The sequence below is a fragment of the Roseivivax sp. genome (assembly GCF_054552075.1).
In genome coordinates this window covers 1-55,725 of the sequence record NZ_JBTOLZ010000012.1, presented here as the reverse complement: position 1 = coordinate 55,725, position 55,725 = coordinate 1, and the positions used below count along the sequence as shown (strand labels likewise).

51 protein-coding genes (1 of these 51 only partly in view) are annotated in these 55,725 nt (G+C 69.3%); 28 read left to right on the top strand and 23 right to left on the bottom strand.

Features of this window, described 5'->3' with window-relative positions; all coding sequences use genetic code 11:
* The 4 genes from odhB to lpdA all read left to right on the top strand — a co-directional run.
* A protein-coding gene (gene odhB / locus ACX938_RS10825) for a 2-oxoglutarate dehydrogenase complex dihydrolipoyllysine-residue succinyltransferase (protein WP_459431060.1) crosses the window boundary here: on the top strand, positions 1–1,230 show its 3' portion. It extends 384 nt beyond the left edge of the window; only the last 1,230 of its 1,614 coding nucleotides appear in the window; its start codon lies beyond the left edge, outside the window; the stop codon is at positions 1,228–1,230.
* Positions 1,231–1,340: 110 nt separating this feature from the next.
* A complete protein-coding gene (locus ACX938_RS10820) occupies positions 1,341–1,913 on the top strand; it encodes a hypothetical protein (RefSeq protein ID WP_459431059.1) in 573 nt (190 codons plus the stop codon).
* Positions 1,910–2,305 carry an MAPEG family protein gene (locus ACX938_RS10815; protein ID WP_232753729.1) on the top strand — a complete coding sequence of 132 codons (396 nt, stop codon included), beginning with the start codon at positions 1,910–1,912 and terminating at the stop codon, positions 2,303–2,305. The genes ACX938_RS10820 and ACX938_RS10815 overlap by 4 nt, the downstream gene beginning before the upstream one ends.
* Before the next feature lie 108 nt (positions 2,306–2,413).
* Positions 2,414–3,802, top strand: a complete 1,389-nt coding sequence (gene lpdA, locus ACX938_RS10810) for a dihydrolipoyl dehydrogenase (RefSeq protein WP_459431058.1) — start codon at positions 2,414–2,416, stop codon at positions 3,800–3,802.
* Positions 3,803–4,106: 304 nt separating this feature from the next.
* On the opposite strand, the gene dxs is transcribed toward lpdA, so the two are convergent.
* The 8 genes from dxs to ACX938_RS10770 form a co-directional block, all read right to left on the bottom strand.
* Entirely contained in the window at positions 4,107–6,032 is a 1,926-nt protein-coding gene (gene dxs, locus ACX938_RS10805) for a 1-deoxy-D-xylulose-5-phosphate synthase (RefSeq protein ID WP_459431057.1), read from the bottom strand.
* Between the two features lie 92 nt (positions 6,033–6,124).
* The gene (locus tag ACX938_RS10800; protein ID WP_459431056.1) at positions 6,125–6,988 is read right to left on the bottom strand and encodes a polyprenyl synthetase family protein; all 864 of its coding nucleotides are present in this window, start codon (positions 6,986–6,988) and stop codon (positions 6,125–6,127) included.
* Between the two features lie 8 nt (positions 6,989–6,996).
* Positions 6,997–7,245, bottom strand: coding sequence for an exodeoxyribonuclease VII small subunit (locus ACX938_RS10795; protein ID WP_232753725.1), 249 nt, complete (start codon positions 7,243–7,245; stop codon positions 6,997–6,999).
* Positions 7,242–8,168, bottom strand: coding sequence for a histone deacetylase family protein (locus ACX938_RS10790; protein WP_459431055.1), 927 nt, complete (start codon positions 8,166–8,168; stop codon positions 7,242–7,244). The genes ACX938_RS10795 and ACX938_RS10790 overlap by 4 nt, the downstream gene beginning before the upstream one ends.
* A 224-nt stretch (positions 8,169–8,392) precedes the next feature.
* On the bottom strand, positions 8,393–9,307 hold the full coding sequence (fmt, locus tag ACX938_RS10785; protein WP_459431054.1) for a methionyl-tRNA formyltransferase: 915 nt from the start codon (positions 9,305–9,307) through the stop codon (positions 8,393–8,395).
* A 66-nt stretch (positions 9,308–9,373) separates the two neighbouring features.
* The gene (locus ACX938_RS10780; RefSeq protein ID WP_459431053.1) at positions 9,374–10,912 is read right to left on the bottom strand and encodes an alanine/glycine:cation symporter family protein; all 1,539 of its coding nucleotides are present in this window, start codon (positions 10,910–10,912) and stop codon (positions 9,374–9,376) included.
* A 49-nt stretch (positions 10,913–10,961) separates the two neighbouring features.
* Entirely contained in the window at positions 10,962–11,396 is a 435-nt protein-coding gene (locus ACX938_RS10775) for a universal stress protein (RefSeq protein ID WP_459431052.1), read from the bottom strand.
* A gap of 90 nt (positions 11,397–11,486) precedes the next feature.
* Positions 11,487–12,464, bottom strand: a complete 978-nt coding sequence (locus tag ACX938_RS10770) for a LysR family transcriptional regulator (protein WP_459431051.1) — start codon at positions 12,462–12,464, stop codon at positions 11,487–11,489.
* A 175-nt stretch (positions 12,465–12,639) separates the two neighbouring features.
* Between ACX938_RS10770 and ACX938_RS10765 the strand changes: the two genes are divergently transcribed.
* Positions 12,640–13,113, top strand: coding sequence for a cupin domain-containing protein (locus ACX938_RS10765; RefSeq protein WP_459431050.1), 474 nt, complete (start codon positions 12,640–12,642; stop codon positions 13,111–13,113).
* A 194-nt stretch (positions 13,114–13,307) separates the two neighbouring features.
* On the opposite strand, the gene serA is transcribed toward ACX938_RS10765, so the two are convergent.
* Both serA and ACX938_RS10755 read right to left on the bottom strand, forming a co-directional pair.
* The gene (gene serA, locus ACX938_RS10760) at positions 13,308–14,903 is read right to left on the bottom strand and encodes a phosphoglycerate dehydrogenase (protein WP_232753718.1); all 1,596 of its coding nucleotides are present in this window, start codon (positions 14,901–14,903) and stop codon (positions 13,308–13,310) included.
* A 100-nt stretch (positions 14,904–15,003) separates the two neighbouring features.
* Positions 15,004–16,158: a phosphoserine transaminase gene (locus tag ACX938_RS10755; protein ID WP_459431049.1), complete on the bottom strand. Its 1,155-nt coding sequence runs from the start codon at positions 16,156–16,158 to the stop codon at positions 15,004–15,006.
* A gap of 340 nt (positions 16,159–16,498) precedes the next feature.
* Between ACX938_RS10755 and minC the strand changes: the two genes are divergently transcribed.
* The 4 genes from minC to serB all read left to right on the top strand — a co-directional run bounded on the left by minC (position 16,499) and on the right by serB (position 19,714).
* Positions 16,499–17,215 carry a septum site-determining protein MinC gene (gene minC / locus ACX938_RS10750; protein ID WP_232753716.1) on the top strand — a complete coding sequence of 239 codons (717 nt, stop codon included), beginning with the start codon at positions 16,499–16,501 and terminating at the stop codon, positions 17,213–17,215.
* Positions 17,212–18,060, top strand: coding sequence for a septum site-determining protein MinD (minD, locus tag ACX938_RS10745; RefSeq protein ID WP_232753715.1), 849 nt, complete (start codon positions 17,212–17,214; stop codon positions 18,058–18,060). The genes minC and minD overlap by 4 nt, the downstream gene beginning before the upstream one ends.
* Positions 18,057–18,374 (top strand): cell division topological specificity factor MinE, encoded by a 318-nt coding sequence (minE, locus tag ACX938_RS10740; RefSeq protein WP_232753714.1) that lies wholly within the window; start codon positions 18,057–18,059, stop codon positions 18,372–18,374. The genes minD and minE overlap by 4 nt, the downstream gene beginning before the upstream one ends.
* 449 nt (positions 18,375–18,823) lie before the next feature.
* Positions 18,824–19,714 (top strand): phosphoserine phosphatase SerB, encoded by an 891-nt coding sequence (serB, locus tag ACX938_RS10735; protein WP_459431048.1) that lies wholly within the window; start codon positions 18,824–18,826, stop codon positions 19,712–19,714.
* 574 nt (positions 19,715–20,288) lie between these two features.
* On the opposite strand, the gene ACX938_RS10730 is transcribed toward serB, so the two are convergent.
* On the bottom strand, positions 20,289–21,290 hold the full coding sequence (locus tag ACX938_RS10730) for an asparaginase (RefSeq protein ID WP_459431047.1): 1,002 nt from the start codon (positions 21,288–21,290) through the stop codon (positions 20,289–20,291).
* A gap of 167 nt (positions 21,291–21,457) precedes the next feature.
* Between ACX938_RS10730 and ACX938_RS10725 the strand changes: the two genes are divergently transcribed.
* The 3 genes from ACX938_RS10725 to rlmN all read left to right on the top strand — a co-directional run bounded on the left by ACX938_RS10725 (position 21,458) and on the right by rlmN (position 24,220).
* Positions 21,458–21,985 carry an invasion associated locus B family protein gene (locus ACX938_RS10725; protein WP_232753711.1) on the top strand — a complete coding sequence of 176 codons (528 nt, stop codon included), beginning with the start codon at positions 21,458–21,460 and terminating at the stop codon, positions 21,983–21,985.
* A 251-nt stretch (positions 21,986–22,236) separates the two neighbouring features.
* Positions 22,237–22,596, top strand: coding sequence for a hypothetical protein (locus ACX938_RS10720; protein ID WP_459431046.1), 360 nt, complete (start codon positions 22,237–22,239; stop codon positions 22,594–22,596).
* 445 nt (positions 22,597–23,041) lie between these two features.
* Positions 23,042–24,220, top strand: coding sequence for a 23S rRNA (adenine(2503)-C(2))-methyltransferase RlmN (gene rlmN, locus ACX938_RS10715; protein ID WP_459431045.1), 1,179 nt, complete (start codon positions 23,042–23,044; stop codon positions 24,218–24,220).
* A gap of 723 nt (positions 24,221–24,943) precedes the next feature.
* Here the strand turns inward: rlmN and ACX938_RS10710 are convergent.
* Both ACX938_RS10710 and ACX938_RS10705 read right to left on the bottom strand, forming a co-directional pair.
* Entirely contained in the window at positions 24,944–26,263 is a 1,320-nt protein-coding gene (locus ACX938_RS10710; protein ID WP_232753708.1) for an ammonium transporter, read from the bottom strand.
* 43 nt (positions 26,264–26,306) lie between these two features.
* Positions 26,307–26,645, bottom strand: a complete 339-nt coding sequence (locus ACX938_RS10705) for a P-II family nitrogen regulator (RefSeq protein ID WP_232753707.1) — start codon at positions 26,643–26,645, stop codon at positions 26,307–26,309.
* Positions 26,646–26,899: 254 nt separating this feature from the next.
* Between ACX938_RS10705 and ACX938_RS10700 the strand changes: the two genes are divergently transcribed.
* The 7 genes from ACX938_RS10700 (at position 26,900) to ACX938_RS10670 (ending at position 35,204) form a co-directional block, all read left to right on the top strand.
* Positions 26,900–29,059, top strand: a complete 2,160-nt coding sequence (locus ACX938_RS10700; RefSeq protein ID WP_459431044.1) for a transglycosylase domain-containing protein — start codon at positions 26,900–26,902, stop codon at positions 29,057–29,059.
* A gap of 348 nt (positions 29,060–29,407) precedes the next feature.
* On the top strand, positions 29,408–31,084 hold the full coding sequence (locus tag ACX938_RS10695; RefSeq protein WP_459431043.1) for a type I secretion system permease/ATPase: 1,677 nt from the start codon (positions 29,408–29,410) through the stop codon (positions 31,082–31,084).
* Positions 31,081–32,373, top strand: coding sequence for an HlyD family type I secretion periplasmic adaptor subunit (locus ACX938_RS10690; protein ID WP_459431042.1), 1,293 nt, complete (start codon positions 31,081–31,083; stop codon positions 32,371–32,373). The genes ACX938_RS10695 and ACX938_RS10690 overlap by 4 nt, the downstream gene beginning before the upstream one ends.
* A gap of 70 nt (positions 32,374–32,443) precedes the next feature.
* Entirely contained in the window at positions 32,444–32,908 is a 465-nt protein-coding gene (locus ACX938_RS10685) for a RidA family protein (RefSeq protein ID WP_459431041.1), read from the top strand.
* A 4-nt stretch (positions 32,909–32,912) separates the two neighbouring features.
* Positions 32,913–33,668: a glycerophosphodiester phosphodiesterase family protein gene (locus ACX938_RS10680; RefSeq protein WP_459431040.1), complete on the top strand. Its 756-nt coding sequence runs from the start codon at positions 32,913–32,915 to the stop codon at positions 33,666–33,668.
* 88 nt (positions 33,669–33,756) lie between these two features.
* Complete coding sequence (locus tag ACX938_RS10675) at positions 33,757–34,917, top strand: GNAT family N-acetyltransferase (protein ID WP_459431104.1); 1,161 nt, start codon at positions 33,757–33,759, stop codon at positions 34,915–34,917.
* On the top strand, positions 34,914–35,204 hold the full coding sequence (locus ACX938_RS10670; RefSeq protein ID WP_459431039.1) for a 4a-hydroxytetrahydrobiopterin dehydratase: 291 nt from the start codon (positions 34,914–34,916) through the stop codon (positions 35,202–35,204). The genes ACX938_RS10675 and ACX938_RS10670 overlap by 4 nt, the downstream gene beginning before the upstream one ends.
* A 214-nt stretch (positions 35,205–35,418) precedes the next feature.
* Here ACX938_RS10670 and ACX938_RS10665 read toward each other — a convergent pair whose 3' ends face one another.
* Together ACX938_RS10665 and ACX938_RS10660 are read right to left on the bottom strand one after the other, a co-directional pair.
* Positions 35,419–36,120: a response regulator gene (locus ACX938_RS10665; RefSeq protein ID WP_459431038.1), complete on the bottom strand. Its 702-nt coding sequence runs from the start codon at positions 36,118–36,120 to the stop codon at positions 35,419–35,421.
* The gene (locus ACX938_RS10660) at positions 36,117–36,626 is read right to left on the bottom strand and encodes a MarR family winged helix-turn-helix transcriptional regulator (RefSeq protein WP_232753699.1); all 510 of its coding nucleotides are present in this window, start codon (positions 36,624–36,626) and stop codon (positions 36,117–36,119) included. The genes ACX938_RS10665 and ACX938_RS10660 overlap by 4 nt, the downstream gene beginning before the upstream one ends.
* A 149-nt stretch (positions 36,627–36,775) precedes the next feature.
* Between ACX938_RS10660 and ACX938_RS10655 the strand changes: the two genes are divergently transcribed.
* Positions 36,776–37,645 carry a branched-chain amino acid aminotransferase gene (locus tag ACX938_RS10655; protein WP_459431037.1) on the top strand — a complete coding sequence of 290 codons (870 nt, stop codon included), beginning with the start codon at positions 36,776–36,778 and terminating at the stop codon, positions 37,643–37,645.
* Between the two features lie 108 nt (positions 37,646–37,753).
* Positions 37,754–38,593 (top strand): sulfite exporter TauE/SafE family protein, encoded by an 840-nt coding sequence (locus ACX938_RS10650; protein ID WP_459431036.1) that lies wholly within the window; start codon positions 37,754–37,756, stop codon positions 38,591–38,593.
* 137 nt (positions 38,594–38,730) lie between these two features.
* Here ACX938_RS10650 and ACX938_RS10645 read toward each other — a convergent pair whose 3' ends face one another.
* The 6 genes from ACX938_RS10645 to ACX938_RS10620 form a co-directional block, all read right to left on the bottom strand.
* Positions 38,731–39,702 carry an App1 family protein gene (locus tag ACX938_RS10645; RefSeq protein WP_459431035.1) on the bottom strand — a complete coding sequence of 324 codons (972 nt, stop codon included), beginning with the start codon at positions 39,700–39,702 and terminating at the stop codon, positions 38,731–38,733.
* A gap of 4 nt (positions 39,703–39,706) precedes the next feature.
* Positions 39,707–40,897 (bottom strand): ABC transporter permease, encoded by a 1,191-nt coding sequence (locus tag ACX938_RS10640; RefSeq protein WP_459431034.1) that lies wholly within the window; start codon positions 40,895–40,897, stop codon positions 39,707–39,709.
* A 4-nt stretch (positions 40,898–40,901) separates the two neighbouring features.
* Entirely contained in the window at positions 40,902–42,608 is a 1,707-nt protein-coding gene (locus ACX938_RS10635; RefSeq protein ID WP_459431033.1) for an ABC transporter permease, read from the bottom strand.
* A gap of 3 nt (positions 42,609–42,611) precedes the next feature.
* Positions 42,612–42,899, bottom strand: a complete 288-nt coding sequence (locus ACX938_RS10630; protein ID WP_232753693.1) for a DUF1330 domain-containing protein — start codon at positions 42,897–42,899, stop codon at positions 42,612–42,614.
* Between the two features lie 105 nt (positions 42,900–43,004).
* On the bottom strand, positions 43,005–44,129 hold the full coding sequence (locus ACX938_RS10625; protein WP_232753692.1) for an extracellular solute-binding protein: 1,125 nt from the start codon (positions 44,127–44,129) through the stop codon (positions 43,005–43,007).
* A gap of 136 nt (positions 44,130–44,265) precedes the next feature.
* The gene (locus tag ACX938_RS10620; protein ID WP_459431032.1) at positions 44,266–45,366 is read right to left on the bottom strand and encodes an ABC transporter ATP-binding protein; all 1,101 of its coding nucleotides are present in this window, start codon (positions 45,364–45,366) and stop codon (positions 44,266–44,268) included.
* Positions 45,367–45,791: 425 nt separating this feature from the next.
* Here ACX938_RS10620 and ACX938_RS10615 point away from each other — a divergent pair, with 425 nt between their 5' ends.
* Genes ACX938_RS10615 through ACX938_RS10605 form a run of 3 tightly spaced genes read left to right on the top strand, consistent with a single transcriptional unit; the run spans position 45,792 to position 48,834 of the window.
* Positions 45,792–46,988 (top strand): M24 family metallopeptidase, encoded by a 1,197-nt coding sequence (locus ACX938_RS10615; RefSeq protein ID WP_232753690.1) that lies wholly within the window; start codon positions 45,792–45,794, stop codon positions 46,986–46,988.
* Positions 46,985–48,145: an acetylornithine deacetylase gene (gene argE / locus ACX938_RS10610; protein WP_459431031.1), complete on the top strand. Its 1,161-nt coding sequence runs from the start codon at positions 46,985–46,987 to the stop codon at positions 48,143–48,145. The genes ACX938_RS10615 and argE overlap by 4 nt, the downstream gene beginning before the upstream one ends.
* 17 nt (positions 48,146–48,162) lie before the next feature.
* Positions 48,163–48,834, top strand: coding sequence for a GntR family transcriptional regulator (locus ACX938_RS10605; RefSeq protein ID WP_459431030.1), 672 nt, complete (start codon positions 48,163–48,165; stop codon positions 48,832–48,834).
* 367 nt (positions 48,835–49,201) lie between these two features.
* Here the strand turns inward: ACX938_RS10605 and ACX938_RS10600 are convergent, their stop codons facing one another.
* Entirely contained in the window at positions 49,202–49,984 is a 783-nt protein-coding gene (locus ACX938_RS10600; RefSeq protein ID WP_459431029.1) for an MBL fold metallo-hydrolase, read from the bottom strand.
* Positions 49,985–50,208: 224 nt separating this feature from the next.
* Between ACX938_RS10600 and ACX938_RS10595 the strand changes: the two genes are divergently transcribed.
* Together ACX938_RS10595 and ACX938_RS10590 are read left to right on the top strand one after the other, a co-directional pair.
* The gene (locus ACX938_RS10595) at positions 50,209–50,868 is read left to right on the top strand and encodes an ABC transporter ATP-binding protein (RefSeq protein WP_232753686.1); all 660 of its coding nucleotides are present in this window, start codon (positions 50,209–50,211) and stop codon (positions 50,866–50,868) included.
* Positions 50,846–52,663, top strand: a complete 1,818-nt coding sequence (locus ACX938_RS10590; RefSeq protein ID WP_459431028.1) for a capsule biosynthesis protein — start codon at positions 50,846–50,848, stop codon at positions 52,661–52,663. The genes ACX938_RS10595 and ACX938_RS10590 overlap by 23 nt, the downstream gene beginning before the upstream one ends.
* 294 nt (positions 52,664–52,957) lie before the next feature.
* Here the strand turns inward: ACX938_RS10590 and ACX938_RS10585 are convergent, their stop codons facing one another.
* Entirely contained in the window at positions 52,958–53,995 is a 1,038-nt protein-coding gene (locus ACX938_RS10585; RefSeq protein WP_459431027.1) for an NAD(P)/FAD-dependent oxidoreductase, read from the bottom strand.
* 53 nt (positions 53,996–54,048) lie between these two features.
* On the opposite strand from ACX938_RS10585, the gene mnmD reads away from it, so the two are divergent.
* Both mnmD and ACX938_RS10575 read left to right on the top strand, forming a co-directional pair.
* Positions 54,049–54,723: a tRNA (5-methylaminomethyl-2-thiouridine)(34)-methyltransferase MnmD gene (gene mnmD / locus ACX938_RS10580; protein WP_459431026.1), complete on the top strand. Its 675-nt coding sequence runs from the start codon at positions 54,049–54,051 to the stop codon at positions 54,721–54,723.
* On the top strand, positions 54,720–55,589 hold the full coding sequence (locus ACX938_RS10575; protein ID WP_232753682.1) for a DMT family transporter: 870 nt from the start codon (positions 54,720–54,722) through the stop codon (positions 55,587–55,589). The genes mnmD and ACX938_RS10575 overlap by 4 nt, the downstream gene beginning before the upstream one ends.
* The last annotated feature ends 136 nt before the right edge of the window (positions 55,590–55,725 follow it).

Genomic DNA, 55,725 nt, shown 5'->3' with positions numbered 1-55,725 from the left:
ACGCTGGGCGAGTCGGTCTCCGAGGCGACCGTCTCGACCTGGTTCAAGAAGGTCGGCGACAGCGTCGCCGCCGACGAGACGCTCTGCGAGCTCGAGACCGACAAGGTCTCGGTCGAGGTGCCCGCCCCCGCCGCCGGCACGCTCGCCGAGATCAGCGCCGAGGAAGGCACCACTGTCGAGGCCAACGGCCACCTCGCGGTGATCACCAAGGGCGCGGGCGCCGGCCAGTCCGAGGCCAAGCCCACCGCCGGCACCGCCCATGGCGGCGACGAGCCCGCCGCGCCCAAGGGCGACACCCAGTATTCCACCCCCGAGGCCGGCCAGGGCCGCGCCGACGTGGAGGATGCGCCCTCGGCCAAGAAGGCCATGGCCGAGAAGGGCGTGAGCCGCGACCAGGTCACCGGCTCGGGCCGCGACGGCCGGGTGATGAAGGCCGATGTCGATGCCGCCATCGCCGCGACCAAATCCGCCCCCGCGACCGAGGCCCAGGCCTCGAAGGCGCCCCGCGCCCCGGTCTCCGCCGAGGACGAGGCCCGCGAGGAACGGGTCAAGATGACCCGCCTGCGCCAGACCATCGCGCGCCGCCTGAAGGACGCGCAGAACAACGCGGCCATGCTGACTACCTACAACGAGGTGGACATGACCGAGGTCATGGCGCTGCGCTCGGAGTACAAGGATCTCTTCGAGAAGAAGCACGGCGTGCGGCTCGGCTTCATGTCCTTCTTCACCAAGGCCTGCGCCCATGCGCTGAAGGAGGTCCCCGAGGTCAACGCCGAGATCGACGGCACCGAGATTATCTACAAGAACTTCGTGCACATGGGCATCGCCACCGGCACACCCCAGGGTCTCGTTGTGCCGGTGATCCGCGACGCCGACAGCAAGAGCTTCGCCCAGATCGAGGGCGACATCGCCGACAAGGGCAAGCGCGCCCGCGACGGTAAGCTCTCCATGGGCGAGATGCAGGGCGGCACCTTCACGATCTCCAACGGCGGCGTCTACGGCTCGCTGATGTCCTCGCCGATCCTGAACCCCCCGCAGTCGGGCATCCTCGGCATGCACAAGATCCAGGAACGGCCCATGGTGATCGGCGGCGAGATCAAGATCCGCCCGATGATGTACCTGGCGCTGAGCTACGATCACCGCATCGTCGACGGCAAGGGCGCGGTGACCTTCCTGGTGCGCGTGAAAGAGGCGCTCGAGGATCCCCGCCGCATGCTGATGGATCTGTGATCGGCGATGCCCGGCGGTCCGGCCAGCCCGGTTGAGCCTTCTCCGGCGGCGCACCCCGCGCCCGCCGGGGAAGACCGGTGCGCTCCCGCCCCCGGGCGGGCACGGCGGCCATGAGCGCCGCGCCGGGCATATCCGGCCGCGCCGCGGCCCTGGCCGCCCGCCGGGCCTTCCGGCCCGCGGGTTTCACCACTTTGGATGAAATCGGCCTCGATCTGCCGCTGGTCTCGCCCTACCAGCTGTCCTGCGGATCAGCCTCGGGGCCGGTCCTGGTGTCCTACAACTTCCTCGATGCGCCGACCGCCAGGGCGCATCGCGACCGGCTGGCACGCGAGGGATATTTGCCCGAGATGCTCTTCAACCGGGTGCTCGACCGGGCGCTGGCCCTGGCCGGGCTGACCCGCGCCGAGGTCTATCTGACCCATGCCTTCCACGCCCTGCCTGCGACGCGCTCGGGCGCGGTGCCGCAGCGGCTGGTGAACGACAGCTTCGCGCGGATCACCCGGCACGAGATTGCGGGCCGCCCGACCCTCGCCTTGGGCCGCGCCGCCGCCGAGGCCTGCGCCACGGCCCGCGTGCCGCATACCGCCCTGCCCCATCCCTCGGCCCGTGGCCGGGACATCGAGACCAAGGCCCGCGCCATCGCCGGCGCGCTGGCCCAAGCCTGCCCCCGGAGGGCCGCATGACCCCCGAACTGACCATCCTGATCCTCGCGGCGCTGCTGCAATGCCTGCAGTTCGTGCTCTACGCCGTGCCCGCCAACCGCGAGATCGGCCCGGGCTACACGATGTCGGCCCGCGACCGCCCGCCCTCGCGCGAGATGAGCGCCCGCACCGCCCGGCTGGGCCGCGCCCTCGACAACCACTTCGAAGGGCTGATCCTCTTCTCGATCGCCGTCCTGGTGATCACCTATGCCGACAAGAGCGGGGCGGCGACCACGCTCTGCGCGGCGCTCTACCTCCTGGCGCGCATCCTCTACGTGCCGGCCTATTACTTCGGCCTGCGCCCCTGGCGCTCGCTGATCTGGATGCTGGGCTGGCTCGCGACCGTCGGGCTGTTGATCCTGGCGCTGCTATGAGCTTCTTCTTGACCTAACTTCCCCCCGGGAGGCGCGGAGCGCCCGGTAGGTCTGACGGCCCGCCCCGCCCCCGCGCCGCCCGGACCGACAACAGAAAGGACACCCATCATGGCTTCTTACGACGTCATCGTGATCGGCTCCGGCCCCGGCGGCTATGTCGCCGCCATCCGCGCCGCGCAGCTCGGCCTCAAGACCGCCTGCGTCGAGGGCCGCGAGACCCTGGGCGGCACCTGCCTCAACGTCGGCTGCATCCCCTCCAAGGCGCTGCTGCACGCCACCCACCAGCTGCACGAGGCCGAGCACAACTTCGCCAAGATGGGCCTCAAGGGAAAAAGCCCCTCGGTCGACTGGGAGCAGATGCAGAGCTACAAGTCCGAGACCATCGAGACCAACACCAAGGGCATCGAGTTCCTCTTCAAGAAGAACAAGATCGACTGGCTCAAGGGCTGGGGTTCGATCCCCGAGAAGGGCCGCGTGAAGGTCGGCGACGAGACCCATGAGGCCAAGCACATCATCCTGGCCACCGGCTCGGATGTCGCCACCCTGCCCGGCGTGGAGATCGACGAGAAGACGGTGGTCTCCTCCACCGGCGCGCTCTCGCTCTCCAAGGTGCCGAAGAAGATGGTGGTGATCGGCGCCGGCGTCATCGGCCTCGAGATGGGCTCGGTCTACGCCCGGCTCGGCACCGAGGTGACGGTGGTCGAATATCTCGACAAGATCACCCCCACGATGGACGGCGAGGTTTCCAAGCAGTTCCAGAAGCTGCTGCAGAAGCAGGGGCTGAAGTTCATCCTCGGCGCCGCGGTGCAGGGCGTGGAGGCGCTGAAGACCAAGGCCAAGGTCACCTACAGCCTGAAGAAGGACGACAGCGAAGAGGTGCTCGACGCCGATGTCGTGCTGGTCGCCACCGGCCGCAAGCCGGTGACCGAGGGGCTGGGCCTGAAGGAGCTCGGCGTCGAGGTGACCGACCGCGGCTTCGTGAAGACCGACGGCCACTGGCAGACCTCCGTCGAGGGCATCTACGCCATCGGCGACGCCACCGAGGGCCCGATGCTCGCGCACAAGGCCGAGGACGAGGGCATGGCCGCCGCCGAGGTCATCGCCGGCAAGGCGGGCCATGTGAACTACGGGGTGATCCCCAGCGTGATCTACACCCACCCCGAGGTCGCCGCCGTGGGCGAGACCGAGGAGCAGCTGAAAGAGGCCGGCCGCGACTACAAGGTCGGCAAGTTCTCCTTCATGGGCAACGGCCGCGCCAAGGCGAACTTCGCCGCCGACGGTTTCGTGAAGATCCTCGCGGACAAGAAGACCGACCGCATCCTCGGCGCCCATATCATCGGCCCGATGGCGGGCGACCTGATCCACGAGATCTGCGTCGCCATGGAGTTCGGCGCCGCCGCCGAGGACCTGGCCCTGACCTGCCACGCGCATCCAACCTACAGCGAGGCCGTCCGCGAAGCCGCCCTCGCCTGCGGCGACGGCCCGATCCACATGTGATCCCAAGCCCCCGGCGCGCCCCGCGCGCCGGGCCCACCCACGCCAGGCTCCGAAGCGCCCACACCCCAACACGCACCACCCCCCACAGCTTCAGCGTGGCAAAAATACCTCGGGGGTGAATGCGGGCCACAGGCCCGCTGAGGGGGCAGCGCCCCCCGGTCCGGGGTGCCAGAGGCGGCCCGGACCCGCCCGCTGCGCCTGCCAAGGCGCAAAGGGCCAGACCTGCCCCCGCGCCGCCAAGGCGCGGGGACCGCCCAACAAACCGTCCAATCAAAAAAAACCCAGCGGCCCCCGCCGCCGGGGCTCAGGCGCGCTTCTCGATCCGGGCGACGCCCAGGACGTCGAGCACCTTGGCCTCGATGTCCTCGGCGTTCAGCCCCGCCACCGCGTACATGTCGCGCGGGCTGGCCTGGTCGATGAAGACATCCGGCAGCACCATGCTGCGGAACTTCAGACCCTTGTCGAAGACGCCCTCCTCGGCGAGGAGCTGCGCCACGTGACTGCCGAAGCCGCCCACGGCGCCTTCCTCGATGGTGATCAGCGCCTCGTGGTCTTGCGCCAGCCCCAGGATCAGCTCCCGGTCGAGCGGCTTGGCGAAACGCGCATCGGCGACGGTCGGCGTGATGCCCCGCGCCTCGAGCGCCTCGGCGGCCTCGACCACCTCCTTGAGCCGTGCCCCGTAGGACAGAAGCGCCACCCGGGCACCCTCGCGGATCATCCGGCCGCGGCCGATCTCCAGCGGCGCGCCGCGCTCGGGCATCTCGACGCCGGCGCCTTCGCCCCTCGGGTAGCGGAAGGCGATGGGGCCCTCGTCATGCGCCGCGGCGGTGGCCACCATGTGGCGCAGCTCGGCCTCGTCGGCGGCGGCCATGACGGTGAAGCCCGGCAGGTTCGCCAGGTAGGCCACATCGTAGCTGCCCGCGTGGGTGGCGCCATCGGCGCCCACCAGCCCGGCGCGGTCGATGGCGAAGCGCACCGGCAGGCGCTGGATCGCCACGTCGTGCACCACCTGGTCGAAGCCGCGCTGCAGGAAGGTCGAATAGATCGCCGCGAAGGGCCGCATGCCGCCGGCGGCGAGGCCGGCGGCGAAGGTCACCCCGTGCTGCTCGGCAATGCCCACGTCGAAGCAGCGCGAGGGATAGCGCTCGGCCATGAGGTTCAGCCCGGTGCCGTCGGGCATGGCGGCGGTCACCGCGCAGATCCGGCTGTCCTCCTCGGCGAGCTGCACCAGGCTCTCGCCGAAGACCTTGGTGTAGGACGGCGCGTTCGAGGGCGCCTTCTTCTGCTCGCCCGAGCCCACGTCGAACTTCGCGGTGGCATGGCCGCGGTCGGGGCGGCCCTCGGCGGGGGCGTAGCCCTTGCCCTTCTGGGTGATGCAATGGATGAGGATCGGCCCATGCGCCCGCGCCTTGACGGTGCGCAGAACCGGCAGGAGGCTCTCCATGTCGTGGCCGTCGATCGGCCCGATGTAGGAAAAGCCCAGCGCCTCGAAGAGCGTGCCACCCACGGCCATGCCCTTGATCATGTCCTTGGCGCGCCGCGCCCCCTCGCGGAAGGGTTCGGGCAGGAAGCTCACCGCGCCCTTGGCGACATCCTTCAGCGAATGGAAGGGCGCCTCGGCGTAGAGCCGCGACAGGTAGGAGGACATCGCCCCCACCGGCGGGGCGATCGACATCTCGTTGTCGTTCAGGATCACGATCAGCCGCTTGCCGAGGTGGCCGGCGTGGTTCATCGCCTCGTAGGCCATGCCCGCCGACATGGCGCCGTCGCCGATCACCGCGATGGCATCGCCATGGCCGGTCTCCGAGGTGCCACCGAGGTCGCGCGCCACGGCAAAGCCCAGCGAGGCCGAGATGGAGGTCGAGCTATGCGCCGCGCCGAAGGGGTCATAGGGGCTTTCCGAGCGCTTGGTGAAGCCTGAGATCCCGTCCTTCTGGCGCAGGGTGCGGATCCGGTCGCGGCGTCCGGTCAGGATCTTGTGGGGATAGCTCTGGTGGCTCACGTCCCAGACGATCTTGTCGCGCGGCGCGTCCCAGATCGCGTGCAGCGCCACGGTCAGCTCCACCACGCCAAGCCCCGCGCCGAGGTGCCCGCCGGTCTCGGAGACCGCCGAGATGGTCTCGGCGCGCAGCTCCTGGGCAAGCTGGCGCAGCTCGCCGTCGGTGAACGACTTCAGGTCGGCGGGCGTGGTGACCCGGTCGAGCAAGGGGGTGGTCGGACGGTCGGACATCTCGGTTCAGCTTCCTCTTGCGGGGCCTCGGACCCTGGGTCGGGCGGTAGGCCCGCCCAGGGGCGCCTCTGGCAGATGCGCGCGCCCCTGATCTAGCTCTTGCGGGCGATAACGAAGCGCGCCGCCTCGATCAAGCCGCGCGCCTCGGCGCCATAGGGGGTGAGCGCCGCCTCGGCCTCCTCGATGAGCGATCTGGCGCGCGCCCGCGCGCCGTCCAGCCCCAGGTGCGACACGAAGGTCGCCTTGCCGCGGGCGGCGTCCTTGCCGGCGGCCTTGCCCATGGCCGCGGCGTCACCCTCGACGTCGAGGATGTCGTCGGCGATCTGGAAGGCCAGCCCCAGGGCAGCGGCATAGGCGCGCATCGGCCCGGGCTCGGCGCCGGCAAGCCGCGGCCCCGCCTCGGCGGCCCAGGAGATCAGCGCCCCGGTCTTGCCGGCCTGAAGCGCGGTGATCTCGGCGAGGCTCAGGGACGTCCCGGCGCTTTCGGCGGCGATGTCGAGCGCCTGGCCCCGCACCATCCCGCCCGCGCCCGCCGCCCGCGCCAGGCTCAGCGCCAGGTCGGCGCGCACGGCGGGGTCGGCATGGGTCTCGGGGGTCAGGCAGAGCTCGAAGCCCAGCGCCTGCAGCGCGTCGCCCACCAGGATCGCGGTCGCCTCGTCCCACTTGCGATGCAGCGTCGGCTGGCCGCGGCGCAGGTCGTCGTCGTCCATGGCGGGCAGGTCGTCATGGACCAGCGAATAGGCATGCACCGCCTCGATCGCCAGCGCCGGGTTCAGCGCCGCCTCGACGCCATGCAGCCGCGCCCCCTCGAGCACGAGGTAGCCGCGCAGCCGCTTTCCGCCCCGGGTCGCGTAGCGCATCCCGGCATCAAGCGGCGCGGCGCCGCCGGTTGCGAAGAGATCCGCGAATCCCGCGGCGATGCGGTCCTGCGCCTGGCTCAAGCCGCTGTCGAACATCCTGGCGGTCAGAGCCCCTCGACGGGCTGGGTGCCCTTGGGCTGGCCCTCGGCGTCGAGCGTGATCGCCGCGACCTTTTCCTCGGCTTCCTTGAGCTTGGCCTCGCAGCGCTTCTTCAGCGCCGCGCCGCGCTCGTAGAGCTTGATCGACTGCTCCAGCGCCACATCCCCGCGTTCGAGCTGGCCCACGACCTCCTCGAGGGCGCGCATGGCCTCCTCGAAGCTCATCTCCTCGACGGGTTTGTCCTCTGCGCTCATCGGCCGGCCTCCATCAACGCCGCGACATGCGCGGCCCCGCTTTCGCTCAATGCCTGAAGATCATACCCGCCCTCGAGTGTCGAGACCACGCGCCCGCCGCAGACCTCGGCCGCGACGGCGCAAAGCTGCTCGGTCAGCCAGGTGAAATCCTCGGTCTGCCAGTTGAGTTTGGCCAGCGGGTCGCGGGCATGGGCGTCGAAGCCCGCCGAGAGAATGATCAGTTCGGGCCGGAAGCGCCGGAGCCGCGGGAAGACCCGGTCGGTGTAGAGCGCGCGCATCTCCGCGCCGCCGGTGCCGGGCGCCAGCGGTAGGTTCATCACGTTGTCATGGGCGCCGGTCTCCTGCGCCGCCCCGCTGCCGGGCCAGAGCGGCGACTGGTGCGAGGTCACGGTCAGCGCCCGGCGCTCGTGCCAGAGCAGATCCTGCGTGCCGTTGCCGTGATGCACGTCGAAATCCACCACCGCGACCCGCGCGAGCCCCAGCGCGTCGAGCGCGTATTTCGCCCCGATTGCAGCATTGCCGAAGAAGCAGAAGCCCTTGGCTGTGGCGCGTTCGGCGTGATGTCCGGGCGGGCGCATGGCGCAGAAGGCGTTGTCGACCTCGCCGCCGACGACCATCTCGACGGCCTTCAGGACCCCGCCCACCCCGCGCCGCGCGGCATCAAGCGCCCCGGGCGTCAGATAGGTGTCGCCGTCGATCGGATGGAAGCCCCGCGCCGGCACATGGGACTCGAGCGAGCCGATATAGGCCGGCGGGTGGCAGCGCTCGATCTCGGCATCCTCGGCCAGGGGCGAGCGCACGCGCAGAAGGTCGAACTCCGCCAGCGCCGCGAGAAGATGCTCGATCCGCGCCACCCGCTCGGGGTGGCCCTGGGGCGTGACATGGCCGCGCGCGGCGTCATGGGTGATGAGGGCAGTCGCCAAGGCGCATCCTTTCGAATTCCGCCCCGACCAAAGCGCGATTTCCCCCGAAGAGCAAGCCGCCGTCCCCGCCCCCCCGCGCCAGGCCCAGCAACCAAAAGCGCGCCCGCCCAACAGGCACCACGCCCTCCCAGGCTTGACCGGGCCTCAAATACTCCGGGAGCGCGAGGGCAGCGCCCTCGCTCCGGCCGGGCGGGCCTCAATGGCCCGGCCGGACGGAAACAGCCCTAGTCGCGCCCGAGGCGCAGCCCGCGAGGCAGCTCGAAGCCGCGCAGGAAGGCCTCGGCCTCTTGGGCGCCGCGGCCGGCCTTCTGGGCGCGGGTGATCTCCACCGCGCCGCTGCCGCAGGCGACGACGAAACCGCCCGAGAGCACCTCGCCGGGGGCGCCGGAGCCTTCGGTCACCCGGCTGCCCAGGAGCTTCACCCGCGCGCCCTCGACCTCGGTCCAGGCGCCCGGGAAGGGCGAGAGCCCGCGGATCTGCCGGTCCACCGCCGCCGCCGGGCGGGTCCAGTCGATCTCGGCCTCGGCCTTGTCGATCTTCTCGGCGTAGATCACCCCGTCGTCGGGCTGCGGCTCGGGGGTGAGCTGGCGCAGCCGCGAGAGCGCCTCGACGATCATCCGCGCGCCCATCTCGGAGAGCCGGTCGTGCAGGGTCTCGGCGGTCTCCTCCGAGGCGATCTCGGTGGCCTCGCTCATCAAGACCGGCCCGGTGTCGAGCCCGGCCTCCATCTGCATGATGGCGATGCCGGTCATCCGGTCCCCGGCGAGGATCGCGCGCTGGATCGGGGCGGCGCCGCGCCAGCGCGGCAGGAGCGAGGCATGGATGTTCAGGCAGCCGAACTCCGGCGCATCGAGCACCGGCTGCGGCAGGATCAGCCCGTAGGCCACCACGACCGCCACATCGGCCTTGAGCGCGGCAAACTCGGCCTGCGCCTCTGGGTTGCGCAGCGAGGCGGGGTGGCGGACCTCGAGGCCCAGCGCCTCGGCGCGGGCCTGCACCGGGCTCGGGCGGTCCTTGCGGCCGCGTCCGGCGGGCCGGGGCGGCTGGCAATAGACCGCCGCGATCTCGTGGCCGGCGGCGGCCAGGGCCTCGAGCACCGGCACCGAGAAGTCCGGCGTGCCCATGAACACGACGCGCATCGCGTCCTCCCTACGAGTTACAGTGCCCCGGGCATATCGCGCGTGGCGCGGTGTTGGAAGGCCGGGTCAGCCGTATTTGCGGATCTCCCCGCGGCGCAGTTTCTCGGCGTAGCGGGCCAGCTCGCGCTTCACCACCGGCATCAGGAAATAGAGTCCGATGACGTTGAAGATCGCCATGGAGAAGAGCGCCGCATCCGAGAAGGCGATGACCGGATCGAGGCTCGCGGCCGCGCCGATCACCACGAAGAGGCAGAAGATCGCCTTGAAGGCCAGCTCCTTGCCCTGGCCCTCGCCCAAGAGGAAGGTCCAGGCCTTCAGCCCGTAGTAGGACCAGCTCAGCATGGTCGAGAAGGCAAAAAGCACCACCGCCACGGCCAGGAGCACCGGGAACCAGGGGAAGGCGGTCGCGAAGGCATCCGAGGTCAGCGCCACGCCCTCGGCCCCGGTCTGGGTGACGATCTGGCCATCCTCGATCAGGAAGAGCCCGGTCTCGGGGTCGGTGACGAGCTGGCCCGAGATGATGATCACCAGCGCGGTCATGGTGCAGATCACCACGGTGTCGATGAAGGGTTCGAGCAGCGCCACGAAGCCCTCGGTGATCGGCTCCTTGGTGCGCACCGCGGAATGCGCGATGGCGGCCGAGCCGATGCCCGCCTCGTTCGAGAAGGCGGCGCGGCGAAAGCCCTGGATCAGCGCGCCGACCATGCCGCCGGCGACGCCGAGGCCGGTGAAGGCGCCCTCGATGATCTGCCCGAAGGCCGATCCGACCTGGTCGATATTGGCCAGGATGATGACCAGCGCCGCGGTGACGTAGAAGATGCCCATGAAGGGCACGACCTTCTCGGTCACCCGGGCGATGGACTTCAGCCCGCCGATGATCACCACGCCCACGAGCGCGGCGAAGATCACCCCGGTGATCCAGCCCGGGTAGTCGCCGACCACCCCGGCGATCTGCTGGTGCGCCTGGTTGACCTGGAACATGTTGCCGCCGCCCACGGCGCCCAGGAGCGTGAAGATCGAAAAGCCCACCGCCAGCGCCGTGCCGCCGCGCAGCCCGCGTTCCTCGAAGCCCTTGGTCAGGTAGTACATCGGCCCGCCCGAGACCCGGCCGTCGGGGTATTCGTTGCGGTATTTCACCCCGAGGGTGCATTCGGTGAACTTCGTGGCCATGCCCAGAAGGCCCGCCAGGACCATCCAGAAGGTCGCCCCCGGCCCGCCGATGCCGATAGCCACCGCAACGCCCGCGATATTGCCCAAGCCCACCGTGCCCGAAAGGGCCGTCGCCAGCGCCTGGAAGTGGCTGACCTCGCCCGCGTCGTTGGGGTCGGAGTAATCGCCCCGCACCAGGCGGACCGCATGGCCGACCCAGCGGAACTGCACGAAGCCGAAGTAGAGCGAGAAGACCAGCGCCGCGATCACCAGCCAGCCGACGATCCAGGGCACCTCGGTGCCCGGCAGGTTGGCGAAGATCAGGTTCACATACCATCCCGTGGCGTTCTCGAAGCCCGCGTTGATGCTGGCGTCGAGCCCCTGGGCCCGTCCCGCCCCGGCGGTCAGGGCAAGGCTCGCGGCGGCGAGGGCGGCGGTTCGGAGGGGATGGGGCATGGCCTGGCTCCTTCGGGATGTCAGCGGCGGCGCCAGTGGCGCGCGGGGGTCAGGGAACGATGGTGCAGGGCACCGGGGCGATCTGCACGAGCGTGGCGGCGGTGGACCCGAAGATCCGCGCCGAGAGCCCGCCCGCGCCGTCGCGCCCGACGATGATCTGGCTCGCGGCCTCGTCCCTGGAGCAGTCGCTCAGGATCTCGGCGGAATGGCCGTAGCGGATCACCGGGGTGATCGCGACCCCGCGGTCCTTCATCCGGTCCATCGCCGGGGCCAGGACCGCCGCCTCGGCGCGGGCCAGCTCTTCCTTGCGACGCATGTGGCGCTCTTCCAGCTCCTCGCGCGAGAGGAAGGAATAGGGCGACCATTCCAGCACATGCACCAGCACGATCCCGAGACCCGCGGCGGCGGCCTGGGTCACGGCAAACTCGAGCGCCCGCGTCGCGGCGGGGCTGCCGTCGTATCCGACGATGAAGGGGCCCGGCATCTCGGCTCTCCTCGGTCAGGGTTCGGGACGCTCGACCTAGACCGGCTGGCGCCGGTTTCAAAGCACCCTCGGCAAGAGCTTGCCGTCGGGTCAGGCCGGAGGGGGTCCCTCGCCTGCCCCGGGGCCAAGCGCCGCGCCCGGATCGAGCGGCGCCATCAGGCCCGCGATCTGGTCGCGCAGCCATTGGTGCGGCGGCGAGAGCGTCGCCCGCCGGTGCCAGATCATCGAGATCCGCGCCGGGGCGATGGGCATCGGCGGGCGGTAGATCTCGAGCCCGACGCGCGGCGCCACCCGCCGGGCGAGCTGCGCCGGGATCAGCGCGATCATCTCGGAGCGCGCCACGGCGGTATAGACCCCCGAGAAGACCGGCATGGTCATCGCCACCCGCCGGCTGCGCCCGACCTCGGCCAGGGCGGCGTCGCCCATGGCCCGCAGGTTGCCCTCGGGCGAGAAGAGCACATGCGGCAGGTCGCAGAAGAGGTCGATCGGCAGCACCTCCCCCGGCGCGATGCCCGCCCGCGCCAGCCGTGCGTGGCCCTGCCGCGCGATGGTCACGAAGTCCGACCGGAAGAGGTGCTGATGCGCGATCCAGTCGGGAAAGGCGATCTCGGGGATCAGCGCGAGGTCGACCTGATAGCGGTCGAAGGTGTCGATATAGCTTTCCGGCACCAGGTCCACGAGCTGCACCTGCACGCCGGGCGCCTGCCGAGCGATGTGATCGGCGAGCTCGGGCATCAGCATCTCGGCGAAGAAGTCGCTGCCCGAGATCTTGAAGCTCGCCTCAGCCCGCGCCGGGTCGAAGCCCGCGGGCGGGATCAGCAGGCGCTCGGTCTCCTCGAGCAGCGCCCGAAGCGGCGCGCGCAGCCCCTCGGCGTAATCCGTCGGCACCAGCCGCCGCCCCTGCCGCAGGAACAGCGGGTCGTCGAGCGCATGGCGCAGCCGCGAGAGCGCCGCCGAGACCGCCGGCTGCGAGAGCCCGATCCGCCGCCCCGCCGCGGTGGTCGAGGCGGTCTCGAGCAGGGCGTCGAGCACCCGCAGGAGGTTCAGGTCGAAGCTCGCGAAATTCATGGCATCAATTATTAGTATAAGAGAAGTCGATTTAACAAATACTACTTACTCGGGTATCCTGCGCGCATGGTCGGCGCGCGGACCGCCCGGCCCTCCACACATCGTCACCGACCCCGGCAGCGGGCGCCTCTGGGCGCGCCCGTCCCGTCGCGGTCGTCTTGAGGGAGGAGATGACATGAAGGACCACATCCTCGGCCCCGGCACCGTCGAATGGCTGGGCACCCAGTATCGCACCATCCTGCCGCGCGCGGCGACGGGCGGGGCCATGGCGATCTTCGACAGCATCGGCCAGCCCGGTTCGGGCCCGCCGCGCCACATCCACCACGACGCCGACGAGACCTTCGTGATGCTGACCGGCGAGGCGGAGTTCTGGAGCGCGGGCGAGACCCTCCTGCGCGGCCCCGGAGAGACGGTCTTCGTCCCGCGCGGCACCTCGCATACCTTCCGGGTCGTGGGCGAGCAGCCCTCGCGGCACCTGGTGATCCTCTCGCCCGGCGGCTTCGAGGACTTCTTCCCCGAGATGGCCGACCAGGGCCTGCGCATCCCCGAGGACATGGAGCAGATCGTCGCGACCGCCGCGCGCTACAACCTGGAGTTCACCGGCCCGCCCCTCGGCGCGGAGGGGTCTGGGTCTGGGGCTGAGGGCTGAGGGCTGAGGGCTGAGGGCTGAGGGCTGAGGGCTGAGGGCTGAGGGCTGAGAAAGCACCGCATCCTCACCCGAAAGACCAGAACCCGACGCCAGGTGCTGCCGGCCCGAGACCACGCACCAGGCCCAGCCACCAAAGAAAACGCCCGGCGGAACCCCTCCCGCCGGGCGCATTGTTCAGAACCGGGGCGCCCCGGTCAGGCCACGTCGAACTCCAGCGGCCGCACCTGGCGGAAGAGGCCGGTGTTCTCCAGCTCCTGCACCACGTCGGACTTCAGCGCGTCGTCGATGTAGAGGAGCGCGATCGCCTCGCCCTTGGCGGCCGACCGGCCGAGGGTGAAGTTCGCGATGTTCACGCCGTTCTTGCCCATGGTCATGCCGAGCGTGCCGATGATGCCCGGCACGTCCTCGTTGGTGGTATAGACCATGTGCCGGCCGATCTCGGCGTCGATATTGATGCCCTTGATCTGGATGAAGCGCGGCTTGCCGTCCGAGAAGACCGTGCCGCCGATCGAGCGCTCGCGCTTGTCGGTGGCCACGGTGACCTTGATGTAGCCCTCGAAGGCGCCCGACTGGCCCTGCTTGGTGGTCGAGAGCTTGATCCCGCGCTCCTTCGCGATGAGCGGCGCCGAGACCATGTTCACCTCGGGGTTGAAGCGCTTCATGATGCCCGCGACCAGGCTGCAGTTCAGCGCCTCGAGGTTCATCTCGGAGACCGAGCCGTCATAGAGGATGTTGATCGCCTTGATCGGCTCGTCGGTCATCTGCCCGATGAAGCTGCCGAGGTGGTCGGAAAGCTTGATCCAGGGGCCCATGATCTTGGCCTCCTCGGCGGTGACCGAGGGCATGTTCAGCGCGTTGGAAACCGCGCCGGTCAGCAGGTAGTCGGCCATCTGTTCGGCGACCTGCAGGGCGACGTTCTCCTGGGCCTCGGTGGTGGCCGCGCCGAGATGCGGGGTGCAGACGACGTTCGGCAGGGCGAAGAGCGGGTTGTCGGTCGCCGGCTCCTCGGAGAAGACGTCGAAGCCCGCGCCCGCCACATGGCCCGACTTCAGCAGCTCGGCCAGCGCCGCCTCGTCGACCAGGCCGCCGCGCGCGCAGTTGATGATCCGCACGCCCTTCTTGGTCTTCTCGAGGTTTTCCTTGGACAGGATGTTCTTGGTCTGCTCGGTCAGCGGCACGTGCAGGGTGATGAAGTCGGCCCGCGCCAGCAGGTCCTCGAGCTCGACCTTCTCGACGCCCATCTTGTCGGCCTTTTCCTGGCTCAGATAGGGGTCATAGGCCGCGACCTTCATCTTCAGCCCGCGCGCGCGGTCGCAGACGATGCCGCCGATGTTGCCCGCGCCGATCACGCCCAGCGTCTTGCCGGTCAGCTCGACGCCCATGAACTTCGACTTCTCCCATTTGCCCGCATGGGTCGAGGCCGAGGCCTCGGGGATCTGCCGCGCCACCGCGAACATCATCGCGATGGCGTGTTCGGCGGTGGTGATCATGTTGCCGAAGGGCGTGTTCATCACGATCACGCCTTTCTTGGAGGCCGCCTCCTTGTCGACGTTGTCGGTGCCGATGCCGGCGCGGCCGATGACCTTCAGGTTGGTCGCCTTCTCGAGGATGTTCGGCGTGACCTTGGTGGCCGAGCGGATCGCCAGGCCGTCGTAGTCGCCGATCACCTCGGCGAGCTTTTCCTTGTCCTTGCCGAGCTCGGGGCGGAAATCGACCTCGATGCCACGATCCTTGAAGATCTGAACGGCGGCGTCCGACAGCTTGTCGGAAATGAGAACCTTGGGAGCCATCTGTCTGGTCCTTTGCGACTGGATATATCGGGAGAGGGCGCGCGCCTTGGCGCGCCCCGGGGGATCAGATTGGGGAAGAAGCCCTGCGGGGCCCCGCGGCTCAGGCCGCCTGGGCCTGCGCCTCGTGCTCGGCGTGATAGGCCCATTCGAGCCAGGGCAGCATGGCCTCGATGTCCGAGGTCTCGACCGTGCCGCCGCACCAGATCCGGAGGCCCGCCGGCGCGTCCCGGTAGGAGCCCACGTCGAGCGCCACGCCCTCGGCTTCGAGCCGCTTCTGCACCGCCTTGGCGAAGGCCGCCGGGTCGGCGATGCCGCCGTCGGTGAACTTCAGGCAGACCGAGGTGTTCGAGCGGGTCGCGGGATCCTCGGCGAGGTTGGCGATCCAGTCGCGCGCCGCGCAGAAGTCCCAGACCGCCTGGGCGTTGGCATCGGCGCGGGCCATCAGGCCCTTCAGGCCGCCGACCGAACGCGCCCAGTCGAGCGCGACGAGGTAGTCCTCGACCGCCAGCATCGAGGGGGTGTTGATCGTCGCGCCCTCGAAGATGCCCGCGTTGAGCTTGCCGCCCTTGGTCAGGCGGAAGATCTTCGGCAGCGGCCAGGCGGGGGTGTAGCTCTCCAGCCGCTCGACGGCGCGGGGGCTGAGGATCAGGATGCCATGCGCGGCCTCGCCGCCCAGCACCTTCTGCCAGGAGAAGGTGGTCACATCGAGCTTGTCCCAGGGCAGGTCCTGCGCGAAGGCCGCCGATGTGGCGTCGCAGATGGTCAGGCCCCCGCGGTCGTCGGGGATCACCTCGCCCGAGGGCACGCGCACGCCGGAGGTGGTGCCGTTCCAGGTGAAAACCACGTCGGTGTCATAGTCCAGCGCGCCCATGTCGACGATCTCGCCGTAGTCCGCCTCGCGGATCTCGGCCTCGATCTTGAGCTGCTTGACGACATCGGTCACCCAGCCGGCGCCGAAGCTTTCCCAGGCCACCATGGTGGCCTTGCGGGCGCCCAGCATGGACCACATCGCCATCTCCACCGCGCCGGTGTCCGAAGCGGGCACGATGCCGATCTTGTAGTCTGCGGGAATGTTCAGAACCTCGCGGGTCCCTTCGATCGCCGCGGCCAGCTTGTCCTTGCCGACCTTGGCCCGGTGCGAGCGTCCGAGCGCCGCCTCCGAGAGCATGTCGAGCTGGAATCCGGGGATCTTGGCACAGGGGCCCGAGGAAAAACGCGGATTGGCCGGCCGCGTTGCCGGTTTGGTCGTCGTCATGATGGCTAACCTTCCAGATAGTCGCCCCTCGTTGGGGAGGGGTGTCCCACGGACGGAGTTACTGCGCCCCTCCCCGCCGCGCAAGGGACCATTCTGCCGCGCCGGGCCTTTCGAGCGGCAAAATCCGGCCTCGCGGCGCGCCGAAGTTTCCGATCGGCGCAATGGCTTGCCGACGGCGGGTTATTGCTGATAGCGGCCGCACTGGCTTTCGCCGGACCGCGGGATCGCGGCAGGATGGCCCCCCAAGAAGAGCGGACGCGACGCGAGTCGTGATCCGCCCCGAGAGCAGGAGCAGTGATTCGACGTGTCAGACAGATACGGCCAAGACCGGCATGGTGACATGCCGGCGCAACGCGCCCCCTTCCAGATCCGCGGGAGGTTCCTGACCGCGCTCGCGCTGCGCATCGACGGCGAGACGACGGATGACGGCTTCTACGCGCATCTCGACGACCAGCTGCGCCAGACCTCGCAGTTCTTCGACGGCGCCCCGATGGTGCTCGATCTCGGCCATGCCCCCGGCGTAGCCGCGCCCGAGGCCCTGAGCGGCCTGGTCGAGAACCTGCGCGCCCGCAAGCTCAAGGTCTTCGGCGTGCAGAACGCGCCGGGCTGCGATGCCGGCACGCTCGACCGGTTGGGCCTGATCGAGGTCACCACCGGCCGCGACGCCCCCCTGCCCGCCGCCGAGAAGCCCGCCCGGGTCCGCGCCCGCGAAGAGCGCCGCGGCACCGAGAACAAGGTGGTGCGCCAGCCGGTGCGCTCGGGCCAGATGGTGGTCGCCGAGCGCGGCGACCTGACGGTGATCGGCTCGGTCGCCTCGGGCGCCGAACTGGTCGCTAGCGGCAACATCCATGTCTACGGGCGCCTGCGCGGCCGGGCCATGGCGGGCGCCCATGGCGACGAGAGCGCGCGCATCCTCTGCCAGAGCCTCGAGGCCGAGCTGGTGGCCATCGCCGGCCTCTACAAGACGAGCGAGACGCTCGAGGAAGAGGCCGAGCGCGGCCGGGCGATGCATATTTTCCTCAAAGACGAGAGATTGCTTATGGAGGCGATTGGATGACGATCGAACTGAAGGAGAAACCGCCCCTCGGGCGGGTCGTCGTGATCACGTCCGGCAAGGGCGGCGTGGGCAAGACCACCTCGGCGGCGGCGGTGTCCGCGGGCCTGGCCAAGCAGGGCCACAAGACCGTTGTGATCGATTTCGACGTGGGCCTGCGCAACCTGGACATGACCATGGGCTGCGAACGCCGCGTGGTCTTCGACTTCATCAACGTGATCCAGGGCGACGCGCGGCTGAAGCAGGCGCTGATCCGCGACAAGCGGCTCGACACGCTGTCGATCCTGCCGACCTCGCAGACCCGCGACAAGGACGCGCTGACCAAGGAGGGCGTCGAGAAGGTGCTGGACGAGCTCAAGCAGGAGTTCGACTACATCGTCTGCGACAGCCCCGCGGGCATCGAGCACGGCGCCCAGATGGCGATGTATTTCGCCGACGAGGCGGTCGTGGTGACCAACCCCGAGGTCTCCTCGGTGCGCGACAGCGACCGGGTGCTGGGGCTCCTCAGCAGCCAGACCAAGCGGGCCGAGACCGAGGGCGCCGAGCCGGTCAAGGCGCAGGTGCTGATCACCCGCCACGACCGGACCCGCGTCGAGAGCGGCGAGATGATGACCGTCGAGGACGTCCTCGAGATCCTCGCCGTGCCGCTCCTGGGCGTGATCCCGGAAAGCCAGGCGATCCTGCGGGCCTCGAACATCGGTACGCCGGTGGTACTCGACGGGCCCTCGGCTGCGGCCAAGGCCTATGAGGACGCGGTCTCGCGGCTGACCGGCACGGATGTCGAGATGCGCATCGAGAGCGAGCGCCGCCCCAACCTTCTGCACCGGCTCTTCGGGCGGGCGTCATGAACCTGTTCAGCTTCGCCCGCAAACCCCGCCGCGCCCGGACCGCCGACACCGCCAAGGATCGCCTGCAGATCCTGCTCGCGCATGAGCGCAGCGGCACCGGGACAGGAGAGGCCAGCTACCTGCCGAAGCTGCAGAAGGACATCGTGGCCGCGATCCGCAAGTATGTCGCCATCGGCGACGACGACGTGGAGGTCCGGATGGAACGCGGAGACCAGATGTCGAGCCTCGAGATCAACATCGACCTGCCGCAGGCCGAGGCCGGCGGCAAAGCCGAGGCCGCGAAATCCGGGAGCAAGGCAGCCGCGAAGGCCTGAACGCCTTTGCGCCCTCGCGCCCTCGCGCCCCGCGGCTTCGCGGCTTCGCGGCTTCGCGGCTTCGCGGCTTCGCGGCTTCGCGGCTTCGCGGCTTCGCGGCTTCGCGGCTTTGAGATGATCCCCACCGGCGGCCGCCACCACGCGCGGCCGCCGGTTTTTATTGGCGAGACCGCCCCGCGCCGCCCCGCCCGGCCCGCGCGCCCGTCCCGAGGCGCCCCCAAAAGGCCGCCGCCCTCCCCCAGCGCCACGGCACAGCCCCCTCGGCGCAACACCCACAAAGCCGCGCCCCTCTTCCCCCTTCAGCTTGGCAAAAATACCTCGGGGTGAATTGGCGGCCCCGCCGCCAAGAGGGGCAGAGCCCCTGATCCCCCCAAACAACCAGCCCCCCCCCGCTTTCCCGCCGCCCCTCCCCGGTCTATGACCGGCGCGACGCCACAGCGGAGCCCTCCATGACCCAGACGCCCCAGACCGCCACGCTGCTTTCCGACCCGCGCGCCCCGCGGCTCGATCCCGCCGCCGCCGAGGCGCTGCGCAACGCCTGGGGCGGCGGCACCCTGCGCTGGCTCGCCGCGGACGAGGCCTGCGAGTTCGACCTGCCGGGGCGCCCCGCCAATGCCGAGGAGGTCTGGCGCGAGTTCCAGACCCTCGGCATCGACCTGGCGCTGCAGCCCAGCGCCGGGCGGCGCAAGCGCATGCTGCTCGCCGACATGGATTCGACGATGATCGAGCAGGAGTGCATCGACGAGTTGGCCGAGGAGGCCGGTGTCGGCGCCGAGGTCCGGGGCATCACCGCCCGTGCGATGAACGGCGAGCTGGATTTCGAGGGCGCCCTGACCGAACGGGTGGGCCTGTTGAAGGGGCTCTCCGAGCGCGTGATCGACAAGGTCCTGGCCGAGCGCATCAGCTACATGCCCGGCGGCGCGGTGCTGCTGGCCACGATGAAGGCCGCGGGCGGCCATGCGGCGCTGGTCTCTGGCGGCTTCACCGCCTTCACCTCGGTGGTGGCGGAGGCGCTTGGCTTCGACGAGCACCGTGCCAATCGGCTGCTGGCCGAGGGCGGCGTGCTGACCGGCGAGGTCGCCCGCCCGATCCTCGGCCGCGAGGCCAAGGTCGTGGCGCTGGAAGAGATCACCGCGCGGCTTGGCATTGCTGAGGGTGAGGTCATGGCGGTCGGCGACGGGGCCAATGACCTCGGCATGCTGGGCCGCGCGGGCGCGGGCGTGGCGCTGCACGCCAAGCCCTCGGTGCAGGCCGAGGCGCAGCTGCGGGTGAACTTCGGGGATCTGACGGCGCTGCTCTATCTGCAGGGCTATGAGAAGGCGGAGTTTGTGGGGGGCTGACGAGGGGCTCTGGGGGTTGGGTGCGCGGTGCTCTTCGAGAGGGCGCGGCGGTTTCCGAGAGGGCGTGCGTCGGACTGGGGGGCGTTGCTGCTGGCTTCTGGGATGGGCGCTTTAACCCGGGAAGATAACGACCACAGGTGAGCCGAGCGTGTCACTCTCAGAAGCACCCCACTACCCTCTCACCCCACGCAACAGAGGGCGCGCGCCGGACCGGGGGCCGGCGCTGCTGACCTCCGAGCGAGGCGCTTTATGGCAGCAAGGTCAGGACGAGAGGTGAGTTAGGCGCTTCGCCCACAAGAGCGCCGGCCCAAGGGGCCGGTCCGGCGCGCGCCCGGCATCTTCGATGCTATTCGGGCGCAAGGAGGCGCGTTGGTTTGTCCGGGTGCACATATTGATTTGCGCGTTTGGGATGCGCGCAGGGCGAGGCACACCAAGTTCTAGCCGGTGACTTCAATTTGAGCCGCTGAGCTCAAGTCCTCACCACGCCCGCCAAGCCCTCACAAAGCCACCTCAAACGCTCAAAACGCCCACCCCCCCCCCCACACCACCAGCGGCAAACGCCCAAGCCTCCCCCTCACACCGCCAGCGGCGCCGCGGGGCGGATCGCGCCGGTCTTCATGCCGCGCCAGTTGGTGATCTCGGGCGTCAGGAAGCGCGCCACGTCGGGATGCGCGGTGTCGAGCACCTCCATCCGCGCCAGAACCGCCGCGATGGCGCATTCCGCGGCCCGCGTCGCCCCGTCCAGCGCCTTGACCGCAATGCCCTTGCCGCGGGCGGGCAGGATCGCGACGAAATACCCTTCGGCCCCGGTCTTCAGCGCCACCGGCTCCTTGGCCGCGCGCATCAGGAGCGTGCAGGCCCGGCCCTCGCCCGCGACCAGCTCGGGATGAGCGATCATCGCCCGGGTCAGCCGGGCGGCGGCGCGCGACAGGGTGTCGTCGCGGCGCTCGGCGGTGGCGAACCAGGACATCGCCCGGGCCATGGCGCCCATGGTGGTCGCATGGTTCGGCGCCGAACAGCCGTCGATGCCGTAGCCCGGGCTCACCCGGTCGGTGACCAGCTCGAAAGCCTCGCGGGCGGCGGCCTGCACCGGGTGGTCGGGCTCGTGATACTCAGGCCCGCCGCCCAACTGCGCGTTCAGCGTCAGGAAGCCCGCGTGCTTGCCCGAGCAGTTGTTGTGCACCTGCCCGGGCGCCCTCCCGGCGCAGAGCATCTCGTGACGGAGCGCCTTGTCGCGCGAGGGCTGCGGCCCGCAGCGCAGCGCCGCGTCGCCGAGCCCCAGGGCCTCGAGCCAGGCGCCGACCGCCTCGACGTGCAGGGGCGCGCCCTGGTGGCTGGCGCAGGCCAGGGCCAGGTGCCGGTCGGTCAGCCCATGGGCCTCGGCGGCGCCCGAGGCGACCAGCGGCAGGGCCTGGATCATCTTCGCCGAGGAGCGCGGCAGAATCATCGCCTCGGGGTCGCCCCAGGCCGCCTCGACGGCCCCGTCGGAGCCCGCGACGGCGATATGTCCGAGGTGCACGGATTCGGCGATCGGTCCACGCCAGACTTCACACAGGCGGGCAGGTTGGGCGCACATACAAAGGCTCCTCACGTATTGGCGATATTCTGCCGAGAGGGCTTTTCGGCAGCCGCGACTTCGGGCTAATGTCCGGTCCGAACTCGGGTCTCAGCCGGCAAGATAAACCGGGGCGGAGACAACGCAACCCGAGCTTTTGAGGGTCAGGTTCACTGGAGGCTCAGGCAATGAAAGCGGTGATCGGGAGCGGGCTCGCGGCACTTTTCCTGGCATGGGGCGGCGCTGCGCTCGCACAGGACGAAAGCACAAACCGCGTCGATGCGATGACCGACTGGTCGGTCTTCGAAGGATCCGACCCGCGGGAGTGCTGGGCGGTGACGACCTACAAGGAAAGCGTGAACACCCGCGACGGCCGCGTCGTGGCGGTGACCCGCGGCGAGATCCTCCTGATGGTCTTCTTCCGCCCCGGCGCCAATGTCGCGGGCCAGGTCGCCTTCACCGGCGGCTATCCCTTCGCGGACGGCTCCACGGTCAATGTGAACATCAGCGGCACCGAGTTCGAGCTCTTCACCGAGGGCGAATGGGCCTGGCCGGCGACGCCGCAGGACGACGCCAAGATCGTGACCGCGATGAAGCGCGGCGCCGACGCGGTGCTGACCGCGCGCTCGAGCCGGGGCACGACCACCAAGGACACCTTCTCGCTCCTGGGCTTCACCGCTGCCGTGGAGGACGCCGAGCGCCGCTGCACGAGCTGATCCCTGTCGCCCGGGCCCGCGCCTGAGCGCGCCGCCCGGGGCCTTTCCCGCCGCTTCCGGCCTCATCGCTCCGCCCCGCCTTGTTCGCGGGCCGCGGAGAAAAGCGGCGTTTGTGACAAATTTTGGTCGCCTGCCTTATTCCTGCCACAATTCGGCTGCAAAACACCTGTATACAGGTGCAGAGCAAAGGCGGGCGCACCCTCCCGCCGGCGCGCAGAAGACACCGCGACACCGTAAATGAGGCGACCATCATGATCGAGCAGCATGACGCGTTTCTGAATGCACGACCCGCCATCGTCCGGCTTCCGCAACCCGGCGCGCGGCTGCGCGACGGTCGCTACCAGGCCCGCCAGGACGGCCCCCGCGTGATCCGCAGCTGGATCACCAACGTTCATCGCGAACGCGACTTCGGCCGCCTCGAGGCCTGGGTCACCATCGTGGTGCAATATGCCCCCTGCCTGCCCCCGCGCACCACGCGCCTCTTGGTCGGCGTGCCCGCGCCCACCAGCCTTCGCCCCGGCGAGCTTCGCAAGAAGCTGATCGTCACCACGCTGAACCTCGCGACGCTGATGCATCGCGCCGAAAGAGGAGGACGCCGCGCCACTGCCTGACACCATTCTTGCCCTATTCAACACTCTTGTTTTCTGCCTATGGGATGACTGCCCAATGCGCTCTTCGGAGCGCATTTTTTTTGATTCTTGGAGGGCGTGGGGCGGGTGAGTGGCGAGCCGCTGTGGGGCGTAGGCCGTAGCGGCGCCCTTGGTCCGAGCGGCCACCGCCGCCGCTCGATCCACGCGTCCATCATGGTTAAGCACAGCCGCGCCCGCCATGGTTCGCTCAGTCCGGTATACAGGTCCGTTTCTGCGGCGGCCGCGCCGATGGGACCGCCCTGCTCCGTCCCGCGCCCTCTGCCCAAGCGCCCCGGCACCGCCCGCCAAGACCCCTCTCCCGCCTGCGCCCTTCCGCTCGCGCGGATCGAATCTCCCTCGGGAAATGTTTTGGATTTGCCGCCGAATCCCTATATGGGACCCACTTTCCGACGAAGAGCCGAGTGAGATGACCGCCAACGCACCGATCACGCAGGATCTTGTGACCATCCCCCGCAAGGCGGAGGACGGGCCGACCAATATCATCGGGCTGACCCGGGACGCGCTGCGCGAGGCGCTCCTGGCCATCGGCACGCCCGAGAAGCAGGCCAAGATGCGCGTCAACCAGGTCTGGGCCTGGCTCTATCACTGGGGCGTGCGCGACTTCGACGCGATGACCAACCTGTCGAAGGACTACCGCCGCCTGCTCGCGGAGCATTTCGTCATCCGCCTGCCCGAGGTGGTCTCCAAGAACGTCTCCATGGACGGCACCCGGAAATACCTGGTGAAGATCGCCGGCGGCCACGAGGTCGAGGTGGTCTACATCCCCGAGGAAGACCGCGGCACGCTCTGTGTCTCGAGCCAGGTGGGCTGCACGCTGACCTGCTCCTTCTGCCACACCGGCACCCAGAAGCTGGTGCGCAACCTGACCGCCGGCGAGATCATCGGCCAGGTCATGGTGGCCCGCGACGATCTCGGCGAATGGCCCGAGCAGCGCGCGCCCCGGAACGAGACCCGGCTTCTGTCCAACATCGTGCTGATGGGCATGGGCGAGCCGCTCTACAACTTCGACAACGTGCGCGACGCGATGAAGATCGCCATGGACGGCGAGGGCATCGCGCTCTCGCGCCGGCGGATCACGCTCTCGACCTCGGGCGTGGTGCCCGAGATCGCCCGCTGCGCCGAGGAGATCGGCTGCCAGATGGCGGTGTCCTTCCACGCCACCACCGACGAGGTGCGCGACAAGCTGGTGCCGATCAACAAGCGCTGGAACATCGAGACGCTGCTGGCGGCGCTGAAGGAATATCCGCGGTTGTCGAACTCCGAGCGGATCACCTTCGAATACGTAATGCTGAAGGACGTGAACGACAGCGACGCCGACGTGCGGCGGCTGGTGAAGCTGATCTCGGGGATCCCCGCGAAGATCAATCTCATCCCCTTCAACGAATGGCCCGGCGCGCCTTACGAGCGTTCCGACTGGAGCCGGATCCAGGCCTTCGCGGACATCATCTACAAGGCCGGCTACGCCTCCCCGATCCGCACCCCGCGCGGCGAGGACATCATGGCCGCCTGCGGGCAGCTGAAGTCCGCGACGGAGCGTGCGCGCAAGTCGCGCCGCGAGATCGAGGCGGAAGCGGCGCGCGGGTGAGGGTGTTGGGGGTGTGCGGGCGTAAGGCCCGTGCGCGGGTGAGCGCGGATTGTGGAGACGCAGCGCGCGAGTGAACTCGCGGTGTCGATTAGAAGGCGCGTTGGTCTCTAGCACCCATGTTCCGAGAGCCGAACGGCGGTCCCATATTGGGACCACCGTCTCCGGCCGCCGGAAGCCCTCACCATGGGCAGCGCACCGTCATCTAACTCCCAAGCCCGACTTGCGCCCGAACAGCACCGAAGGTGCCGGGCGCGCGCCGGACCGGCCCGATGGGCCGGCGCTCTTGTGGGCGAAGCGCTTAGATCGCAGCTCGTCCTGACCTTGCTGAAATAAAGTGCGCAGCTCGGAGCTAGGTAGCGCCGGCCCCCGGTCCGGCGCGCGCCCTCGCTTCAGGCCGACGGGGTCCGCTTTTTGCGGCGCGCCGGGCCGCCCCCGTCGATAGGGCGCTCGCGTATTGGCGGTGTGCTTGAGCCCCCGTCCAGCGCGCCCTCGCTTGAGATCGTTTGGGGCCGCCATTTGGCGGGGCGCCTCGGTCCCGTGCTGCTCCGAGGTGAGATCTTCCGAACCAAACCGGCATCCTGCCTGCCCTGGCCTCCCCGCTCCGCGGTCCGGTCCCCACGACCTCGCAGGCGGCGCGCGCCTCACCAAAAAGCCCCCCCTCACACAAAAAATCCCGGGCGACGCATCGCCCGGGTTTCTTCCGTCAGGCCGTAGCCCCTCCGGTCAGCCCTTGGAGAACTCCGGGTAGGCCTCCATGCCGAGCTCGGCCATGTCGAGACCGTTGATCTCGTCCTCCTCGGAGACGCGGATTCCGAAGAGCGCCTTGAGCACCATCCAGACCACGGCCGAGACCACGAAGGTGAAGAGGCCGATCGCCACGATGCCGACGATCTGCGTGCCGAACGACGCGTCGCCGTTGTAGAACGGCACCGCCAGCGTGCCCCAGATGCCGGCCACGAGGTGCACCGGGATGGCGCCGACCACGTCGTCGATCTTCAGCTTGTCGAGCAGCGGGACGGTCACGACCACGATGATGCCGCCGATCGCGCCGATCCAGAGCGCGCCGAAGAGCGTCGGTGCCAGCGGTTCCGCGGTGATCGACACCAGGCCCGCGAGCGCGCCGTTCAGCGTCATGGTGAGGTCCGGCTTCTTGTAGAGCGCCTGGCTGAGCAGCAGGGCTGCCACCGCGCCGGCCGCCGCCGCCATGTTGGTGTTGGCGAAGATCCGGCTCACGTCGGTCACGTCACCCACGGTGCCCATGGCCAGCTGCGAACCGCCGTTGAAGCCGAACCAGCCGAGCCACAGGATGAAGGTGCCGAGCGTCGCCAGCGCCAGGTTCGAACCCGGCATCGGCACGGTGCGGCCATCCTTGTACTTGCCGATGCGCGGCCCGAGGATCAGCGCGCCCGCCAGAGCGGCCCAGCCGCCCGCGGCATGCACCAGGGTGGAGCCGGCGAAATCGGCGAAGCCCATCTCGGAGAGCCAGCCGCCGCCCCACTGCCAGGAGGCCTCGATCGGGTAGATGAAGCCGGTCAGCACGACCACGAAGATCAGGAAGGGCCAGAGCTTGATGCGCTCGGCCAGGGTGCCCGAGACGATCGAGGCGGTGGTGGCGCAGAACATCAGCTGGAAGAAGAAGTCCGATCCGACCGAGGCGTAATCCAGCGCCGCATCCCCGGCCGCGAGGCCCACGGGCTCGAGCGAGGTCGGCGAGATCAGGATCCCGAGGTAGCCTGGGATGGTCCAGCCGTCGCCCGGATACATCAGGTTGAAGCCCACCAGCCAGTACATGATCGCCGCGATCGAGAAGAGCGAGATGTTCTTGGTCAGCTGCATGGTGACGTTCTTGGAGCGCACGAGGCCGGCCTCGAGCATGGCGAAGCCCGCCGCCATCCAGAACACCAGGAAGCCGCCGATCAGGAACAGCAGGGTGGTGAAGATATAGGGGTTCACGTCCGGGGCCGCCTCGGCCTCCTGGGCCAGACCCAGCGACGGCAGCGCGGCAAGCGCGACAGCCGGGGCAAGTGTCTTGAGAAGTTTCATGTATCCGTTTCCCTTTGTGATCTTGTTCTCGGTCCGCGCGCCCTCAGAGGGCGTCCGCGTCGGTCTCGCCGGTCCGCACGCGGATCGCCTGGCCCACGTCGAGGACAAAAATCTTGCCGTCGCCGATTTTCCCGGTCTTTGCGGTGGAACCGATCGTGTCGATGACCTGTTCGGCCATGGATTCGGCCACAACGATCTCGAGTTTGATTTTCGGCACGAAGTTCACGGCGTATTCCGCACCGCGGTAGATTTCGGTGTGCCCGGACTGCGATCCGAAGCCCTTGATCTCGGTCACCATCATGCCGCGCACGCCGATGGAGGTGAGCGCCTCGCGCACCTCCTCGAGCTTGAACGGCTTGATCGTCGCAATGATGAGTTTCACCTTGGTCCCTTTCGGTTTGGCAGGCCGGACCTGCAATTCGCAGGGAAAACAAAGAAAGCCGGAGGCCCTTTGGGGAAGGTTTGCGCCGGGCGGGAGGCGGATTCCGCGGGCTTGACGCACAATAATTAGGCGGTAAGGGATTTTTGCCTGTTTTTTAATCGGAAAGAATACGCGGATTTGCGCGCGGCTTGGTGCACATCCGGGCCGCGAATGACTATTGTCTCGCAAAACACCCGAGGCGCCGGGCAGGACGGATGAGCGATTCACGAAAAGGTAAGAACCGGCTGGTCGCGGACCGTCGGTATTCGGCGGCAAAGGCCAAGAAGCCCCAGCCGCGCAAACCCCAACCGCAGAAGCGGCGCCGAGCCGCGCCGCGACGCCGCCGCAACCCGATCGTTGCGCTGGTCTCGGGCCTCGTTCGCATGGTCCTGCGGGTGATCTGGCTGGTCACCTCGCGGGTGGCGCTGGTCGCGGGCATCCTGGTCGCAGCCTGGGTCGGCTACACCTATACCACCCTGCCCGCCGCCGAGACGCTGCTCGACGGGCGCGCGAAGGGGTCGGTGACGCTTTATGACCGCAACGGCGACGTCTACGCCTGGCGCGGCGACCAGTTCGGCGGCGTGGTCACCGCCGAAAGCGTCTCGCGCCATCTCAAGCACGCGGTCATCGCCACCGAGGACAAGCGCTTCTACTGGCACCTCGGCGTCTCGCCGCGCGGCATCGCCTCGGCGATCCGCATCAACCTGCGCGAGGGGCGCGGGCCGCTGCAGGGCCACGGCGGCTCGACCATCACCCAGCAGACCGCCAAGCTGCTCTGCCTCGGGGTGACCTACGACAAGTCGGTCTGGGAGACCGAGGCCGATTACATCGACGACTGCCGCGAGACCTCGATCGCGCGGAAGGCCCGCGAGGCGATCTACGCGCTCGCCATGGAGGCCAAGTACAGCAAGGACGAGATCCTCTCGATCTATCTCAACCGCGCCTACATGGGCGGCGGTGCCTTTGGCGCAGAGGCCGCCTCGCAGCGCTATTTCTCCAAGCCCGCCGCGCTGGTCGAACCCTCCGAGGCGGCGATGCTCGCGGGGCTGCTGACCGCGCCTTCTGTCCTGGCACCGACCAACGACCTCGCGCGGAGCCAGAACCGCGCCGAGGTGGTGATCGGGCTGATGGAGGAACAGGGCTACCTGACCTCCGCCGAGGCCCAGAGCGCGCGCGCCAATCCCGCCACCCTGTCCCAGGCGGCCGAGCGCCGCGACGGCGGCTATTTCGCCGACTGGATCATGGACACGCTGCCGCCCTTCGCCGATGTCTCCTCGCGCGAGGACGTGGAGATCACCACCACGCTCGACCCCAGGCTGCAGAACGCCGCCGAGGCGGCGATGAACAAGATCTTCGAGGAGAAGGTCCGCGAGGGCTCGGACGCCCAGGCGGCGATCGTGGTCATGTCCTCGGACGGGGCGGTGCGCGCCATGGTCGGCGGCCGCAAGACCGGCGTCTCGGGCGTCTTCAACCGCGCCACCCAGGCCAAGCGGCAGACCGGCTCGGCCTTCAAGCCCTTCGTCTATGCCACCGCGCTGGAGCTGGGCTATTCGCCCTATGACACCGTGGTCGACGAGCCCTTCTGCATGAACATCCCCGGCTCCGGGGAATGGTGCCCGAAGAACTACAGCCGCGACTACGCCGGCCGGATGACCCTGGCCGAGGCGCTGAAACAGTCGCGCAACATCCCGGCGATCAAGATCTCCGAAAGCGTCGGCCGCGACCTGGTGCGCCAGGTCGCGAGCGACTTCGGCATCGATTCGCGCCTGATCGACACGCCCTCGCTGGCGCTCGGCGTCTCCGAGGCCTCGCTTCTGGAGATGACCGGCGCCTATGCGGGCATCCTCAACGGCGGCTCCTCGGTGAAGCCCTATGGCGTCAGCCAGCTGCGCTACCAGGGCGACGACGAGGCGCTGCTCGACAGCCAGGGCGGCATCGGCGAGCGGGTGATCCAGAAGGAGGCGGCGCAGCAGCTGGTCTTCATGATGGAGAAGGTGATCTCCGAAGGCACCGGCGGGCGGGCGCAGATCGGCCGGCCCGCGGCGGGCAAGACCGGCACCTCGAACGAGCAGCGCGACGCCTGGTTCGTGGGCTTCAGCGCCGATTACGTGGCCGGCGTCTGGATGGGCTATGACGACAACACGCCGCTGACCGGGGTGACCGGCGGCGGGCTGCCGGCGGAGATCTGGCAGGAGACCATGGCCCGCGTGCACGAGGGCCTGCCGGTGCGCGAGCTGCCGATGACGGTGCCCGACCGGCCCGAGCCGCAGGTGCAGCAGCAGCCCCAGCGCCAGCAGCAACCGCAGCGCCAGCGTCCGCAGGATCCGGTGGGCGCGGTGATCAACCAGGTGCTGCGCGACCTCTTCGGGAACTGAGCGGGCGGCGGCGGGCGCCGCCTCTCGCTTGGTCCGGTGAGGGTGCTGCACACCGCCCGACGCCGGGGGCGGTGAGGGCGGCGCGCTTGGCGCTGCTCCTCGGCGCCTCCACACGGCCCCCGCTGCCGCCGCTGCCCTCACGGCCCTCACGGCCCTCACGGCCCTCACGGCCCTCACGGCCCTCCCGCGAGGGCAGTATTTCCGCAACTCCCCCGCCGCAAACCCGCCGCGCGTAAATGGACAGGTAACCCGCCCTCGCCTAATCTTTTCCGGCACAACGGGATCACGGGCATGGCGCTGGCGCGGACTTCGGCACGGGCGGACCTGGGGCGCGCACGCCGGGGCGTGATGCGCGGCCTCATCGCCGTGGCGATCTTCAGCGCCGTGGTGAACCTGCTGATGTTCACCGGCCCCCTCTACATGCTGCAGGTCTACGACCGGGTGCTGGGCTCGGGTTCGGTGGAGACGCTGGTGGCGCTCTCGGCGCTGGCGCTGTTTCTCTACGGTGCCATGGGGCTGATCGACGCCCTGCGCGCCCGGGCGCTGGCGCGCATCGCGGCCAGCTTCCAGGCCCGGCTGGACTCGCATGCCTTCGACATCTCGCTGACCCCCGGCACCCCACGCGGCCCGGGCGCCCCCCCGGGGCCCGAGGCGCTTTCGGCCCTGACCCGCGGGCTGTCCTCCACCGCTGCGGCCTCGGTCTTCGACATTCCCTGGACGCCCTTCTTCCTCCTGGTCATCGCGCTGTTCCATCCCGCGCTCGGGCTCCTGGCGCTGGCGGGCGGCGCGGCGCTGATCCTGATCGCGCTGGCGCAGCGGCTCCTGACCTTGCGGCGCGAGGAAGCGGTGGCCGGCCTCCAGGCCCGCGCCCAGCGCATCGAACAGCAATCCCGGATGGAGGCCGAGGCGCTCTCCGCCCTCGGCATGCGCGCCGGCCTCGCGGCGCGCTGGCAGGCGCTGCGGGAGGCGGGCCTCGACGATCACGTGCGCCTGGCCGACCGGGTCGGCGGCTTCACCGCGCTCGCCCGGGCGATCCGGCTCCTCCTGCAATCGGCGATGCTGGGCCTCGGCGCCTATCTCGCCATCGCGGGCCTCGTCAGCCCCGGCGCGATGATCGCCGCCTCGATCCTCCTGGGTCGCGCGCTGGCCCCGATCGAGACGGTGATCGGCCAGTGGCGCCTCCTGGCCGGCGCGCTCACCGCCTGGAAATCCCTCGCGGGCGCGCTAGAGCACAGCGCCGAGCCGCCCGAGCTGCTGGCCCTGCCCCGCCCCGAAGGCCGGCTCGAGGTGCAGGGCCTGACCGTCCTGCCCCCGGGCCAGGCGGTGCCCGCCCTGCGCGGCGTCAGCTTCTCCCTCGCCCCCGGCGAGGCCCTGGGCATCATCGGCCCCTCGGGCGCGGGCAAAAGCAGCCTCGCGCGGGCCCTGACCGGCCTCTGGCCCGCGCGGCTGGGCGAGATCCGCCTGGGCGCGGCCAAGCTCGACCACTACCCGCACGAGCGGCTGGGGCGGCTCCTGGGTTACCTGCCGCAGCGGGTGGCGCTCTTCGACGGCACGCTGGCCGAGAACATCGCCCGGATGGAGCCCGACCCCGACCCCGAGGCGGTGCTGCGCGCCGCCCAGGCCGCCGGGGTGCACGAGATGATCCTGGCCCTGCCCGAAGGCTATGACACCCGCGTCACCGCCCCGGGCGCGCCGCTCTCGGGCGGGCAGATCCAGCGGGTGGGCCTGGCCCGGGCGCTCTACGGCGACCCGGTGCTCCTGATCCTCGACGAGCCCGACGCGCATCTCGATCACCCCGGCGGCGCGGCGCTCAACACCGCGATCCGCGCGGTCAAGGCCATGGGCGGCGCGGCGGTGGTCATGGCGCATCGCCCCGCCGCCATCGCCGAATGCGACCACCTGCTCATGCTCGAGAACGGCCAGCGCGCCGCCTATGGCCCGCGCGAGGATGTGCTGCGCGCCCGCGTCGCCAACCACCGCAGCATCACCGGCGCGCCGGCGGGCGAACCCGGAGGCGCGCCATGACCGCCGGCCGCTATTCCCTGCGCGGCCCGATCCTCGGCGGGCTCCTGGTGCTGGCGGGGCTCACCGCGGGGCTGTTCGGCTGGGCCGCCACGGCGCAGATCGACGGCGCGGTCGTGGCCCCCGCGGTGATCGAGGTCGCCACCGACGAGATCGTCATCCAGCACCCCGAAGGCGGAGTCGTCGCCGCCGTCCCGGTCAGCGAGGGCGACCGGGTGCGCGCCGGGCAGCGCCTCCTGCAGCTTGACCCCACCCGCCTCGATGCCGAGATCGCCGAGGCCGACAGCCAGTATTTCGAACTGCTCGCCCGCCGCGCCCGGCTCGAGGGCGAACGCGACGGCGCCGCGGCGCCGGTCTTCGCGCCCGCACTGACCGCCCGCGCCGCCGCCGACCCCGACATCGCCGAGCTGATGGACGGCCAGGCCCGGCTTTTCGCCGCCCACCGCGAGACCCGCGCCCGCGAGGCCGAGGAACGCCGCCTCCTCCAGGCCCGGCTCGCCGACGAGCTGCGCGCGCTGGAGACCGAGGCCCAGGGCGTCCGCGCCGAACGCGGGATCCTGCGCGAGGAACTGGCCGACCAGCAAAGCCTGCTCGACCAGGGGCTGGTGCAGATGACCCGGGTGCGCGCCCTGCAGCGCACCGCCGCCCAGCTCGACGCGCGGCTCGAGACGCTTTCGGCCCGCACCAGCGCCACCCGGCTGCGCGGCCAGGAGATCGCCGCCCAGGCCGCCCGGCAGGACGGCGAGCGCCGCGCCGACGTGATCGGCGCCCTGCGCGACATCCGGGCCGAGGCGCGGGTGCTTGCCGCCCGCCGCGCCGCGCTGACCGAGGACCGCCGCCGGCTCGAGATCGTCGCCCCGATCGGCGGCGTGGTGCATGACCTGCGCGTCACCGCCGCGCGCGCCGTGATCGGCCCGCGCGACCCGGTGATGACGCTGATCCCCCAGGACCAGGCCTTCCGCGTCATGGCCCAGGTCGATCCCTCCCAGATCGACCGGGTCTGGCCCGGCCAGCCGGTGACCCTGCGGCTGACCGCGCTCGACCAGCGCCGCACCCCGCGCATCGAAGGCGAGGTGCGCTGGGTCTCGGCCGACGCGCTGGTCGACCCGGGCAGCGGCCGCGCCTATTACCGCGCCGAGATCGGCTTTGCCGAGGGCGGCCTGCCCGCGGGCACCGGCCTGGTGCCCGGCATGCCGGTCGAGGCCTTCCTGCGCACCGGCGCGCGCACGCCGCTGGCCTATCTGCTCAAGCCGCTCACCGACTACATGACCCGCGCCTTCCGCGAGGCCTGAGCCGGGCATTGCCCCTTTCGCCGCGCCGCGCCCCGGTCTAGCGTCCTCGGAAACGACACCGGAGACGACCATGACCCAGACCTTCGAGGACCGCCTGGCCGACAAGGGCCTCGCCCTGCCCGAGGCCCCCGCCCCCGCGGCGAACTACGTGCCCTACGTGCAAAGCGGCGCGACGCTTTATGTCTCGGGGCAGATCAGCCAGGACGCCTCGGGGCTGATCACCGGCAAGCTCGGCGCCGACCTCGAGGTCGCGGATGGCGCCCGCGCCGCCGAGCAGTGCGCGCTTTCGCTGCTGGCGCAGGTCCGCGCGGCCTGCGGCGGCGACATGACCCGCCTGAAGCGGGTGGTGAAGCTGACCGGCTTCGTCAATTCCACGCCCGAGTTCACCGACCAGCCGAAGGTGGTGAACGGCGCCTCCGACCTCATGGTGGCGCTTCTCGGCGAGGCCGGGCGGCACGCGCGCTCGGCGGTCTCGGCCGCCGCCCTGCCCATGGGCGTCGCTGTCGAGATCGAAGGCATCTTCGAGATCGGCTGACGCCATGCCGGCGCTGCCTCCCGCCTTTCTCGCCGCCCCCCTGGCGCATCGCGGCTACCACGCGCGCCGGCTCTCGCGCCCCGAGAACAGCCGCGCCGCCTGCATCGCCGCCATGGCCAAGGGCTACGGCATCGAGATCGATCTGCAGCTCTCGCGCGACGGCGAGGCCATGGTCTTTCACGACTACGACCTGGGGCGGCTGACCGGCATGTCCGGCGCCGTCCGCCAGCACAGCGCTGCGGAGCTGGCCGAGATCCCGCTGGCCCACGGCAAGGAGACGATCCCGCGGCTTTCGGAAATCCTCGAGACGGTGGGCGGCCAGGTGCCGCTGCTCATTGAGCTGAAGGACCAGGACGGCGCCATGGGCCCGGACGTGGGCGCCCTGGAAGAGGCCGCCGCCGCGGCGCTTCGGGGCTATGACGGGCCGGTGGCGCTGATGTCCTTCAACCCCCATAGCGTCGCCCGCTGCGCCGAGCTGGCGCCCGAGACCCCGCGCGGGCTGACCACCTCGGCCTTCCGGCAGGCCGACTGGCCGATGCTGCCGGCCCCGGTGCGCGACCGGCTTGCGGGCATCCCCGACCTCGAGCGCACCGGCGCTTGCTTCATCAGCCACGACCGCCTGGACCTGACCTCCGACCGGGTGCGCGAGATCCGCGCGGCGGGCCTGCCGGTCCTCTGCTGGACCGTGCGCAGCCCCGAGGAAGAGGCCGAGGCCCGGCGCGGCGCGGACAATATCACCTTCGAGGGATATCCCGCTTGATCGCCCCGCCTTCGGGCCCAGATTGAGGGGCGAGAAGGGAAGCGCAGTCATGGACGACGGCCGGGCCGACCGCACGATTTCCATCACCATGTACCAGAGCCTGGGCGACATCGCGCCCGAGGCCTGGGATGCCTGCGCCTGCCCCGAGGCCGCCGACGGCGGGCGCCCGCTCGACCCTTTCACCACCCACCGCTTCCTCTACGCGCTGGAGCAGTCGGGCTCGGTCGGGCCGGGCACCGGCTGGGACCCGCGCTACCTCGCCGCCGAAATCGACGGCCTGCTGATCGGGGTCGCGCCGCTTTACGTCAAGGGCCACAGCCAGGGCGAATACATCTTCGACCACAACTGGGCCCATGCCTACGAGCGCGCGGGCGGGCGCTACTACCCCAAGCTGCAGATCGCCGTGCCCTTCACCCCGGCGACCGGGCGGCGGCTGCTTTGCCGCCCCGGCTTCGAGACCACGGCCTTTGGCGCGCTTCTGCAGGGGGCCGTGCAACTGGGCGCCGAGAACCAGCTCTCCTCGCTGCATGTGACCTTCTGCACCGAGGCGGAGGCCCGCGCGGGTGCCGAGATCGGGCTGCACCACCGGATTACCCAGCAATACCACTGGAAGAACCGCGGCTACGCGAGCTTCGAGGAGTTCCTGGCCTCGCTGTCCTCGCGCAAGCGCAAGACCCTGCGCAAGGAACGGCGGCAGGCCCAGGACTTCGGCGGCAGGATCCACCAGCTCACCGGCGCGGAGATCCGCCCCGAGCACTGGGAGGCCTTCTGGACCTTCTACCAGGACACCGGCGCGCGGAAATGGGGCTCGCCCTATCTGACCCGCGCCTTCTTCGAGATCGCCCATGAGACGCTGCGCGACGACATCCTGCTGGTCATGGCCGAGCGCGACGGCGCCTATGTGGCGGGCGCGCTGAACGTGATCGGGCGCGAGGCGCTCTTCGGGCGCTACTGGGGCTGCACCGAACATCACCCCTGCCTGCATTTCGAGGCGTGTTATTATCAGGCCATCGACTTCGCGATTGCCCATGGCCTCGCCTCGGTCGAGGCCGGCGCCCAGGGCGAACACAAGCTCGCGCGCGGCTACATGCCGACCGAGACCCATTCGCTGCACTGGATCGCCGACGAGGGTTTTTCGGAGGCCATCGCGAACTACCTCGCCGCCGAGCGCCGCGCCGTGGAGGAGGACATCGAGGTCCTCACCGCCTACGGCCCGTTCCGCAAAGCACAACCAGAGGAGCAGGAATGACCGAGAAACTGAGCGATACCGGCCGCAAGACCGTGCTCGACCCGCTGTTCGAGACCGGCTGGCAGATGGCCGAGGGACGCGACGCGATCACCAAGACCTTCAAGTTCGACGATTTCGTCGCCGCCTTCGGCTGGATGACCCGCGCCGCCTTCTGGGCCGAGAAATGGGATCACCACCCGGAGTGGTCGAACGTCTACAACAGCGTGACGGTGACGCTGACCACCCATGACGTCAACGGGCTGTCGGCGCTCGACGCCAAGCTCGCGCGGAAGCTGGACGCGCTGTGAGGTGAGCCGGTGCCGGCCCAGGGCGCGTGCCCGGGGCCGGTGCTGTGTCGGCGCGCGCCCAGGGGTGCGCGCCCGGGCCGCTGGGAGGCGGCCGCACTGATTTTCGAAAAACTCGCCCGCCCCGCTAGGGTCGCCTGTTTCACTGAACAGGCTTGGCCCGACCTGCCCGCGGGCAAGCCCCCGCCCTCGTCATCGCTCCCGCAAAACCCTCAACTCAGTCCGGCGAGAGCATGTAGCCCGCGCCGCGCACCGTCTGCAGGTAGCGCGGCTCCTTCGGGTTGACCTCGATCTTGCGGCGCAGACGCGTGATCTGCACGTCCACCGCGCGCTCCTGGGCCTGGCCCTTGTCGCGGCCCAGGTCCTCGACCAGCTGGCTGCGCGACAGCGCCTCTCCGGGCGTCTTGGCGAAGATCCGCATGAGCTGGCTTTCGGTGGCGGTCAGCCGCACGGCCTCTTCGCCGCGCCACATCTCGCCGCGCTCCACGTCGTAGCGGATCGGCCCGAGCGAGATCACCTTGGGCTTCGACTGGTCGGGCTCGGGCTCGGGCATCCGCCGCAGGATCGCGTTGATCCGCAGCAGCAGCTCCTTGGGCTCGAAGGGCTTGGCGAGGTAGTCGTCGGCCCCGGCCTCGAGCCCGCGGATGCGGTCCTCGGTCTCGGAACGGGCGGTGAGCAGGAGGATCGGCGTCTGCCCGCCCTCGCGGATGAAGCGCGTCAGGCTCACCCCGTCCTCGCCCGGCATCATCACGTCCAGCACGATCAGGTCGAAGTCGAGCCCGGTCAGGATGCGCCGCGCATGGCCCGCGTCGCGGGCGGCGCTTACCAGAAAGCCGTTGCGCATCAGGAACTTCTGCAACAGGCCGCGGATCCGTTCATCGTCGTCGACGATCAGCAGATGGGCGTCCGGGTCGCTCATCCTCTTCCCTCCCTCAGCGCGTTGTATTGCCGGCGCATCTCCGGATCCATCATCGCTTCGAGCACGCGCTTGAACCCGGCGACGGCTTCGGGACCGGCATCGCGATAGGCCTTGCGCATCCGCGCCCGCTGCGCGTCCGACAGGGCCCGTTCCAGCGCCTCTCCCTTTTCGGTCAGGTAGAGGTGCCGCTCGCGCTTGTCCGACCGCCCCACCCGGCTCTCAACAAGACCGTCCCCGATCAAGGTGCGCAAGACACGGTTCAGCGATTGCTTTGTAACACCCAGAATCGACAGGAGATTGTTGACGTTGGTCCCGGGCGCGCCGTTGATGAAATGCAGCGCCCGGTGATGCGCACGGCCATAGGCGTAATCGGCCAGGATGCGGTCGGGATCGGCGGTGAAGCCGCGATAGGCGAAGAACATCGCCTCGATGCCCTGGCGAAGCTGCTCGTCGGTCAGAAACAGCAGCGTCTCCCCGCCGCCCGCGCCGTGGTCCTGTTCGGCCATGCCTGTCCCTATCGTCTTTTGCCCGAGTTTAAGTCAGTCTTGTTGACATTCCAACCATGAACTGTTAGCGACTCGCAGTTTTTGGGATGCTTTATGTCCGCATCGGACGTAATCCGCGCAACAAATGCAAAAGCGAGAGGAGGTTCGCGATGACCGGAGCTTATGACGACCGCGACGGAAAGATCTGGTTGGACGGTCAAATCGTCGATTGGCGGTCGGCCAACGTGCATGTGCTGACCCACGGCCTGCACTATGCAAGCTCCGTCTTCGAGGGCGAACGCGCCTACAACGGCAAGATCTTCCTCAGCCGCCAGCATTCCGAGCGGCTGCATTACTCGGCCAATTGCCTCGACTTCGAGATCCCCTATTCCGTCGACGAGATCGAGGAGGCCAAGGCCAAGGTGCTTGAGGTCAACGGGCTGACCGACGCCTATGTCCGCGCGCTGGCCTGGCGCGGCGTCGGCGAGGACATGGGCGTCGCCTCGCGCAAGAACCCCGTGCGGCTGGCCATCGCGGCCTGGGAATGGGGCAGCTACTACGGCGACGCCAAGATGAAGGGCGCCAAGCTCGACATCTCCAAGTGGAAGCGCCCCTCGCCCGAGACCATCCCGGTGCACGCCAAGGCCGCGGGCCTCTACATGATCTGCACCACCTCCAAGCACGAGGCCGAGAACAAGGGCTGTTCCGACGCGCTCTTCATGGATTACCGCGGCTATGTGGCCGAGGCGACCGGCGCCAACATCTTCTTCGTCAAGGACGGCGAGGTGCACACGCCCCTGCCCGACTGCTTCCTCAACGGGCTGACCCGGCAGACGGTGATCTCCTTGCTCGAGGAGCGCAACGTCAAGGTGCACGAGCGCCACATCCTGCCCGAGGAGCTGGAAAGCTTCGAGCAGTGCTGGCTCACCGGCACCGCCGCCGAGGTCACCCCGGTCGGCCAGATCGGCGACTACACCTTCGAGGTCGGCGCGCTCGCCCGCGAGATCGCCCAGGCCTACGAGGACAAGGTCCGGGCCTGATCGGCCTGATCGTCTTGTCTTTCCGCGCGCCCCCGGCCTAGGGTCGCGCGGATTGCGCCCGCACCCCCGCGTGCGGGCGTTTTGCGTGACAGGCCAAAGGGGACAGCCATGCTCGAGACGCTCGATCTTCAAACGCTTCTGACGCTGGCAGGCGTCGCCGCGGCGGCCGGTGTGGTCGGCGGCGTTCTGGCGGGGCTTTTGGGGGTCGGCGGCGGCATCGTGATCGTCCCGGCGCTCTATGTGGCGCTGTCGCTGACCGAGATGGACCCGGCGCTGACCATGCAGGTCGCGGTGGGCACCTCGCTGGCGACCATCGTCTTCACCTCGCTCTCCTCGGGCTGGGGGCACTACCGCAAGGGCTCGATCGACTTCGCGGTGCTGAAGCTCTGGGCCCCGGCGATCCTCGTCGGCGTCTTCGCCGGCGGCATCCTCGGCGGGCTGGTCTCGGGCTATGCGCTGATCGCGGTCTTCACGGTGGTCGCGCTCATGGTGGCCGCGGACATGATCCTGCGCAAACCCAGCGCCGATCCGAACCCGCGCAGCTTCTCCAAGCCGGTCTGGGCCGGGCTCGGCGTCGTCGCGGGGGCGGTCTCGGCGATGATGGGCATCGGCGGCGGCACGGTCTGCGTGCCGCTTCTGAACTTCCTCGGCTACGACATCCGCAAGGCGGTGGGCACCTCGGCGGCGATCGGCTTCATCATCGGCCTGCCCGGGGCGCTGATCTACATGGTCACCGGCTTCGGCGCCGAGGGGCTGCCGCCCTTCTCGCTGGGCTTCGTGAACCTGTTCCTGGCGGCGGTGATCATCCCGCTCTCGACCAGCTTCGCGCGGGTCGGGGTGATGATCGCCCATGCCATCCCGCGCCGGGCGCTGCGGCTGGCCTTCGGGCTGTTCCTCCTGGCCACCGCCCTGCGCATGGGCTCGGACCTGGTGGCGGGCCTGGGCTGAGGGCCTGGGCCGGGCGGCTCACCTGTTAAAGCGGGCGGTGCCCTCGTCTGACGCCGGGCCGCGCGGCACAAATGTTGAAGCGAGACCGGTCTCTGCTCTAACGCGTGGCCAAGCGGCGCTCTAGCGCCCCACCCCTCTCAGGCCGCGATCTCCCGGTAATCCCGTCCGCTCTCCACCGTGACCCCCATCTCGCGCAGCGCCGCCATGGCCGCCGCGGCCTTGGGGCCCGGCCCCTTGCCCGGCTCGCGCAGGATCACCCGCGCGACGCGCCCGGGGTGACGCTCGGCGGCGGCGCGGTAGACCTGCGGGTCGTGCTGCCCGGTGTCGCCCACCAGCACGAAGCGCGTCTCGGGCAGCGCCGCCATGAGCACGTCGATCGAGGCGCCCTTGTGGTCGCCATGGGTGCCCGAGATGAACTGCGTGCGCGACAGCCCCAGGTCGCGCAGGAAGACCGGCGCCTTGGGCAGGTCGTGGCGCTGGAAGATCCGGCGAAGGAAGAAATGCAGGTTCCAGGGCGAGGAGGAGACGAAGAAGATCGGCGCCCCCGCCGCCTCGAAGCCCCGCATCAGCGCCACGGCGTCGGGGAAGACATGCCGGGTCAGTGCATTGCCGGTGAGCGAGGTCCAGAGGTTGCGCAGAAGCGAATAGGCCCCGGTCTCCAGCACCGTGTCGTCGATGTCCGAGATCACCGCCAGCGGCGTCTCGGGCGCGGCGATCAGCGCCTCGAGCTCCTGGCTCTCGCCCGCCTCGACCTGGGCGGTCACGGTGCACCAGCCCGGCGCCTCGCTGCCGTCGCGCGGCAGGTGCAGGTCGAAGTAGCCCTCCTCGTCGGTCTGCGCCTCGGCGGCGCCCGCGGTGACCCGCACGTCGGCGACCTCGCGGGTGAGGAACAGCGACACCATCTGCCGCAGGTTGGTCCACCAGGAGCCCTCGGGCGAGGGCGCGGTGCGCCGCAGCGCGGTCAGGACGCGGCCCCGGAAGATGATTTCCTCCGGGCTCGCATAGCCAAGATAGGGATCGATCACGAGCCGCTCGGTCCGCCGCTTCGGGCGGAGCCGGTCGAGCCCGCGCTCGACCGGGTGCAGGACCCGTGCGAGCGCCGCCTTCACGGGATCAGCTCGGGCTGAGGCCGCGCAGGCGCTCCGACCGGCGGCGCAGCACCTCGACCGTCGAGAGCAGCGCGATGGAGATGCAGACCAGGATCGTCGCCGCCGCCAGGATGGTCGGCGAGATCTGCTCGCGCAGGCCGGTGAACATCTGCCAGGGCAGCGTCTGCAGCTCGGCGGAGCCGATGAAGATCACCACGACCACCTCGTCGAAGGAGGTGATGAAGGCGAACAGACCGCCCGAGATCACGCCGGGCAGGATCAGCGGCATCTGCACCTTGAAGAAGGTCCGCACCGGGTTCGCCCCGAGGTTTGCCGAGGCCCGCACCAGGCTCTTGTCGAAGCCGACGAGCGTCGCGGTCACGGTGATGATCACGAAGGGAATGCCCAGCACCGCATGCGCCAGCACCACGCCCCAGTAGGTCCCGACGATGCCGATCTTCGAGTAGAAGAAATACATCCCCGTGGCCGAGATGATCAGCGGCACGATCATCGGCGAGATCAGGATCGCCATGATCGCCTGCTGCCCGGGCACATGGCTCTGGCTGAGGCCGATGGCCGCCAGCGTGCCCAGCGTCACCGACAGGAGCGTTGCCACCGGCGCCACCGTCACCGAGTTCCAGACCGCGTTGGTCCATTCGGTGTTGGTCAGGAAGTCGCGGTAGTGCTTGAGGCTGTAGCCCTCGGGGTCGAGGCGCAGCATCTCGGGGGTGAAGGTGAAGAAGTCCTCGGCGTTGAAGGACAAGGGCATCACCACGAGGATCGGCGTGATCAGGAAGACCAGGATCGCCCCGCAGATCACCCGGAAGCTGTAGTGCCAGAGGATCTGCCCGCCGGTCAGATAGGGCGGCAGGAACTCGCGGTAGCGGCGCCGGCCGATCCAGTAGACGAACCAGCCCAGGAACCAGGCGAAGAGCCCCAGCACGATCAGCCCGGCGAGCCCGCCGAAGAGGTAGCCCGCGACCAGGAAGAGGACGATCAGCCCCCATTTGAAGCCGCGCTCCATCTCGTTGCCGAGCACCTTCATGGCCAGCACCGCCAGGGCGCCGCAGATCACCCCGCCGGCGACCACACCCAGCAGGCCGGAGCCCTGGGCGGTGCCGACGAAGAGCCCGAAGAAGGCCCCCGCGGCGGCGATCACGCCGGTGGTGAATCCCAGAGGCTGGGTTTTCGCGTCGGTCAGAACAACATCGTTCATGGCGTCAGCCTCCGAGCTTCACGTTGTCGATGCCCACGATCCGGTCGTAGGCCCAGTAGAGCACCAGCACGACCACCAGGAGGATCGAACCAAGCGCCGCGGCCAGGCCCCAGTTGAGCGAGGACGAGATGTGGTAGGCGATCCGGTTCGAGATGAATGTGCCGGTGGTGCCGCCGACGATCTCGGGGGTGATGTAGTAGCCGATGGCCAGGATGAAGACGAGGATCGACCCCGCCCCGATGCCCGGCACCGACTGCGGGAAGTAGACCCTTCGGAAGGCGGTGATATTGGTGGCGCCGAGCGATTTCGCCGCGCGCACATAGGACGGCGGGATCGTCGACATCACCGAGTACATCGGCAGGATCATGAAGGGCAGCAGGATGTGGGTCATCGCCACGATCGTGCCGAACTGGTTGTTGATCATCACCAGCCGCGAGCCGTCGCCGACGAGGCCCAGCCACACGAGCACGTCGTTGATCACGCCCTGCTGCTGCAGCATGACCTTCCAGGCCGAGGTGCGCACCAGCAGCGAGGTCCAGAACGGCAGGAGCACCAGGATCATCAGGAGGTTCGCGCTGCGCGCCGGCAAGGTCGACAGGAGGTAGGCCACCGGGTAGCCCAGCATGATGCAGCTGAAGGTGATGACCAGCGACATGAAGAGCGTGCGCTGGAACAGGAGCCCGTAGATCCGCTCGTCCGCGTCGCGCAGCGCCGGGCCGTCCGCGGTCTTCTGCATGTCGACGGCGTTCAGGAAGTAGCCCGACGTGTAATCGGGCGAATACATCTGCAGGGTGGTCCAGGTCTCGGTGCTGCCCCAGTCCTCGTCGATCTCGAGGAGGCCCTCCTTGAAGGTGACGCTCTCGAACTCGCCGACCGCGGCATCGGCGGCCTGGAGAAGATCCGCCTGCGGGCCAGCGTAGCTCGCGACGTCGGCCTCCATCAGGTCGTAATAGAGCGCGGTATGCACCAGCCCCCAGGGTTCCTCGTCGAGCGGGCTGTCCTCGTCCTCGACCTGGGCGAAGCGCGCGAAGGTCTCATAGGTGGAGGCGGCGCGCGGCAGCACGTCCTCGATGCCGTCGCGCAGCTGGAAGCGCGGCATCTGGCCCTCTTCCTCGGCGGCGTCGAAGGCTTCCTGCTCGGAGATCCACTCGGGGTCGCCCATCAGCTCGGCCCAGGGCCGGCCCTCGTCCCAGGCCTCGTCCAGGTCCTCGAACTGGTCGAGGTAGATGTCGGAGACATCGTCGAGGCTGCGGCCCGAGCGGCGGAACAGCGAGGACATGCCGGTCTGTTCGTAGTTCAGGCGCGTGCCGAGCCGGGTGTGCTCCTTGCGGGCCTCGGCGATGAAGAGGTCGTAGAAAAGCCCCTCGTAGACCCGCTCTTCGGGCAGATCGCCCGAGGTGCTGTCCCAGTCCGCCAGCGCGCGGGTGGTGCGCGGCAGCGTCTCCGAGACGATCTGGTTCTCGACCGAGCGGAACAGCATGTCGCCGATCGGCGCGATGAAGGTCACCAGGACGAAGATCAGCAAGGGCGCGATCAGCATCAGCGCGCGCATCTTCTGCACCCGGAGCGACCGCGCGAGCGATCGCTTCAACGGCGTGCCGTCGGCGGCCAGCATCGGGCCGTCGTCGCGGTCGGCGGCGGCGGCCGCACGCATGGCGTTGTCGGGCGTCGGGCCCTCGATCTTGTCCGGATCGGTGCTGGCGTCGCTCATGGCTCAGACCCCTTCTGCGAGGATGATCGTGCTTTGGGCGGTGCGCCGACGGATTTCGGCCACCTCCTGGTAGGCGGGATCGTGATAGGCCCGCCGGGCGGCGGCGAAATCGTCGAACTCGACCACCACGTGGCGGTCATGGGCGGCGCCCTCGACCACCTCTCCGGTGCCGCCGCGGACCACGAAGCGTCCGCCGAGCCCCTCGAGGATGGGTGTGTCGCGCTCCACGTATTCACGGTAGGCCTCGGGGTCCTCCACCGTGATATGCGCGATGATATAGCCCTTGGGCATCGTCGCTATCCGTCCCTGTCGCGGCAGGTTGCGCCGCTTGTCTTTGTTCTTTGGAAGACACCGGGGCGGAGGACCGCCCCGGTGCGAGATGTCAGGCCTCAGGCCTTATTGCGCGAGCCACGCCTGGAACTTGGCGTCGATGTCGTCGCGGTAGTCGGCCCAGAACTCGTAGTTGTAGAGGAAGGTGTTCTGAGCGTTGTTCGGATCGGTCGGCATATGCGGCGCCATCTCGATGCCGAGTTCGGCGTGCTGGCCGACCAGCGGTGCCGAGCTCTCACGTGCCGGGCCGTAGGAGATGTACTTGGCCTGATCCGCCAGACGCTGGGTGTCGGTGGCGAAGCTCAGGAAGTCCATCACGCGGGCCAGACGATCCTCGGGAAGATCCGCGGGCACGATCCAGCCGTCCAGGTCGAAGACCTGTGCGTCCCACATCATGCCGACCGGCTGGTCCTGCTCCTCGATGACCGAGAAGAGACGGCCGTTGTAGGTCGAGCCCATGAAGATCTCGCCATCCGCCAGCAGCTGCGGCGTGTCCGCGCCGGCCGACCACCAGATCACCTCGTCCTTGATCTCGCCGAGCTTGGCGAGCGCCTGATCCTGGCCTTCTTCGGTGGCCAGCACGTCATAGACCTCTTCCTTGGCGACGCCGTCGCAGAGCAGGGCCCATTCCATGTTGTTGATCGGACGCTTCTCGAGCGCGCGCTTGCCCGGGTAGGTCTCGAGGTCCCAGACGTCGCAGATGTCGTTCGGTGCCTCGGCGCCTTCCGGCACCATGTCGGTGCGGTAGCCGAAGGTGGTCGAATAGACGATCTGCGGGATGAAGCAGTCGGAGACGATCAGGTCGCCGAAGTCATCCGAAGCCTCGGTGCCGTCGGGCGCGGCGGCCAGCGACTCGTCGTGATCGATCTCCATCGCCAGGCCCTCGTCGCACAGACGGATGGCGTCGGCGGCCACCACGTCCACGAGGTCCCAGGTCACGTTGCCGGCTTCGTTCATGGCGCGCAGCTTGGCCACGGCCTCGGCCGAGCTTTCGTCCCAGCTGATCGAGACGTCGGAGTTGTTTTCGAGATAGGGCTCGACATACGCCTTCTGCTGCGAGGCCTGATAGGCGCCGCCCCAGCTCACGAGCGTCATCGAATCCGCCATCTCGGCATGTGCAGCGGCGTAGACCGTGCCCGCCGCAGCGACGGTCAGCGCCGTCGTTGCCATCAATGTCTTCGAGAACTTCATTACGATCTCCCTAGTTGCCCGTTTTTGGGTTTCGAGGGGCCCGCGTCACGGGTCGGACGTTCGGACCCTCATTGCATCCCCGTCGCGCCGCCCGGCGCCCGAGGGCGGTGCGGGCGGCGCGGCGGGGTATTCCGCATCACGCGTCGAGCGCGCGGCAATCCTCGGCCAGCCAGCCGATCTCGAGCTCCTCGCCGGGGATCAGGCGCCGCTGGTCGGGGGCGTTCCGGGTCTTGATGATGAAATCCTCGTTGCCCGCGACCGAGACGCGGGTGCGGAAGATGTCACCCATGTAGATGAATTCCTTGACCGTGGCCTTCAGCAGGTGGGCGCCCTCCTGCAGGCGCTCCTTGTTGAATTCCACGCGCTCGGGCCGGATCGAGACCTTGGTGCGCTCGCCCTTGGCCGAGACGTTGACCGGCAGCGCGTCGATGATCTCGCCGCTGTCGAGCTTAATCGTGCAGTTGTTGCCGCTGATCTCCTCGATCACGCCCTCGAGCGTGTTGTTCTCGCCGATGAACTGCGCGACGAAGCTGTTCTGCGGCTTCTCGTAAAGCTCGTCCGGCGGCGCCAGATGCTGGATGCGGCCGTCGTCGAAGACCGCCACGCGGTCCGACATGGTCAGCGCCTCGGTCTGGTCGTGGGTCACATAGACCACGGTGATGCCGAGCTGGTGCGCGAGGTTGGTGATCTCGAACTGCAGGTTCTCGCGCAGCTGCTTGTCGAGCGCGCCGAGCGGTTCGTCCATCAGGACCAGCTCGGGCTCGAAGACCAGCGCCCGGGCCAGCGCGATCCGCTGCTGCTGACCGCCCGAAAGCTGCGCCGGACGGCGGCTCGCGAAGGCGCGCATCTGCACCATGTCGAGGGCGCGGTTGATCTTCTCCTCGCGCTCGCTTTTCGACATGCCGCGCACCTCGAGCGGGAAGGCCAGGTTCTCGGCCACCGACATATGCGGGAACAGCGCGTAGTTCTGGAACACCATGCCGATCCCGCGCTTGTGCGGCGGGATGTTGTTGATCGGCTTGCCGTCCAGCTTGATCTCGCCGTGGGTGGCGGTCTCGAAGCCCGCAAGCATCATCAGGCAGGTGGTTTTCCCCGATCCCGAGGGCCCGAGCATCGTCAGGAACTCGCCCTTGGGCATCGCGAGGTTGAGGTCTTTCACGACGAGCGTTTCCCCGTCGTAGCTCTTTTGCACTCGTTCAAAGGCGACGAATGCGTCGCTAGCGGCCGTCTGCGCCAAATCTCCGGCTCCCCCTGTGCGTATCTCCGCGGATTATGGTTCCGCGCGTATTGAGCAAACTAAATAGGGTGAGGACTGTCGTTGCAACATTCTTGGACGCCCCCTGGGTCAGTTTTGCGCGATGAAGTCGCTTTCCGCCCTTATCGCTAGGCATTCGAAGCGTTTGGCCCGGCATTTGGCGTCATTCGGGAAAATCGCCCGCCGCCTGCCATTGCGTAACGGCGCCGGCGCGATTCTCGCGGGCCGGGGCGGGCGGGGTGGTTGTGTACAACTCGCACAAATTCCGCGCAGACCCCCGGATTGACCCGCATGAAATTCGGGCCTTAGCTGGATTTCGACATCAGATGTCGCTTTTCGAACGGCCCGGATGTACACAATCGGGCAGGACACTGAGGTCAGTCGCAATTCTGCAGGAGGGCGCGCCGATGGTGTTTCACCGTTTTACCAAGGACCTGCCGTTCTCCGAGGCCGAGTATAATCGCCGCCTCGACAAGACCCGCAAGGCCATGGACCGCGCCGGCGTCGATCTGCTTTTCGTCACCGACCCTTCGAACATCGGATGGCTCTCGAGCTACGACGGCTGGTCCTTCTACGTGCACCAGGGCCTCCTGGTCTTTCCCGACGCCGACCCGATCTGGTGGGGCCGCAACCAGGACGCCAATGGCGCGGTGCGCACGGTCTGGATGGGCGACGACCGGGTGATCGGCTACGCCGACAACTACGTGCAGTCGACCGAACGCCACCCGATGCAGGACCTCGCCAGCCGGATCATCGGCATGGGGCTCGGCAAGGCGCGGATCGGGGTCGAGCTCGACAATTACTACTATTCGGCCAAGGCGCATCAGACTCTCATGGAAGAGCTGCCCGAGGCGACGCTGATCGACGCCACCGGGCTGGTGAACTGGCAGCGCACGGTTAAAAGCGAGGAAGAGCTGATCTTCATGCGCCGCGCGGCGATGATCTCCGAGAAGATCGTCGACGGCCTGCTGGAGCGGGTCGAGCCGGGCGTGCGCAAGAACGAGGTGGTGGCCGAGGTCTACCGCGACGCGATCAACGGGGTCGGCGACTTCTGGGGCGATTACGCGGCGCTGGTGCCGCTTCTGCCCTCGGGCTCCAACGCCGCCGCGCCGCATCTGACCTGGGACGGCGAGCCCTTCCGCGAAGGCGAGGCCACCTTCTTCGAGATCGCCGGCTGTTACCGCCGCTACCACGCGCCCTTCTGCCGGACGATCTTCCTGGGCGAGCCCTCGGACATCTTCAAACGCGCCGAGGCGGCGCTGGTCGAGGGGCTCGAGGCCGGGCTCGAGGCCGCCCGCGCCGGCAACCGCGCCTGCGACATCGCCAATGCGCTGGCCGCGCCGCTCGAAAGCGCCGGCATCGAGCGCGGCGCGCGCTGCGGCTACCCGATCGGCCTGAGCTACCCGCCCGACTGGGGCGAGCGCACCATCTCGCTGCGTTCCGAGGACGAGACCGTGCTGGAGCCCGGCATGACCTTCCACTTCATGCCCGGCCTCTGGATGTCCGACTGGGGCCTCGAGATCACCGAATCGATCCTCATCAAGGAGGACGGCCCGGCCGAGACCTTCTGCAACCGCCCCCGCAAGATGTATGTGAAATCATGAGTGACCTCTGGACCACCGAGACCCTGCTGGCCGACCTGATCGCGCATCCGACGGTCTCGTCCGAGCCGAACCGGGCGCTGATCGACTTCATGGCCAACCTCCTCGAGGACGCTGGCGCCCGGGTCGAGGTCTTCGCCGACCCCGGCGGCGGCAAGGCCAACCTCTTCGCCACGCTCGGGCCCGAGCGCTCGGGCGGGGTGGTGCTTTCGGGCCATTCCGACGTGGTGCCGGTGACCGATCAGAACTGGACCACCGACCCCTTCCGCATGTCGGCCTGGGAGGATGCGCTTTACGGCCGGGGCGCCTGCGACATGAAGGGGTTCATCGCCGCGAGCCTCGCCATGGCGCGGCATTACGCCGAGCTGCCGCTGCGCCGCCCGGTGCATTTCTGCTTCACCCACGACGAGGAGGTCGGCTGCCTCGGCGCCCAGGCGCTGGTGCCCGAGCTCGAGGCCCGCGCGGTCAAACCCGCCATGGCCATCGTCGGTGAGCCGACCGAGATGCGCCTGATCGAGGGCCACAAGGGCTGCTGCGAATATACCGCCACCTTCACCGGGCTCGAGGGCCACGGCTCGGCCCCGGACCTAGGCGTGAACGCGGTCTCCTACGCGGTGCTCTACGTCACGCGGCTCCTGCTGCTGGCCGACCGGTTGAAGTCCGGCGCGCCCGAGGGCTCGCGCTTCGATCCGCCCTGGTCGACCATCAACATCGGCAAGCTCGCCGGCGGGCACGCCCACAACGTCATCCCCGGCTTCGCCGAGGTGCAATGGGAGATGCGCCCGGTGCAGCCCGCCGATGCCCGCTACGTGAAGGACAACATCCGCGCCTATGTCGAGGAGGAGCTGCTGCCGCAGATGCGCGCGGTGCATCCCGATGCCGACGTGGTGACCGAGGTGATCGGCGAGGTGACCGGCCTCGAGCCCCTGCCCGAGAACGCCGCCCGCGACCTGGTGGCCAAGCTGACCGGGGCGAACGGCGCGGATCTGGTGCCCTTCAACACCGAGGCCGGGCTCTTGCAGGATCTCGGCATGTCGGTGGTGGTCTGCGGGCCGGGCTCCATCGCCCAGGCGCACAAGCCGGACGAATTCGTCAGCCGGGACCAGCTGTCGCAATGTCTCGACATGCTCAGGGGGCTGGGCGCGCAGCTGGCGGCCTGAGGGATGCGGATGAGCCCATGAGCGAGGTCGAGACACGGCACCACCGGCTCTACGACGCGCTCCGGGCGCGGATCTGCCTGCTCGACTATCCGCCGGGCACCAAGCTCGGCGAAGAGGCGCTGGCCGCCGAGTTCGGGGTCTCGCGCACGCCGGTCCGCCGGGTGCTGGCGCGGCTCTCGGACGAAGGGCTGGTCGAGACACGGCACGGCATCGGCACCATCGTCACCGACGTGGAACCCGCCGAGCTGGCCCATGTCTACGCGCTGCGCATGGAGCTGGCCGAGCTGGTGGGAAGGCTGTCGCCCTGCCCGCCCGAGCCCGAGATGCTGGATCGCATCCGCGCCATGCTGACCCGCGCCGAGGCCCTGGCCCGCAACCCCGAGGCCCGCGCCTTCGCCGAGCTGAACGCCGCTTTCTTCGACGAGAGCCTGGCGCTGACCGGGAACACCCCGCTCGCCGAGACCGCCGAGCGGCTCTATTTCCAGACCGCCCGGATCTGGCTCGCGCGGATCGGCGCGCTGGATCTGTCGCGGGAATGCGAAAGCTTCGTCGCCGAGATCCGCGAGACGCTGGCGGCGCTCGAGGCCGGTGACGTCATGGCCGCCGCGCTGGTGCGCCGGGCGCATGTCTCGATGAGCTTCACGCGGCTGAAGGGGGCTGACGGGGCGGCGGACGCTGCGGGCGGCTAGGGGCGCGGCAGAGGACGGCGGAAGGCGTCCAGTAGCTGAAGTCGGGCGCGACGGACAGTCTGTCGGCGGCCCTGGAACAGCCCGAGCGCCACAAGCGCGACACCGCCCTACTCAAAAAAAACAACCTCAAAACACGCCAAGCGCCCGGCGCGCGCAGCAGGCGCAGGGCGCGCGACGGACCGGCCCGGCGGTCCGGCGCTCCGTCATCCGCGCGCACCGCCCACCTGTTGGAGGCATGCGACCACGATAAAGCGCCGCCGCTCAATCGGTGCAGCGCCGGCCCCCGTTCCGCCGCGCGCCCTGCCCCCGCTTATCGGGGGTGAAGGCTCGGGGGCGCAGCGCCAAGGCGCCCGCCCCCCAGACCGGATCAGCCCAGCCCGTTGGGATACCACTCGCCCATGCGGACCTCGCTACCATCCACCAGTTCGGCGAAAGCCTCGGGGTCCTGCGTGCCGCCGTCGCGGCCGCGGTAGTGGTAGGGATAGACCACCGCCGGCTGGAAGGCGTTCACGCCCTCTGCGGCGGCCTCGGCGCCCATGGTGAAGGGCAGGTTCATGCAGACGAAGGCCACGTCGATGTTCTCGAGCGCGCGCATCTCGTCGGTCACCTCGGTATCGCCCGAGATATACATCCGGAAGCCGTCCCAATCGAGGACATAGCCGTTGTCGCGGCCCTCGGGGTGGAAGTTCATCCGCTCCTCGGTGGTGTTATGCGCGGGCACCGCCGAGATCGCGATGCCCAGCATCTCGCCGCTGTCGCCATTGGCCATGGAGGTCGCCTTGGCGGCCAGCTCCTCGGGCAGCATGTCGAAGACCGCGGGGTTGGTGACGATCTGCGTGCCCTCGCCGACCAGCGCCGAGAGCGTCTCGGCGTTGTAATGGTCGCCGTGCTCATGGGTGATCAGCACGAGGTCCGGGGCGGGGAAATCGCCGTAACGCTCCGCGTCCCCCACGGTGTCGACATAGATCACCCCCGAGGGCGTCTCGAGCACGAAGGAGGCATGTTCCACCGGGTGCACGGTGATCGCACCGGCCTCGGTCTCGAAGGTGTTGGACATATGCGCGGCGGCCATGGCGGCGAAGGGCATGACGGCGGTGCCCGCCGCGCCTGCGGCGGCGGTGACAAGGAATCTGCGGCGGCTCTGGGTCATGGATCGTTTCTCCTGGGCGATCAATTGCGGGATCTCTCCTCGTCCCGGCAGGTAGCCCGTGTCCCGCCCGCTTCAATTCCCCTCGCGACACGCCGGCCACAGCGCCACGGCGTTTGTCTTTTGTTTCCAGAATGAGCCATAATATCACCAAAATTCGCGCCTAGTTCACGCTCACTGCGGCCCCGAGTGGCCGAAGGCGGGTGATGAGTCATCTCGGGTAAGCCATGCTGGAATTCGAGAACGTCAGTAAGTCCTTCTGGACCGGGTCGCACCACAAGGTGATCCTGAACCAGGCCTCGTTCCGCGTGGAAATGGGCGAGAGCATCGGCATTCTCGCCCCGAACGGCACCGGCAAGACGACGCTGGTGAACATGATGGCCGGGCTCGAGAAACCCGACGAAGGCGCGATCCGCCGCGAAGGGCGGATCTCCTTCCCGCTGGGCTACATGGGCGGCGTGGTGAACCGGATCTCGGCCGCCGAGAACGCGCGCTTCATCGCCAAGATCTACGGTCTCGATCCCGATTACACCGAGGCGTTTTCGCGCTGGGTCTGCGGGCTCGGGGAATATTACGACCAGCCGCTCGGCACCTATTCCTCGGGGATGAAGGCGCGCTTCACGTTTTCGCTGCTTCTCGCGCTGGATTTCGACATGTATCTCATTGACGAGGGGATGCCGAATTCCACCGATGTGGAATTCAACAAGAAGGCGGGGGATCTTCTGGCCGAACGGTTGCAGCGCTCGACCCTGGTGATCGTCTCGCACCAGCCCGCGCTGCTGGAGAAATTCGCCCGGAAGGCGGGGGTCCTGATGAACGGGCACCTGCATATGTTCGACACTCTGGAAGAGGCCAAGCGGCTGTATGACTACGAAACCCAAGGCTAAGAAGTTTCGCATCCGTCGCAGCGACAGCGCGGGGTCCGGCGAGGGCGCCGCGCCCGGCTCCGCGTCTTCGTCCGCGTCTTCTTCGTCGGGCGCCGCCTCACGCAGCGCGTCGACCCCCGCCGAGGCCCCCTCTCCCGAACAGCGCCGCCTGCGCGCCGTGGCCGAGGAGCAGCGCAGCGCCGCCGAGGCCGCCGCCTCGGGCGGCACCGCAGGCTCGGCTGCGGGCTCGGGCGCGACACCCGGCGGCAGCGCCGGCAGCGGGCCCCGCGCGGGCGAGGTCTCGAGCGCCGCCCAGGTCGCCGGCGAAACCGACATCCAGAAGATCCGCCAGGAGGGGCTGACCGGCCGCCAGCTCCGCATGGCCCGGCGCATGGCGCAGAAACACGGGCTGGCGCCGACCTCGGATTTCGACGCTGTGCGGCTTCTGCGGTCGAAGGGCATCGACCCCTTCCAGCGCGCCAATATGCTCGAGCTGGTCGTCGGCCGCGACGAGGGCGAAGCACAGACCACCGGCGCCGCCGGGGTGCCCGCCCGCGCCAACCCGGTCGATCCGGCCACCACCGGCGACGGGGTGAAGCTGCCCCAGACCATCCAGATGAAGAAGCCGCAGGTCCCCTCGACCCAGACCATGAGCCCGGCCGAGCGCCGCGCCATCGAGGTCGCCAAGGTGCAGAAGGACCTCGCGCGCCGTCGCCGCCGCCGCTTCGGGCTGCTGCTGGCGCGGCTGGCCTTCTTCGTGATGATGCCCACCGCCATCGCGGGCTATTACTTCTACGCCGTGGCGACGCCGATGTATGCCACCAACTCGGAGTTCCTGATCCTCAAGAACGACGGCGGCGGCGGCGGCGGCGGCATGGGTGGGCTGTTCTCGGGCACCCAGTTCGCCACCAACCAGGACGCCATCGCGGTGCAGTCCTACCTGTCTTCCAAGGACGCCATGCTGCGGCTCGACAAGGACGTGGGCTTCCTGTCGCATTTCTCGCAGGACGAGATCGACCCGATCCAGCGGCTCGAGCCCAACGCCTCGATCGAGGACACCTACAAGGTCTACCAGCGCAACGTCGAGATCGGCTACGACCCGACCGAAGGCGTGATCCGCATGGAGGTCCGCGCCGCCGATCCGATGACCGCCACCAGCTATTCCGAGGCGCTGATCGACTACGCCGAGGAGCGCGTCGACAACCTCACCCAGCGCAAGCGCGAGAACGCCGTGCTTGACGCCGAGGAGGGGCTGGCCGAGGCCGAGGCCCAGCGCGTCGAGGCCCAGGAACGGCTGGTGCGGCTCCAGCAGGAGAACGCGCTGCTCGACCCCGAGGCGAAGATCGCCGCGCTGCGCGGGCAGATCAACAACATCGAGGTGCAGCTCCAGGAGAAGGAGCTGCAGCGCCAGGCGCTGCTCGACAACGCCCGCCCGAACCAGAGCCGCGTCGAAGGCGTGGAGGGCGACATCCGGCGCCTGAACAACCTGCTGGACACGCTGAACCAGCGCATGACCACCGAGGTCTCGGGCGAGGACAGCCTGGCAGAGGTGGCGATCCAGACGCAGCTGGCGCAGGCCGACCTCGCGACCCGCGACCTGATGCTGCAATCGGCGATGGAACGGCTCGAAAGCGCCCGCCGCGAGGCCGACAGCCAGGCGCGCTACCTGACCACTTCGGTGCTGCCGGTGCCCTCGGAGGACCCGAGCTACCCGCGCAGCTTCGAGAACACGATCCTGGCCTTCCTGGTCTTCGCGGGGATCTACCTGATGATATCGCTGACCGCCTCGATCCTGCGCGAACAGGTGTCGAGCTAAGGGGGATTGGTGCGCGCGGGGGTGCCTTTCTTGGGAGGGCTCCCGGCGCTCCGGGGAGGGCGGCGCGGGGCCTTGGTGCTCCGGGTTTCGGCGCGGGGCCTTGGTGCTCCGCGGATCGGCGTGGGGCTCGGCGCTCCGGCGGTCGGTGCGGAGCCTCGGCGCTTCTGGCGAGACGCTGCATGGCCTGGCGCAGGGCTGTGGCAGCCTGACCCTCGGGGAAGGGCCCCGGCACACCGGCGCCCTCGACCTCCCCCGCCGCTCACCTGCCCCAGAGGTTGTCCTCCACCCGGAACCCTAAAGGTTGTCCTCCACCCGGAAGCCCTCGGGGATCGCGTCGCGGCCCTCGAGCACCAGCTCGGCCATGACCGCGCCGGCCTTGGGCGCCATGCCGAAGCCGATCTTGAAGCCGCCGTTGGCGATGAAATGCCCCGGCCGGTCAGGCCAGGCCCCGAGCATCGGCGCGCGGCTCTTGGCGCGCGGGCGCACCCCGGCCCAGCGGGCGATGACCTTGGCCCCCGAGAGCGCCGGCACCGCCGCGAGCGCGCGCGGCAAAAGCGCCTCGGCGGCCTCGTCGGTCTGATCGGCCAGGTCGAACTCCCGCTCGGTGGTCGAGCCGATGGCCGTGGTGCCGTTGCGATGCGGCACGATGTGCAGCCCGTCGGCGAAAAGCTGCGGCGCCTCGGGGGCGGCGTGGTCCAGCAAGAGCGCCTGCCCCTTGATCCCGGTGCCGACGCGCTTGCCCAGCGCCTCGCTCAAGGCGCCGAGCCCCTGCCAGCCGGTGGCCCAGATCACCGCCCCCTCGGGCGCGGCCTCGGGCAGCACCGGGCAGCCGCGCGCGGCAAGCGCCGCGACCAGCGCGGCGCAGGCCTCGGCGGGATGGATGCGGGCGCTGAGCGTGTCGTGGATGAGGTATCCCGTGGGGCTCTCCGGCGCGAAGTCGCCCGCCGCCTCGGACGAGATCACCTCCCAGCGCGCGCGGCCCTGCCAGAGCGCCTCGGCACCCGCGCCCCGCTCCCGCGCGCGGTCGATCGCCGCGGCGTCGGGCAGGGGCTGCAGCCGGCCGCCCCGCAGGTAGCCCGGATCGCGCCCGCCCGCGGCCTGCACCTCGGCCCAGAACACCTCGGCCATCAGAAGGCTGTCGAGCTGAAAAGCCTTCTTGGGGTTCCAGTTCTCGGGCACATGCGGCGCCAGCGCGCCGACGATGCCGCCCGAGGCGCCCGCCGCGGGCCCGGCGGGATCGACCACGACGACCCGCGCGCCGCGGCTGACCAACGCCCAGGCCAGGCTCAGCCCGAAGATCCCCGCGCCCATGATGGTGGCGTCCCTTGTCATTCCGAAGTCCCCGTCGCAGTCTCGCGCCGCTCAGCTAACCGAGGCCCCGGGACATGCACAAGACGGCCCTCCTGGACTGGCGCGACGGCCGCGTGCCGGTCTCCACCCGATTCGACGACCCGTATTTCTCGATCGAGGACGGGCTGGCCGAGACGCGCCACGTCTTCCTGGCGGGCAACGGGCTGCCCGGGCGCTTCCGCGACGGCTTCCACATCGCGGAACTGGGCTTCGGCAGCGGGCTGAACCTCCTGGCCGCGCTTGCGGCCTGGCGGACTTCGGGTGCGGCCGGGCGGCTGCGCTTCACCACCTTCGAGGCTTTTCCCATGGCCGCCGAGGACATGATCCGCGCCCAGGCCGCCTTTCCCGAGCTGGCCGCCATCGCCGAGGAGCTGGCGCCCTTCTGGCGCGCGGGCGAGACCGCCTTCACGACGCGGGACCTCGCATTCACCCAGGTGACCGGCGACGCCCGCGAGACCCTGCCCGCCTGGCACGAGCGGGCGGATGCCTGGTTCCTCGACGGCTTCTCACCGGCCAAGAACCCGGAGCTTTGGGAGCCCGCGCTTCTGGCCCAGGTGGCCGAGCATACGACCCCGGGCGGCAGCGCGGCCACCTATTCGGCGGCGGGCGCGGTCCGCCGCGCGCTGGCCGAGGCCGGCTTCACCGTGACCCGCAGCCCCGGCTACGGGCGCAAGCGCCATATGACCACCGCGCGGAAGGACGACGCATGACCCAGAACGACACGCGGCGAGGCGTCATGCTGATGGTGGTGACGACCTTCGTCTTCGCCATGCAGGACGGCATCTCGCGGCACCTGGCCGAGACCTACAACGTCTACATGGTCATCATGATCCGCTACTGGTTCTTCGCCGCCTTCGTGATCGGGCTGGCGCGGGTGCAGGCGGGCTCGATCCGGGTGGCGGCACGCAGCGCCCAGCCCCTGGTGCAGATCTTCCGCAGCGCGCTTCTGGCGCTCGAGGTCCTGGTGATGGTGCAGGGCTTCGTCTACCTCGGGCTGGTGGAGAGCCACGCGGTCTTCGCCGTCTACCCGCTGCTGATCGCGCTCATGGCCGGGCCGGTCCTCGGCGAATACGTCGGCTGGCGCCGGGCGCTGGCCATCGCGGTGGGCTTTGTCGGCGTGCTGATCATCCTGCAGCCCTCGGGCGGGGTCTTCTCGCCCTATGCGGCGATCCCGCTGCTCGCGGCCTTCATGTTCGCGCTCTACGGGCTGTTGAACCGCTATGTCGCCCGGCGCGACAGCGCGGCGACGACCTTCTTCTGGACCGGCGTGGTGGGCGCCGTGGTCACCACCGCGCTCGGGATCTGGCGTTGGGAGCCGATGAGCGGCACCGACTGGGCCTGGATGGGCTGCCTTTGCCTGACCGCCTCCTTCGCGCATTGGACCCTGATCAAGGCCTATGAGGCCGCCGAGGCCAGTGCGGTGCAGCCTTTCGCCTACCTGCAGCTGCCCTTCGCCTCGGCGCTGGGGATCTTCGTCTTCGGAGAGACGCTGCGGACCAACGTCGCGATCGGCGCGGCGATCATCGTGGGCGCGGGGCTCTTCACGCTGGCCCGGGCGCGGAAGGCGTCGGGGTGAGGGTGTTGGCGTAAGTCATGTCACAGCCCCCCTTGCGCCCGAATAGCATCGAAGATGCCGGGCGCGCGCCGGACCGGCCCCTTGGGCCGGCGCTCTTGTGGGTGATGCGCATAGATCGCCGCTAGCCCTGACCTTG

Excerpts from the sequence above, each read along its gene's own strand:
- ACX938_RS10655 (WP_459431037.1), top strand. The coding sequence starts at position 36,776 with ATGACCGGAGCTTATGACGACCGCGACGGAAAGATCTGGTTGGACGGT.
- ACX938_RS10595 (WP_232753686.1), top strand. The coding sequence starts at position 50,209 with ATGCTGGAATTCGAGAACGTCAGTAAGTCCTTCTGGACCGGGTCGCAC.
- ACX938_RS10780 (WP_459431053.1), bottom strand. The coding sequence starts at position 10,912 with ATGCCCCATCCCCTCCGAACCGCCGCCCTCGCCGCCGCGAGCCTTGCC.
- ACX938_RS10765 (WP_459431050.1), top strand. The coding sequence starts at position 12,640 with ATGAAGGACCACATCCTCGGCCCCGGCACCGTCGAATGGCTGGGCACC.
- argE (WP_459431031.1), top strand. The coding sequence starts at position 46,985 with ATGAGTGACCTCTGGACCACCGAGACCCTGCTGGCCGACCTGATCGCG.
- ACX938_RS10725 (WP_232753711.1), top strand. The coding sequence starts at position 21,458 with ATGAAAGCGGTGATCGGGAGCGGGCTCGCGGCACTTTTCCTGGCATGG.
- ACX938_RS10680 (WP_459431040.1), top strand. The coding sequence starts at position 32,913 with ATGCCGGCGCTGCCTCCCGCCTTTCTCGCCGCCCCCCTGGCGCATCGC.
- ACX938_RS10775 (WP_459431052.1), bottom strand. The coding sequence starts at position 11,396 with ATGCCGGGCCCCTTCATCGTCGGATACGACGGCAGCCCCGCCGCGACG.
- ACX938_RS10670 (WP_459431039.1), top strand. The coding sequence starts at position 34,914 with ATGACCGAGAAACTGAGCGATACCGGCCGCAAGACCGTGCTCGACCCG.
- minE (WP_232753714.1), top strand. The coding sequence starts at position 18,057 with ATGAACCTGTTCAGCTTCGCCCGCAAACCCCGCCGCGCCCGGACCGCC.
- minC (WP_232753716.1), top strand. The coding sequence starts at position 16,499 with ATGCCGGCGCAACGCGCCCCCTTCCAGATCCGCGGGAGGTTCCTGACC.
- lpdA (WP_459431058.1), top strand. The coding sequence starts at position 2,414 with ATGGCTTCTTACGACGTCATCGTGATCGGCTCCGGCCCCGGCGGCTAT.
- ACX938_RS10625 (WP_232753692.1), bottom strand. The coding sequence starts at position 44,129 with ATGAAGTTCTCGAAGACATTGATGGCAACGACGGCGCTGACCGTCGCT.
- ACX938_RS10800 (WP_459431056.1), bottom strand. The coding sequence starts at position 6,988 with ATGTTCGACAGCGGCTTGAGCCAGGCGCAGGACCGCATCGCCGCGGGA.
- ACX938_RS10815 (WP_232753729.1), top strand. The coding sequence starts at position 1,910 with ATGACCCCCGAACTGACCATCCTGATCCTCGCGGCGCTGCTGCAATGC.
- ACX938_RS10770 (WP_459431051.1), bottom strand. The coding sequence starts at position 12,464 with ATGAATTTCGCGAGCTTCGACCTGAACCTCCTGCGGGTGCTCGACGCC.
- ACX938_RS10575 (WP_232753682.1), top strand. The coding sequence starts at position 54,720 with ATGACCCAGAACGACACGCGGCGAGGCGTCATGCTGATGGTGGTGACG.
- ACX938_RS10710 (WP_232753708.1), bottom strand. The coding sequence starts at position 26,263 with ATGAAACTTCTCAAGACACTTGCCCCGGCTGTCGCGCTTGCCGCGCTG.
- ACX938_RS10650 (WP_459431036.1), top strand. The coding sequence starts at position 37,754 with ATGCTCGAGACGCTCGATCTTCAAACGCTTCTGACGCTGGCAGGCGTC.
- ACX938_RS10605 (WP_459431030.1), top strand. The coding sequence starts at position 48,163 with ATGAGCGAGGTCGAGACACGGCACCACCGGCTCTACGACGCGCTCCGG.
- minD (WP_232753715.1), top strand. The coding sequence starts at position 17,212 with ATGACGATCGAACTGAAGGAGAAACCGCCCCTCGGGCGGGTCGTCGTG.
- rlmN (WP_459431045.1), top strand. The coding sequence starts at position 23,042 with ATGACCGCCAACGCACCGATCACGCAGGATCTTGTGACCATCCCCCGC.
- ACX938_RS10640 (WP_459431034.1), bottom strand. The coding sequence starts at position 40,897 with ATGAACGATGTTGTTCTGACCGACGCGAAAACCCAGCCTCTGGGATTC.
- ACX938_RS10720 (WP_459431046.1), top strand. The coding sequence starts at position 22,237 with ATGATCGAGCAGCATGACGCGTTTCTGAATGCACGACCCGCCATCGTC.
- dxs (WP_459431057.1), bottom strand. The coding sequence starts at position 6,032 with ATGTCCGACCGTCCGACCACCCCCTTGCTCGACCGGGTCACCACGCCC.
- ACX938_RS10795 (WP_232753725.1), bottom strand. The coding sequence starts at position 7,245 with ATGAGCGCAGAGGACAAACCCGTCGAGGAGATGAGCTTCGAGGAGGCC.
- ACX938_RS10590 (WP_459431028.1), top strand. The coding sequence starts at position 50,846 with ATGACTACGAAACCCAAGGCTAAGAAGTTTCGCATCCGTCGCAGCGAC.
- ACX938_RS10755 (WP_459431049.1), bottom strand. The coding sequence starts at position 16,158 with ATGACGACGACCAAACCGGCAACGCGGCCGGCCAATCCGCGTTTTTCC.
- ACX938_RS10820 (WP_459431059.1), top strand. The coding sequence starts at position 1,341 with ATGAGCGCCGCGCCGGGCATATCCGGCCGCGCCGCGGCCCTGGCCGCC.
- ACX938_RS10660 (WP_232753699.1), bottom strand. The coding sequence starts at position 36,626 with ATGGCCGAACAGGACCACGGCGCGGGCGGCGGGGAGACGCTGCTGTTT.
- serB (WP_459431048.1), top strand. The coding sequence starts at position 18,824 with ATGACCCAGACGCCCCAGACCGCCACGCTGCTTTCCGACCCGCGCGCC.
- serA (WP_232753718.1), bottom strand. The coding sequence starts at position 14,903 with ATGGCTCCCAAGGTTCTCATTTCCGACAAGCTGTCGGACGCCGCCGTT.
- ACX938_RS10615 (WP_232753690.1), top strand. The coding sequence starts at position 45,792 with ATGGTGTTTCACCGTTTTACCAAGGACCTGCCGTTCTCCGAGGCCGAG.
- ACX938_RS10690 (WP_459431042.1), top strand. The coding sequence starts at position 31,081 with ATGACCGCCGGCCGCTATTCCCTGCGCGGCCCGATCCTCGGCGGGCTC.
- mnmD (WP_459431026.1), top strand. The coding sequence starts at position 54,049 with ATGCACAAGACGGCCCTCCTGGACTGGCGCGACGGCCGCGTGCCGGTC.
- ACX938_RS10665 (WP_459431038.1), bottom strand. The coding sequence starts at position 36,120 with ATGAGCGACCCGGACGCCCATCTGCTGATCGTCGACGACGATGAACGG.
- ACX938_RS10685 (WP_459431041.1), top strand. The coding sequence starts at position 32,444 with ATGACCCAGACCTTCGAGGACCGCCTGGCCGACAAGGGCCTCGCCCTG.
- fmt (WP_459431054.1), bottom strand. The coding sequence starts at position 9,307 with ATGCGCGTCGTGTTCATGGGCACGCCGGACTTCTCGGTGCCGGTGCTC.
- ACX938_RS10730 (WP_459431047.1), bottom strand. The coding sequence starts at position 21,290 with ATGTGCGCCCAACCTGCCCGCCTGTGTGAAGTCTGGCGTGGACCGATC.
- ACX938_RS10700 (WP_459431044.1), top strand. The coding sequence starts at position 26,900 with ATGAGCGATTCACGAAAAGGTAAGAACCGGCTGGTCGCGGACCGTCGG.
- ACX938_RS10630 (WP_232753693.1), bottom strand. The coding sequence starts at position 42,899 with ATGCCCAAGGGCTATATCATCGCGCATATCACGGTGGAGGACCCCGAG.
- ACX938_RS10600 (WP_459431029.1), bottom strand. The coding sequence starts at position 49,984 with ATGACCCAGAGCCGCCGCAGATTCCTTGTCACCGCCGCCGCAGGCGCG.
- ACX938_RS10585 (WP_459431027.1), bottom strand. The coding sequence starts at position 53,995 with ATGACAAGGGACGCCACCATCATGGGCGCGGGGATCTTCGGGCTGAGC.
- ACX938_RS10695 (WP_459431043.1), top strand. The coding sequence starts at position 29,408 with ATGCGCGGCCTCATCGCCGTGGCGATCTTCAGCGCCGTGGTGAACCTG.
- ACX938_RS10675 (WP_459431104.1), top strand. The coding sequence starts at position 33,757 with ATGTACCAGAGCCTGGGCGACATCGCGCCCGAGGCCTGGGATGCCTGC.
- ACX938_RS10635 (WP_459431033.1), bottom strand. The coding sequence starts at position 42,608 with ATGAGCGACGCCAGCACCGATCCGGACAAGATCGAGGGCCCGACGCCC.